This window comes from Deltaproteobacteria bacterium (assembly GCA_019308905.1).
Classification (GTDB): domain Bacteria; phylum Desulfobacterota; class BSN033; order WVXP01; family WVXP01; genus JAFDHF01.
This window is the reverse complement of sequence record JAFDHF010000034.1, coordinates 1-42,122: the sequence shown is the minus strand read 5'-3', so window position 1 is coordinate 42,122 and position 42,122 is coordinate 1. Positions and strand designations below refer to the sequence as shown.

Here is a 42,122-nt window from a genome sequence, read left to right as displayed (position 1 = left end):
AGATACAATAGGAATCCACATTCTATCGGCTGTCTTTTTCTGTCCTATGGGTATGGCACTCGGCGGCCGATGGGGGTTTGCTTTTGTGCTTGGCGAGGTAAGAGAGCATACCCCAAGAAAAGGAGGTAACAATGAACCGTATGTGGAATGCTTGCCTTCATTCCCGGACCTTCGTGGTGTGGGCAATGGCCTGTACCATGTGGGTTCTCCTGCCGGGTGTGGTGAATGCGCAGGTTCTCGGTGCCTGCGGGACGCCGTCGGAGCAGTCGGCCGCTGCGGGGCCGGCGGAGAGCGCGGAGGCAACGGTATCCTCGCGGATGCCGCTGCCCGGCGAGCACGCCATCAACTTCGAGTTGCCTGCAGTGGTTGGCGACGAGATAAAGATGGTCAAGTTGTCCGATTTCAATGGTAAGTTGCGCGTGGTCTGCTTCTATCCGGCGGACTTTACCTTTGTCTGACCCACGGAGTTGGCTGCGGTCGCAGCCGCGAAAACGGAACTGAAGGCCTTGGGTGTAGAGGTCATCGCGATCAGTACAGACACTCATTTCTCGCATTGGATGTGGAAGAAGACATCGCCCACGGTGAAGAACGTTTGGTACGTGATGGCCTCCGATCCGAGCGGCAGCGTTTCCCGGGCGTATGGGGTGTGGAACAGGTTTTCGGGTTTGAACCGCAGAGCCCGTTTCATAGTCGACCCTGACGGCGTCGTCCAGGCGGTGGAAGTGCTAGCCGACCCGGTCGGGCGGAACGTTGACGAGCTGATTCGCCAGATCAAGGCGATGCAGGCGGTCAGGGCGAACCCGGGAAAAGCGGCACCCGCCGGATGGAAACCCGGCGATCCCCTCATCGAAACGGGCAAGGAGTTCATCGGGAAGTACTAGGCGGCGCTATTGAGGACAAGTATGCCACCTGACCCAACCAGGTTACTGGAAACAGCGGGAATAACGACCCCGCTTGTCGGATTCTATGATGTGCCCGACCCTAAACCTTTTGAGCCCTTTGCCGAACCCACAGACTGTATCTTTTCCTGTTACAAGAATTGGCTACAGGGGGAAAGCATCTGCATTTCCGAGGGCAATTGCACTTGCCGGGGTGGCGCTTACTGGGTTGGCGGCCATGAATTCACGACCCGCAGGAATCTGGCGAGGGTTCTCAATGAGAGGGAGGGCTTCAAGTCCTCACAAGAGCTGATGGAACAATGGCTCGAAAATCAAGAACCTTACCGGATTGAGAATGAATACGTTGTGATAGGGCCTTTGAGGGATGAGCAATACGACTTTCTGAAGACTGTTACCTTCTTTGTCGACCCTGATCAGCTAAGCCTCTTGCTGCTGGGAACCGAATATAACAATGCCTCCGTAAACATCAATCCAACAATCAGCGCTTTCGGATCGGGCTGCGGGCAGTTGGCGGCGTTGTTCGGGAACTTCAGCCCGGACATTCCCAGGGCGGTTATCGGCGCGACCGATATTGCTATGAGAGAACATCTGCCTCCCCACATTCTCGCCTTCACAGTAAACAAGTTGATGTATAGACAACTCTGCGAACTGGACGAGAACAGTTTTCTCTATAAATCATTCTGGAGAAGGCTCAGAAAAACAAGAAGGGGAGACAGCAATTGAAGAGGGGGCCGGATGGCGGAGGCTCTTGAAATTGGCGCCGGGATTGGGGAGTCACGGGAGGACGACCCATACCGAGAACGAGATGGTTGAAGGATACAACGGCCCACGGAACAAGATGTCCGTGCTTGCTTTCTCAGCTACGATGCACCTGACGTCGGGGAGAATTGAAAGAATGGAGATCTCCAGAGGAGGACTTACCATGAGGAAGTGGATGCTGGTTTGTGTGTTGGTTTCGCTCTTTGTCGCCGTGGTGCACGATCAGGGTGTGGCGGGGAAAAAAGAGGCGCATCCAACCCTTATCCAAGAGCGCGTAATTCCCAAATCCCTTGATTCCGAAGCCAGAGCGGAGAGGGCCGCTCAGAATTGGTTGAAATCTCTGAACTACAACCTGACCCTGGATCGAATGAGAAATCTCAAGACGCTTCGACTACAAATGTACGGCTCGATCAACGGGGTGAGTACTCAGGTGCTTATCAGTAATGCTAACATGGTGCACCTGAAGGTATTGAACAATCTGGAAACACTCGCCCTTCCCACGTGGACAAATGATGCAGGCCTGAGCAATGTGGCAGGTCTCGTTAGGCTGACTACGCTGAACATTCCCAATTCCAGGATAACCGATGCCGGGATGGCCTTCTTGAAGAACCTGAGAGAAATGAAGTCTCTGGTGCTGACTGCGGCAAACATAACCGACAGCGGCATAGAATATCTGGCAGGTCTTTCACGGCTGGAGATACTCAACCTCTCCAATACCAGGCTCACTGACGCCGGCATGGTCCATATTGCGGGTCTGACGAATCTCAGGAAGCTGTTCCTCAACAGGACGGGCATTTCTGATAACAGCGTACCCCATATTCTGAAGTTGAGGAACCTGGAGAGACTCGATATCACGGGAACGCGAATAACCCATTCCGGACGCCGGCAGATCCGAAACGGCATTCCCGGCATAGAGCTCCACTGATCAGGGCTCTACCCCAGGCCTGGACGTGCCTCTGTACGGCAGACCCTACGGGCACGAAATCCACGGTATGGTCCGTTGCGCTCCCTGAGCAAAGAATCCGACCGCTTCCAAGAAAGAGGTCTTGACGATACTCAACCACATGGGGATTTTTTGCGTTGCTTTCATTTGCAATGCACCGGTGGTGGTACTTGATCGGAATACATGGGTAATCCCCTGTGAGATTCGTTTTCCTGTCCGTATTCCGATCGTACTCATTGCGGCTGATCAATGAAGCGACCTCGGCATCGAGGGGTCTGAACGGAATGATCCGCATCTACGCTGTCTTTTGGCTCGTATTGTTGGCAGTCGCCGTCGCCAACGGAATCGTTCGCGAGAAGACCTACGGACATTCCATGTCGGATCTGTGCGCACACCAAGTGTCAACCGTACTGGCAATGATCTTGACAGGTGTCGCAGCGGGCGTCTTCGCCCAGTACTTCCCGATACGATCGGGAACCGTGGCTCTAGTGATAGGCGGAATCTGGGCTGTCCTTACAGCCGGGTTCGAATTCACATTCGGCCGCTACGTTGCGGGGCACTCCTGGGAAAAGCTGCTCCTTGATTACAACATACTGGCCGGACGAATGTGGTCGGTATTTCTGTTGTGGATTCTGATACTCCCGTATATCGTGTTTCGCCTGGGCGGCCGTGCAACCTGAGGAGGCGCTGCACCCGGCGGGAGCTTCGAGGGGACGGCGAACAATACCGTGTCGTCTCCGAGGATGTGTCCGTCCGGCTCAATAACTGGAACAGGGTGAAGTCATCTATCCTGGCGAAGGCAACGATAAGCGGCGTTGCCTTCGCTGCAGCAGTTGCACTCCTTGTATTAGGGCTGATCCAGGTCCTCGGTCAAAAGAGAAACTCTCACTGAGAGGCACCCTTGGAGCCTGCTCTTCCCCCTTGGACCGGACCCTTCAAGGCAGGGAGGAATGCGAGAATACCCTTGGGGACCGGGTTGCCGGCTCTTCGAGAGATTAGGTAAGATAAGGATTAGGCCACGCCTCCCATTCGAGACCGTGGCAGCTCCAAGGAGATCGGCCTTCTCGTTGCGGTGGAGGTCGCGAGCGATACTCGATTCCGAACCCCGCGCAGTGCTTAAGATGCGGAACCGGGCAGGAGACAAGGCCTGGCACCGATGGCCGAAAGGCCCGGAATTCATTTGAGGAGAGATCATGAAACCAAGGAAAATCACCGACAACGTTTACTGGATGGGTTCCCTCGACTGGGACAGACGTCTCTTCGACTCGCTCATACCCCTCCCAGACGGAACAAGCTACAATGCATATCTCGTCGAGGGTAGCGAGAAGACCGCCTTGGTCGACACGGTCGACCCCTCAAGGGCGGGTGAGCTGCTCGGGCAGCTTGAGGGCGTTTCGAAGGTCGATTACCTGGTTTCGCTCCATGCGGAACAGGACCACTCAGGCGCCATCCCCCAAGTGCTCGCCAGGTATCCTGACGCCCGGTTGGTTTGCAGCCCCAAGGCAAAAGGGATGCTCATCGACCTCCTGCGCGTACCCGAGGGATCTTTCGTTACCGTCACCGACGGTGAGACGATCTCTCTCGGGGACAAGACCCTCGAGTTCATACATACGCCCTGGGTACACTGGCCCGAGACGATGGTTGCCTACTTGAGGGAAGACAGAATCCTGTTCAGCTGCGATTTTTTCGGATCTCACATCGCCACGAGTCATCTCCACGTTTCCGACGAAGCGCGGGTCTACGAGGCAGCGAAACGTTACTATGCCGAGATAATGATGCCCTTCCGGAGCACGATCACCAAGAATCTCGACAAAATCGCTCCCTACGACATAGCTCTCATAGCGCCCAGTCACGGGCCGATCTATCCCAGCCCTCCCTTTATCCTAAACGCCTATCGTGACTGGGTCGACGGGCCTCCCCGGAACTCGGTGGTCCTGCCCTACATCTCTATGCACGGCAGTACAGGTCAGATGGTCGACTTCCTTATCTCATCGCTTGTAGAAAACGGTGTCAACGTCGAGAAGTTCGATTTGGCCGTAACAGACATAGGTAAACTCGCGATCGCTCTCGTTGACGCCGGTACCATAGTTATCGGTACTCCAACGGTTCTCGCAGGCCCTCATCCCAACGCGGTCTATGGTGCCTTCCTGGCCAACGCACTGCGCCCCAAGGCCAAGTTCATTTCCATCATCGGCTCCTACGGGTGGGGGGGTAGGACCGTGGAGATACTGGCAGGGATGATTCCTAATCTCAAGGCAGAACTGATCGAACCCGTCCTTGTCAAGGGCCTGCCGTCAGAGGCCGATTTTAGGGCTCTCGAGAATCTGGCTGCGACCATCGCGAAGAAGCACAAAGACCAGGGATTGGCATAGCCCGTCCATGTTTCTCCATTCGGTTTCATACCCCTGGTCTTTGCCGGACGACAGGGTCGCCTTCGACATTGCCGGGCGTCCTCGAAGAAACACCGTTAAGATTCAAAGAGGAGATGCTGCATGGCCAGGAAAATCATCTATGGCAAATACTTGGTCGTTGATCCGGAAAAGGTGATTCCTTCCGGAGCACTGCTTGTTGAAAACGACAAGGTCGCCGATGTTGGAACCTTTGCGGAAATTACCAAGAGGCATACGGCCGACGAGATGATCGGCTCTTCCGAACATCTGGTCACACCCGGTTTTGTCAATGCCCACGGCCATGGCAAGGGAATCACGGATTTTCAACGGGGGGCCATTGACAATACCCTGGAGACCTGGAAATTCCGGACATATCCGGAGATCGATCGTTACTACGATACCCTCTGGACCGCCATCAAGCTAATCGAATCCGGAGTGACAACGACCATGCACAACCACGACCTGGTCAACGCAGACGAGTACTATGATGAGTTCTCAACGACGATCAGGGCTTATCTCGAGAGCGGGCTGCGCCTCGCCTTTGCTCCCACCCTCATCACGCAGAACGTCTTTGTCTACGGCGACAATGAAGCCTTCCTAACATCCCTGCCCAGGCCGACACGGCAATTGTGTGGGCGCATTCTCCGGAGGATCGGCCGCTTCGATCTGAGGGAGTATCTCAAGGCGGTAACGGATCTGAGAAATGCCTATGATTCTCAACGGGTCCGGATTATGCACGGCCCCCTCTCGCCTCAATGGGTGGCAGACGAGGCCCTTGTGGAAGTCAAGAATCACGCGGCGGCCCACGCTATGCGGATTCATATCCATACCCTCCAGACCCAGCTTCAGAAGCTTTACGGGCTGAACAGGTACGGTAAGTCCCTTCTGGAGCATCTTCACGACCTGGCCTTCCTGGGAGAAAACGTTACATGCGGTCATTGCGTCTGGCTCTCGGAAAGGGACATAGCCCTCCTTTCCGAGACAGGGACTTCCGTAACCCATCATCCGAGCTGCAACCTGCGTGTCCGCAACGGGATCGCACCGGTCTTCGCTCTGCTGAGAAAAGGGGTTGTCGTCGGGATCGGCATGGACGATAAGGAACTCGGTGACGATAAGGATTTTATCGAGGAGATGCGAGTGGCCTCCAAACTCCATCGCCTGGCATCCCATCGCCTCGATTCAGAACATCTCCTGCCGGTGGATTGTTTCAGGATGGGCACCCGGTACGGTGCCTCCGTGCTCGGCTTTTCGGACATTACCGGTACCCTGGAGAAGGGAAAACAGGCCGACATAGTGCTTTTGGACCTGAAGAGAATGAGCGAGCCCTTTGTTTACCCCGATCATAGTCCGATCGATCTCCTGATCTACCGGGGGCGTGCCGCCGATGTCGATACGGTATTGGTCGGCGGCGAGATCATCCTCAAGAACCGCAGATTGACCAGGCTGGATCGGGAGGAGGTAATCCGCAAGCTCAGGGAATCTCTTCCGAAGCGATATGCTGAGGAGTTCAGGGAGAACAACAAGCCGTTTGCCGACCTGAAAAGAGCCGTTGCCGGCTATTTCGATCCCTGGTATGAGGATATGGAACGTATCGAGAAGGCTCCGTACTACCTGATGAACAACAGGTACTAGACACTTTTTTGCCGAGTATCGATGGTCCCCTACGATAAGCTCTATATCTACGAGGTCGACGGCCCCATAGACCAGGACGAGGCGGCCTTCCCCCCGGATTACATCGGAGCATGGTGGGAGGGGGATCATAGCTTTCTCTTTTTCTCCCGGGCCAGAGACGAGGCTGTCCAGTCGATTCTCATGGCCCGCCCGGCCCTCCACCTGATCGATCGATTCACCCTCGACTATCTCGACTGGCAGGCAGGAGACGAGATCCGGCCCTTTCGGGTGGGCAAGATCCTCTTTGTCCCTCCCTGGGAAGAGGCGTCCCCGGCTCCGGATGAGATCCCCGTACTCCTCGACCCCTCTGTTGTCTTTGGAACCGGCCTCCACCCCACGACCCGGGATTGTCTGGAGGCCATACGGAGGATCTACGAGCAGGCACGGCCCCGCACCGTGATCGACCTCGGGACAGGCACCGGAATCCTGGCCCTGGCCTGTGCGAAGCTGGGAGCCCAGAGGGTTCTCGCCGTCGATCACAATCCCCTGGCCGTGAAAACGGCGAGGAGAAACGTGGCGCTAAACCGGGAAGAGGCAAGGATCCACGTGACGAGGGGGAAGGCCGAAGACTTCGTCCGCCGGGAGGGAGACCTGATATGCTGCAATCTCCCCCACGGGGTTCTCGACCGCCTGCTCGACACGGGGGATTTCTTCCACAAGGAATGGAGCGTTCTTTCGGGGTTTTTTGTGAGTCAAGGAGATGGAATACTCCGGAGGCTCGGAAAGGAGGGAGTAGATTGGGAGATCATTTCAGGGCACGGTCCATGGCGGACCGTTCTCGGCCGCAGAAGCGCCCCCGCAAGATCGGGGCACTGATTGCTCCCGGCGGATCTCCTGCACTGCTGATACCTTACTGCTCTTTTATGTACCTCTTCTTGTAAGCCTCCTGAATCAGGCTCCTCTGGGTCTGATTCTCCCAGTCCCTTGCAGGTTTGATCTTGAGGATGTTCTCCAGCCTCCCCTGCTTCTTGAGACGCTGGTAGATCTCGTACCAGGCGCAGGGGACGTCGTTGTTGACCTCGCACTTGCCGTCAAGTGTCGTCCCGCCGCAGGGCCCGTTGAAGAGCCCCTTGGCACACCTGGTTACCGGACAGATGCCGCCTGTCTCACCGAGCACACACTCCCCGCAGGTCCGGCAGTTCTCCTCAAACCACCCGATGTTTCGGTCCACGCCCACAAAGACCGTGTTGAGACCGGGAAATACGGGTTTTTCCGGATACCGCTCGGCCACGAACTGGACGCCCGCACCGCATGCAAGGGAAAGGACGGCGTCGTACTGCCCGACCATCTCGTCCAATTCTGTGAAAAAGTCTGCGTTGCACTGCCTTTCGATGGTATAGCCGTCTATTTCAACGGAGAGGCCGTCGGTTTTCAACGCCTCCTTCAGGTCTCTGTTGAGGATCTCGACCTCTTTCTGCCCTCCGGCCAGGCAGACAGATGTACACCCGCCGCAACCCACATCGAGGAGTCGCCTGTAACCCTTGATCATCTCCTTGATCTCTTCAAGAGGCTTTCTCTCTCCAACAATCATCTCTCTCCCTCCGCAACGTACGCTCCGATCCTTTCTCCATATCGACAACCGCTGACCCTATCAACCCCGTCGATGGCACTCCCCGCAGAGCCTGGGCCCTGTCCTGGCCCCCTCCGTGTGGGTCTGTCTGTGGCACCCGATGCACTGGCGGTGAAAGGCCTCCCTCAAACCGACCGAGGCTCTCCGATCATGGCAGTGGGAACACAGGATGTCGGCGTTTCCCTCCTCCAGTTCGCTCTCGTCGAGTACGTTCCTGCCCTTCTCATATCGGTGGTGGCAGTCCGTGCAGGAGAGGTCGGCCATGTGGGCTTCATGGGGGAAGACGACCGGGGGGCGCTGCCTTTTCTTGAAGGCTTTGTCATGATCGAGCACGATCTTCTCCGGTTGTCCCTGGAGGATCGATCCGGTGACGACTACAAAAAGACCGACAAGAAACCATACGAACTGCCTCTTCTTCATATCTCCCTTCCCTTCAAGAGCCGCCTTTTTCGCCGTTGACCGGTCAGCCCCAGGCCTGTTTCCCGGCTCAGAGCCAGCTTTCCCTGTGCTCCGGTTCCTCAAAATCCGGGTACACCCCCTGGGATCGGCAGATGGAACGAGCAAAGGCGATCATGCTTGGGATATCGATGCCGATGGGGCAGTAGCAACGGCGGCAGAGAACGCAGTTTCTCCACACGATCCCCTTTATCTCCTCCAGAAATCCCCTGTCGACTCTCCCCCTCTTCTTGTATAGCCTTCCCAGCGAGAAAATCGCCTTGTAGGACGGCATGTACTGGGGATCACCGTGATGGGCCGTGTAGAGAAAACAGCTCTCTGCACAGATACTGCAGTGGGCACAGTGAGAAAGGAGAAGCTTCATCTTCCCCTTTCTGCGATCGAGCATCGCTTTGATCTTCCCGGTTTCTACGGATGCCTTTGTTTGCTCAGCCATTCACTCGCCCCCGGTCTACCCAGATTCTCTTCCCCTACCACGTCCTGCTTCCCTGTCCAAAGCTGTACTCACTACCGATAAGAAAACGGTAGAGGAAGAAGAAGAGCATGTGTCCCAACTTGGTGAAGGGTATCACCACCAGCATCAACTCCCCTGTCAGGATATGAGCGATGACCATGGTCTTGTAGTCGAACCACTGGTGGTAGGCAAAGAAACCTGACAGAAAAGGAGCAACCGTGACAAATAGAATTATATAGTCATAAGCCGTCGTGATCGCCCGCACCCGCCGGAGAAGTATCCGTCTAAGAAGAAAGAAGACTCCACACGCAAGAAAGACGATCGTGAGCACCTCTGTCGTGGATTCGGAAAAGCTCCATATCCCTATGCCCCAGGATTCGTAAAAGAGGATGCTGTGGGCCAGAAGAAAAATCGGGGTCACGAAGAGGCAGACATGGAAGACAGAGGTGACAACGGTCATGACCGGGTGGGTCCCTATGATGGTGAACCTGAGAGAGCGAAGCCAGTTTCTCGAGGGCCCGGCCGACTCTCCTCCCCGTCTCTGCATACCTGCAGGGAGAAAAACCCGATCCCTCTTTCTGGTGAGGCTGAAGAATCGAAGGGCCTGAAAGACCAGCCCTCCGAAGAAAACCGCAAAAGCCACCCACACCAGCGGTCCACGAACAAAATCGTACATCGATGCCCCCTTGTTCTCTGATCTCGCTGCCTGCCGCACCTCAGCGGGAAAGAAGCCCCTTCCCCAGGCCCAACCAGACCAGGCCCTTCCTACACCTGGGGCCTGGGCAACACCTTGGCCCGCTCGGCGATCTCCGGTACCCTATGCTCCCACTCAATCGCCATGAGGTGCACACCGGCCACTCCCTTCATATCCTTGAACTGCTCTATCTGTTCGCAGGCGATCTTGATACCCTCTTCTGCGGCCTTCTTCTTCTCCACCCCTTGAAGGCGTTTTATGTATTCGTCGGGCACGTCCAGACCGGGAACGCTTGTTTTCATGTATTTTGCCATACCTACACTCTTGAGCGGGGTGACGCCGGCCAGGATATAGACCTTTTCCGTCAATCCCATGTCGTTTGCCTGGCGAATCCACTCCCTGAACTTGTCCATGTTGTAGATGCACTGGGTCTGAATGAAGTCTGCACCCGCCGCGATTTTCTTGGCCAGACGGTGCACGCGCCACTCGAAGGGCTCACCGAAAGGGTTGGCCGCAGCCCCGATAAATACCTTTGGAGGAACGTCGATCTCGACACCGTTCAGGAACTTGCCCTCGTCCCGCATGGTCTTCACCATGCTGATCAACTGGATGGAGTCGATGTCGAATACGCCCTTCGACTTCGGATGGTCTCCGAACTGCTGGTGGTCGCCGGTGAGACAGAGCATGTTCCTGATGCCAAGGGCGTAGGCCCCGAGAATGTCGGCCTGCATGGCCAGGCGGTTCCTGTCCCGGCAGGTCATCTGGAAATTCGGTTCGAGGCCCTCCTCGAGCACGATCAGCGATGTCGCCCAGCTCGACAACCGGACCACGGCGGTCTGGTTGTCGGTTATGTTCACGGCATCGACCATTCCCTTCAAATGGCCTGCCTTCTTTCTCACGGCTTCAACATTGGCTCCACGGGGCGGTCCGAGTTCACCCGTAAAGGCAAAATGCCCGGCTTCCAATACCTTTTCGAGATGACTCTCTGATTTCATCTGTATTGCCCTTTCCTCATGGAAATTAACGCGCCAGCCCCCTGAACTTGCTATCCCTCTTTCAGGGGGCCTATCGATGGTCGGAGAATCCCAGTTGTTCTTCTGTCTGGGGCGAGTAGGTCAGCAGTAAATTAACTCATTTCAAGGGCTAATTCAAGTATATTTTTTCACAAGCCCCGGCCGATCTTTGTGACCCTTGACAGGATCGGCGGTTTACCGGTAACCTTTCAAAGGTCGCTTTCCCAATGGGAAGAGAAATGCAGGTGGATCGACAGAGAGAATACCTCCTCCGGGCTCTCTACGCTTTCAAACATAACGTCGTGGTCGTCTCGCCCGACTGTGAAATCCTTGCAACCACAAGGGAGGCTGCTCGGGAAGGGGGATCCCGGGTTCTCGGCAAACGCTGCCACCAGGTCTACAACGGTCTCTCCTGTCCCTGTGAGAACTGTCCCGCAATGGAGACCATGAGGACCGGTAAGCCCGTCCTAAGAGAAGGCCAGCACTGTCCCCAGGAGGAGGTTATCTCGTGTCTTTACGCCTACCCCATCTTCTCGGGAAAGACGGTCGAGGCTGTCGCGGTCCTGGATTTCGACCTCCCCATCCTGGGTAAGCTCGAGGAGAGCCTCCACCGGTCCAGCGCCTTCTTGCGGAACCTGATCCTGAGCTCCGTTGACGGTGTCATCGCATCAGACAAGACCGGGAGAATCCTCATCTTCAACGACGCCGCCTCAGAGATCCTGGGCTACACCATAGAGGAGGCCCTCCACCGCCTCAACATCCGGGATATCTATCCCGGCGACGGCGCACGAGACGTAATGCAGAAGCTTCGCAGCGAAGATTATGGGGGCAGGGGAAAGCTCAAATCCTATCAGGTCGATCTTCTGAGAAAAGACGGCGAGGCGATCCCAATCAGCCTCAACGCGGCCATCGTGTGCGAAGGGGACCGGGAGGTAGCCACCATCGGGTTCTTTCACGATCTCCGCGAGACCCTGAGAATGAAAGAGGCGCTGGAAAAGACCCAACTCCAGCTGCTCCAGTCCGAGAAGATGGCCTCACTCGGAAAACTCGCCGCCGGTGTAGCTCACCAGCTCAACAACCCCCTGGGAGGGATCACCCTCTTTGCCAAACTCGCCCTCGAGGAGTACCAACTTGAAGACGGGGCCCGGCAGGACCTCGAGCGCATCCTCAAGGACGCCCAGAGGTGCCGCGACACGGTCAAGGAACTCCTCGAGTTCGCCCGGCAGACCCGCCAGGAGATGCGTCCCCACGACATAAACCGCGCCATCTCGAGGACCCTCTTTCTCCTGGAGAACCAGGCCATCTTTCAGAACATAGAGATAGAGAAGCAACTGAGTCCCTCCCTCCCCCCTGTCCAGGGGGACATCCAACAGCTCAACCACATGTTCATGAACATCATTCTCAATGCCGTCGAGGCGATGGAGGGAAAGGGGACCCTTACACTGAAAACCCGTCTCTCCCCTGACGGCGAAGGGGTGATCATCGAGATCACGGACACGGGGCCGGGCATACCCGAGGAGATCCTGCCGCAGATTTTCGAGCCCTTTTTTACCACCAAAGAAGAGGGAAAGGGCACGGGCCTGGGGCTCAGCCTGGTGTACGGCATCGTGGAGAACCACGGCGGCCGCATCACGGCAAGGAGTCGACCGGGCGAAGGTACCACCTTCGTAATCGAACTCCCCCTTACCCGGCCCGATAGCGGAGACAGTGGAGATGGAGAGTAACCCCGGCGCCCCGCGAGTCCTGGTTGTGGATGATGAAGAGGGCATCAGAGAGGGCTCTCAGAGAATCCTCAGCCGGATGAACTGCCAGGTTCTCACCGCTGCCCAGGGAGAAGAGGCGCTTGCGGTTCTCGAGAAGGAGAGGGCCTCCATCGTCCTCCTCGACATGAAGATGCCGGGCATGGATGGGATGGAGGTGCTCAGGCGGATCCGGGAGATGGATGACACGATTCTGGTCATCGTGATTACCGGGTATGCCACGGTGGAGACGGCAATCGAGGCGATGAAACAGGGGGCCTACGACTTCATCCCCAAACCCTTCGAGCCCGACCAGTTGCGGATCGTGGTGAACAGGGCGCTGGAAAAGTTCCGTCTCACCAGGGAAGCAGAGAAACTCGAAGAGGAGCGGAGGAGAACCCTCTCTGATCTGGACACGGAGAAGAGCCGCCTCCATACGATTCTCCAATCCCTTCCGGACGGGGTGGTGGTGACAAACGCCAGGGGGCAGGTAGTTCTCATGAACCCGGCCTTCCGACAACTCCTCGACCTCTCCCCTGACCGGGGGCCTGGGGATCAGATAGACAGGTATGTCACCGACCCCGGGCTCTGCAATCTCGTCATGGAGATCTCCCAGGGAAAACATGTGGATTTTGACGATATCCCCACCTACGAGCTCGCCCTGCCCAACGAGAAGTACCTGCTCGCAAGGGGCCATCCTGTTCTGGGTGAAAGGAAGGAATGCCTGGGGGCCGTGGTCAACGTCGTGGACATTACAGAGATGAAGGCCCTGGATCGACTCAAGTCAGAGTTCGTGGCCAAGGTCTCCCACGAGCTCAGATCTCCTCTTTCAACGATCCACGAACAGCTGGCCCTCGTCCTTACGGACGTAGTGGGGCAGACCTCCAAAAACGACCAGTACATTCTGTCCCGGGCCAAAGAAAAGACCCAGGGACTGATTGCCCTCATCGGGGATCTCCTCGATCTGTCCCGAATCGAGGCGGGGATCGTGGCTCAGGAGCCCAAGCAGGTCCAGCTCGAGGAGATCCTCGAAGGGGTCATCGATTTTCTGCTTGCCAGGGCAAAGAGCCGGAATCAATCCCTGCTCCTCGAACTACCGGACAAACCCCTCCCCCAGATCACCGCTGATCCCCTGGCACTGGAAAGCATCTTCGGAAATCTCATAACCAATGCCATCAACTATACCCAGGAGGGGGGAGCAATCAGGGTAAGGGCCGAGCTTGCCGGAATCAACATCCGCGTGGAAGTCATAGATAACGGGTTTGGAATAGAACCGAGGCATCTCGACAAGATCTTCGACCGATTCTACCGGGTGAAAAACGAGAAGACGAGGCACATAACCGGTACGGGACTCGGGCTGCCCATCGTCAAGGGTCTCGTGGATTCCCTGGGCGGGTTCATCGAGGTGGAGAGCACCCCGGAAGAGGGTAGTACCTTCACGGTCGTCCTCCCCGTGAAAGCCACCCAAGAGCCCGGCTGATCTCATGCCTCGCCCATGGCTCTGAGAAACTCCTCCGGCTCAACCTGGATTCCTGTCCAGAGGGCGAAGCTCCGCTTTGCCTGAAAGGCGAGGGCGTGCCGGCCGTCCATGAAGGGTATGTTCCTGGAAAGGGCCAGCTCCTGCCAGAGATTTCGGGGGCGGCCGTAGTTGAGATCGAGGACCAGCTCGCATCCAGGAATGTCCAGTCCCGCGACAAGGGCAGCCAATTCGGCCGACTCGTCCGGACTGGATACGGGGGTGGCGTTGACCACTATGTGGGCGGCTACGGGTCCATCGAGCAGGGCGGCCATCGGCTTTGACTCGCCCCCGATGCGGTTGACGATCTCTGCGGCTTTCTCCTCTCTCCTGGCCGCTATGAGAATCGATTCAGCCCGAAGCCAGTTGAGTATGAAAACCACCGCCTTGGCTGCACCCCCGGCCCCAAAAACCAGGGCAGACTTGCCGGCCACATCAAAACCGGCGTGATCGAGGGCATCCATGAAACCGATGGCATTGGTATTGTAACCCTTGAGTATTCCGCCGTTACGGACAACCGTGTTGACCGCTCCGATGAGTGTCGCTCCTTCCGAAAGCGCATCGAGATGGGGAATGACCTTCTCCTTGTATGGAACGGTGACATTTGCACCCGAGATATTGAGGGCTCTCAGGCTCCTCACGGCCTGGCCTAACTGATCCGGGTCGACCTTGAATGGCACGTACACCCCTTTGATTCCGACTCGTTTCAACACGGCCGAAAAGATGACGGGCGATTTGGATCGAAAAGCCCGCTCATCGCCCAGGATGCAAAAGACCTTCATATGAACTCTAGCTTCCGGACCGGGCTTTCTTCTCCCCCGGTTTCCGGACTACCTCACCACGTTCCCCGGCGGGCGTCTCTTCGGAGGGCGGTTTGATGCCGAGCCTCCTGGCTGTATGGTCCCGGCCCAGATAGAAATTGAGCCACGAGGAGGTCTGCCACAGCTCCCAGTTGCAGGGGGGTACGATGTAATCCGCCAGGGCCGTCTCCTCGCCGTAGGCCTTAAGCCTCTCATATGCCTGGACCCAGACACACTTCTTCTGGTTGGGATATACCTCACACCATCCCTCGTAGCTCCCTCCGCAGGCCCCGTTCCTCTGGTTCTTCGGGCATTGGGACATGGGACAGACAAAAGCCACATCGAAAAGGGCACAGTCGCCGCAATTCATGCAACGGAAAAGGGCTGCTTTGGCCAGGTGCTCAAGGTAATCGACCGTCCCCTTGGCCCATGGCCAGGAGTCGACCCTTCTGGCCATCGGGCGGAGCAACTTGAATCTCCAGCTCTTCTCGTTGAAGAGCAGCCCGTGCGCCATCCTGGCGAATCGATAGATGAGCGGCTTTGAGGGCCTCAGGGGCCTTTGGGCCAAGACATCGGTGTTCAATCCTGTCTCAGGGTTCTTTTCAAAGAGGTAGAAGCCGTCCTGCTGGGGATAATCGAACTCCGCCACCAGGCTCTCCCAATCCTTGGACAGCTCCTCCCCCTTCTCGATGATGTATTCCACCATCTCGTAGGTAATGCCATGTCCTCCGATGTGGGCACCCGCATAACCCATGCCTTTGGCCATGGCATACATCTTTGCGGCTCTGAGCAGCCGGCCGGACTTCCCCTTGTCCTCGGCCTTTCTCTCTTCTGCCAGTTCTGCCACCAGCTTATCGGTCACCACGCAGCCGGGAATCCCGTTGGCATTCATCAGCCTGGCCGCTCCATAGGGCAGGACGTATACGTTTGCGAACACAGGTATGTCGTAGTTGTTGACCCTCAACCACTGGAGTACCTCATGGAATTTTCTGGCGTCATAGCCGACCTGGGTGATCACGAACTTGGCCCCTGCCTCGATCTTCTTCTTGAGTTTGAAGTACTGAGCCATGAGCTCCGACTCGAGTTTCTTGAAAGGAGAGACGCAGACCCCGGCAAACAGATCGGTGGGAGCCAGGGTGACCTTCTTGCCCATGACCTGGTGTTCCAACCCTCGGTTCATCGTCTCGATCAACCGGAGAGCATTGATCGGATCCACATCGAACACGGGTTTGGGTCTCCCCTCAAACCCCTCGGCCGACGGGTAGTCACCCGAAAGGACGAGAATATTTCTCACACCCTCTGCGGCGACCCCGTAAAGCATGCTCTCTATCTCACTCCTGTTCTTGTCCCTGCAGGCGAGGTGAACCAGGGGTTCGACACCGAGCTTCTTGATCTCCGCACACAACATCTCTGTGGAGAGAGCGGGATTCCCTCCCGGGTTGTCCGTTACGCTGACGGCGTGAATCCTGCCGCTCTCGGCGGCCTTGGCCACGTTGTCGATCACCTGCTCCTGTTGGATTTCAAAAGCCCCCCGACCGGGGATCTGCTCCCAAGTTACACAGAAGGTCTCGGGGTCGAGGATCGCCTCCTTGAGAGAGTTGGTCCTCTCGCTCAACCGGGTGCTGATCTTCTCCGGGAGTTGAACGGACTCCATCATCCGCGAAATCGAGGCGGCATCATCCGGTGCGATGGAAAGGTAATCCTCCGCATCCATCTGCATGGCTTCCTGACTCGTCCATCCCCTGTGGGGTTGCCCCGGGAGGCGGACGTCTACCACGAGCAGAGGGATATGTTTGGTTATCCAACCCCCCCGGAGTCTCTTGTGGAGCCGAAAAGAGGTGCCCCGTGGTTCGAGATACCCCAAGACGATCGCGTCCGGCCGTTCGGTTCTCGCCTTGGACAGCCCTTCCTTTTCGTCCGATGCAAAGAGCACTTCGAATCGGCCCTCAAGAGCCTTGCCCACCATTTGCAGAAAATCAGACTCACTACCCACCACAAGGACCCTGGCCCGTCCCTTTATGTTCTCCATTTCGAGTCTCCTGTAGACGATCTCATCTGAGAATCCCTCGCTCCGCAAACTACTCCAGACCAAAGGAGCCAAACCGACTCTCATACCGATCCGCAGCCTGCCCCACTCCTGCCAAGATCGTTCGGGGCGATCGAGTGCTAATCCCTGAGGCATGGGGAGGCGGCAAAGAGGACCCGACCAATCCAGCCTCTCTGCCCTCGGCGACGCCTAAGTCCGGCCACGAACTCCTCCATAGCATCGATCAAAGACCCGCGGCGGAACTCCACTTCGGCTGCTCCTGAAGATTGGATTGGTCCACGACTTCAGAGGTTGAGAAGCCGCTTGACGCTTTCCAGGATCTGCTGAGCGGAGGCCGGCTTGGGAAGATAGTCCTCCGCCTCCATACTCATCCCCTCACGATGGGAATACCGTGTGGACGATACCCGGGACGCTACGGCGGTCAACATTAGGATGGGGATATCGGCATAGCGCTCGTCTGCCTTGAGCTCCGCGCAGACCTGGTAGCCGTCCTTCTCGGGCATCATGACATCGAGGACGATAGCATCCGGAGGATTCGCCTTAACCTTCTCCAGGCCTTCCACCCCATCATAGGCGACCTCCACCTCGAACCCCTCCTTCTCGAGATTGGCCTGGACGATGGAACAGAAATCAGGTTCATCGTCCACCACAAGAATCCTCTTCTTTTCGCTCATATACGACTCCTCCTTTGCTGTATATCCCGAAATTGAAGGACAGAGGACGCCCCCTTCCTTGCCTCACCCATCTTGACCCTCTCCCCACTCGCCCGCTCTCTCCAGGATCTCGGGGAGCCTGTCCTCCCAGCCCATGGCGGACAGAAGGACCCCGCTAAATCCCTTGTCCTTCAGTCCGGATACCATCTCGGCCGCAATCCTGGTACACTCACCGGCCCGGTCCGGGGCCTTCTGTATCCGCTCGATCAGAGCCTCCGGCATGCGGATGTCTTGCCGGTGCCGCTGGATGTAACGGGCCATTCCAACCGATTTGAGGAGGAGCACAGTCGGGATTATGTGGGTGCTCTTGCGGTCGACACGCTTCAGGAAAGGATCCATGGACGGGATATCGAAGACAGGTGGGGTGACGAAGAAGCGCGCCCCCTTTTCGATCTTCTTGCCCAGTTCCTCGAGTTCCAGTTCCAAGGCATCTCCCCTGGCCCCCCCGTTCACGGTCGAGCCGACCAGGAATTCAGGCGATCCGGCAAGATCGCCTCCTGCCATGTCCTGTCCTTGCTGGAGCTTCTGGACCACGTCCAGGAGTTGGAGAAGTTCGAGATCGTAGACCGCTCTGGCCTCATAGTGGTCTCCAAAGCTCGGATCCTCCCCCTTTACCGCCATCACGGCACCGACACCGCAGGCATGTGCCGCCAGCAGATCGGCCTGGAGGGCCAATCGGTTTCGATCCCGGCAGCCCACCTGCATCACCGTCTCCATCCCCTTTCCCTGGAGAATCGCGGCGCCCCCGAGTGCGCTCATGCGGACAACGGCATCGTTCATATCGGGAATCACAAAGGCGTCCACATTTTCCTTCACCCGAGCGGCATTGCTCACCATCGCCGAGACATCTACCCCTTTGGGTGGCTCCATTTCAGCCAGGATTGCGAATTGCCCTCTGTCGAGTTTGCTCTTCAGGCGCATTTGTCAACCTCCAAGTAGAAGCCCGAATCCCCCCTCAGCCTCTCCTTCTCTGTTTCTTAAGCCGCGGTTTTGTACAGTCAATATTATTGATATCCTCTGTTTAGTCAAGGGGAAAATACCTGAAGGCGTTCCCACGTCTTGAAGAAGGCCGTCTTCGGAGCGACATCGCGGAAGGCATCGGCTCTCCGTCGAGCCTGAGCGGGGCAGACCGCGAGAAATGGCATCCCTTTTGCTTCGCACGTGACGAGTACCGGGCCTCCTTTCCCAGGGACATCGGGCAACCGGGGTGCCTGTGAAGAGGGCTTCTTTTTGTGATATAGTGATTATTTGCAGCATCACACGGTGAACCTCAAGACACACTCTTGGGAACCAAGAAGATTCATACCATGGAGAGTCCTATTCTGGTTTTCTTCCGCTCCTCCCTTAGGAGGGTGGGGGCTGTATCCCTCTTCGCCCTCCGGAGAACAGGACGGTTTGGAATCTTTCTCTCCAGGGTGATTTTCTACACCCTGACCCCTCCCCTTAAGTTTTCCCGGGCTCTCACCCAGATCCGCTTTATCGGGTTTCAGTCCATACTGGTGATCCTGCTCACCGGCGCTTTTTCGGGTATGGTTCTGGGACTCCAGGGGTTCTACACCCTGAGAAGGTTCGGATCTGTCGCTCTTTTGGGGCCCATGGTAGCTCTGTCTCTGATCAAGGAGCTGGGACCGGTCCTGTCGGGCCTGATGGTCACAGGAAGGGCAGGATCCGCCGTGACCGCCGAGATCGGGATCATGAGGATCAGTGAACAGATCGACGCCATCGAGCTGATGGGGCTGAATCCTTTCCGGTATCTCGTGGTGCCCAACTTCCTGGCGGCAGTCGTCGCTCTTCCCCTCTTGACGGCGATCTGCGACGCGGTCGGCATCTTCGGGGGCTATCTGGTGGGGGTGAAACTTCTGGGAGTGAGCAGCGGGACCTACTTTGGAGAGATAACCACCTATGTCGACATGAGAGATGTCCTGGAAGGAATTTACAAGTCTCTCAGCTTCGGTGGGCTGATGGCCTGGGTCTGCTGCTATAAGGGGTACTATACCGGATTCGGAGCCAAGGGCGTGAGCCGGGCGACCACTCAGGCGGTGGTCCTCTCATCGGTGCTTATCCTTGTCTGGGATTACTTCATGACTTCGGTCCTTTTCCGATAGGCGAGATGATCAGAGTCGAGGATCTCCACAAGTCTTTCAACGGGCCGGAAGTGCTGAGGGGCGTCTCTCTCCAGGTCGAAAGGGGAGAGGTTCTCGCCCTCATCGGGATGAGCGGCTACGGAAAGAGCGTACTCCTAAAGCACATCGCCGGGCTGATGAAACCCGACAGGGGGCGCGTCCTCGTTGCCGGGCTGGACATGGCCCGCACGACAGGAAAGGAACTGGAGCGGCTGCGGAGCCGATTCGGATTCCTTTTCCAGGGGGGGGCTCTCTTCGATTCCCTGACGGTCTTTGAGAATGTCGCGTTCCCCCTCAGAGAGAGGGGTGCCTCGAGCAGCGAGGAGATCCGCAGGACCGTACTCTCAAAGATCGAGGAAGTCGGCCTTGCCGGATCAGAGCACAAGTATCCTGCAGAGCTCAGCGGAGGAATGGTCAAACGGGCAGCCCTGGCAAGGGCCCTCGTAAAAGACCCTGAGATCATGCTCTTTGACGAGCCCACAACCGGCCTGGATCCGATCATCGCTTGCGCGATTCTAACCCTTATCCGGAAGTGTCACAGGAACCTTGGGTTCACCGGGATAATCGTAACCCACCAGATACCGAGGATATTCGACATAGTGCAAAAGGTGGCCTTGCTGCACGAGGGAACCATACTGGCCGTGGGAACACCTGAAGAGATAGTTTCATCAGAGAACCCAATCGTCAAAGAGTTCATCCATGGAAGTGTGAAGGAACCGATCGGGTAGGTCCGGTAATTCCACTGGATGAGGGGAAGCCAGAGGCCAAGGATGAAGAGATTCGATCTTGAACTGTCAGTCGGGTTGTTTGTGATCTTCGGGATTATCTGTCTGGGTTACCTCTCGGTCAAACTCGCGAGAATGGAAATCATGGGAAGCAAGGGGTACAACCTCTATGCTGTATTCTCCAACAGCGGAGGGCTGAAAGCCGGTTCTCCCGTCGTGATCGCGGGCGTGGAGGTGGGACGGGTCAAGAGTATCGCTCTGGAGAATTACCAGGCCCGGGTCATTCTGAATATTTCCGAGGGAGTCGAGATCCAGGAAGACGCTATCGCCTCCATAAAAACAAAGGGACTGATCGGTGAGAAGTATGTCGAAATCACCCCCGGTGGATCGGCGAAAATCATACCCCCAGGCGGAAGAATCAGGGAGACTCAGCCCTCGGTCGATCTTGAGGAACTCATATCCAACTTCGTTTTCGGAAAGATATAGGAGGACTGCATGAGACCGATCTTCCTGTCCCGGTGGATCGTCTCCTCCCTCCTGGCCATTTCAATGGTGGGCCCGGCCCTGGGGGGAGAGGCTACAGATCAGATCAGAGAGACCACGGACAAGGCCATTGCCGTACTCACCGAACCTTCCCTGCAAGGCCCTTCAAAGGCAGACGAGAGAAAGAAGCTGCTTTCCAAGATAGCAGACGAGCGATTCGACTGGGAAGAAATGGCCCGGCGGGCTCTTGCCAGGCACTGGGCCGGGAGAACAGAAGAGGAGAAGCGCGAGTTCGTCTCTCTCTTCCGCCAGCTCCTCGAAAGGACCTATCTCGATAAAGTCGACAACTATTCGGGAGAGAAAGTCATCTACGAAGGTGAGAGCCTTGACGGGGATTTCGGAGTGGTCAGGGCCAAAGCCGTGACCAACAGAGGCGAAGAGATCCCCGTGGAGTACAGGGTGAGGAAGAAAGGAAAGAACTGGCTCGTCTACGACATATCCATCCAGGGAGTCAGCCTGGTCAACAACTACCGAACCCAGTTCAACAGCATCATCGTCAGTTCCTCTTACAAGAACCTGATAAGGAGACTCAAGGCCAAGCTCGACGAGGATTAGCCCTTCCCCTCGGGCCCCAGTGGATCGAGATCGACCAGGGGTGACCCTGCTCAAGGAGTTGCACGGCGACCTGACACAGAGAACGGACGAATCACATGAACCTGAAGATCAGAATCCCCCCTTGGGCCCTGATGACCCCCGTCGTCTGGCTCGTAGCTCTCTCCGCCTCATGTCACGGCAGCCAGTTGTTTGCGCCCCCCGGGCCCCAGGGCTCCATTTCCATCTGGCGGACCGATGCGGCCCTCCAGGCCACCAACGACCACACGCGATCCGGACCTAGCCATCGGAATGGAGGTACGGCCTCGATCGCAGATCCCCTGGAACGGGTCAACCGGATATCCTTCTACATTAACGACAGGCTCTACTTCCTGGTTGTCAAACCGGTGGCCACCGGCTATGCCATCGTTGTCCCTCACTCTGCACGGGTGGGCATACGGAACTTCTTCTCCAATCTGGTCAGTCCCGTGCGTGTAGCCAGCTGCCTGCTCCAGTTCAAGTTCAAAGGAGCTGGAACCGAGACCATCCGCTTCCTGGTGAACACCACTCTGGGCGTGGCAGGATTCGTCGACACCGCAAAGAGGGAGTTCGGAATCGAAAGGAGAGACGAGGATTTCGGCCAGACTCTCGGTTTCTACGGGATAGGGCCGGTCTTCTACATAAACTGGCCTCTCTGGGGTCCCTCCAGCCTGCGGGACACGGTCGGTATCGTTGTCGACTTCTTTCTCAACCCCTGGAACTATTTTCTCAGATTTCCCGTTCTCGTCAACATCGCCCTGGGCGCCTACGACCGGCTCAACAGCAGCTCCCTCGTTCTCGGAGAATACGAGGCATTCAAGAGAGCCGCCCTCGATCCCTATGTGGCCATGAGAAACGCCTACTTCCAGTACCGCCAGAACAAGATCCGCCGCTAGAGAGACCCCACTGCCAAAAATTGTCAGTCCTGTTACGTATCTGAAATTCCAGTTTCAGTCATGTCATGGGAAGGACAAAGGAATCCCCCAGCCGACACCTAGGGGCGAAATTCCGATAGAACCGACCAGGGGTTCTCCATCAAAGTCTTTTTCGCAGAAATTCGGCATATTTCGCCGTTTCTCTCCGTCATGCTCGATCCCGCTCCTGGTATGAAAGTTGCTTTGGACCATAGAAGATCCAACCACTCGGAGGGAGAGGAATGAGAGCTAGAAAATCGGGGAACCAGTTTACCTGTCTCAACTGTGGCTATATCGTCGACTGGACTGACTTCCAGTGCCCCATCTGCGGTCTGGATCCAAGACAGAAGGAGAGGGCGGGTGAGGTCGCCATGGCCTACCCCGATTCCCATGGAGAGACGGTCGAGCGCCGAAAATATCCCCGCTACCAGGTACAGGGGAAGGTGATTCTCAATCGATTTTTCAGAGGAGAGCTGATCGATCTCTGCCAGAACGGGGCCAGAGTCAAGACTGTGCTTCACGTGTTTCGGGATGAGATCGTCCGCCTCGACTTCACCGTCAAGGGCATTCCCATCCAGGTGCGCGCCAGGGTAGTACATGTCAAGAAGGGAGTCCTCGATGAGAGGTTTACCCTTGGGGTCTGCTTCGAAGCCATTGCCAACGACCAGAGCAGACTGCTCGACCACCACCTTAAGGCCATATCGGAGGAGAAACCGAGTCCTCGGTACCTTGCCTGATTTCTCCGGGCAGCCATTACAGAATGCCGTAGTTCTCCAGGGCCCTTTGGGGCGAGACCATCAACCGGCCCAGCCCCAGCTCTCCGGAGTAGGCTCCGAAAACGATACCGAGAATCTGGGTGAAATAGAGAACCGGGATATCGAACCGCTCGCCGTAGATCTCAGCGATCTGATTCTGGCGCATGTCAAGATTGGCCTGGCAGAGGGGACAGCAGACGGCTATCATCTCGGCTCCCACCTGTTTGGCCGCTCTCAGGATCTCGTGGCTCAGGTGGCGGACCACCTCGGGCCGGGTATAGGTCATGCTCGCACCACAACACTCGGTCTTGTAAGCCCAGTCAAGGGTCTCCAGCCCCACGGAACCGAGTATCCTGTCCATGCTCATGGGGTATTCGGGATCGTCGAAGCCAGAATCCCGGGGCGGCCGGGCGAGATTGCAGCCGTAATAGCAGACGATTTTCAAACCAGGAAGGCGCTTCCTTACGTTGCCGGCAAGACTGTCAAGCCCCACTTCCTCGAGGAGAATCTCCAGTGGATGAAGGACCTCCACCGTCCCTTCATAACTCTCGCCGAGGACCTCACCGACCCTCCTAGCCAGATCGTCCTCTCTCTGGAGGGCCAGATTGGCCGCCTTCATCCGAGACAGAGCCACAAGACACGGAGCAACCAACCGATCCAGGCCCTGCTGCCGGGCACCGGCGAGACTCATGGCAGGCATCACCACCGACAGAAGGCGGGAAATAGCACGAGCGGACGCCCCCCCGCAACATACCCAGTCCCTCACCTCCTGGAGCTCTATCCCCAAGAACCGGCATACCCAACGGAAGGAGATATCGTAATCCTGAGCCGAGCCCTTGAGCATGCAGCCGGGAAAATAAGCATAAGCCATCAGCTCTCTCCTTCTATCTCCCGGACTCGCGAAACCACATCCCGGAGCCGCTTCACTCCCTCGGATCTCTCCGGCACAAGCCTGATCCTCTTGTTGGCCAACCCAGGCCAGAGGAGATCGACATCCTTGAAAGGATCGACCGTTTTCAGATTCATGACCGAGGCCAGTCTAATCTCACAGATCCGCCCATGCCGTTCCACCTGTTTGAGAAACACGCGATGCATGCTGGGGATCTCCGGATAGGGGTTGTAGTACTCCACCCGGCCGCTCATAACCAGTTCCCTCAGGCCATCGATGATCTTGAGAATATCGATATTCTGGGGGCACCGGGCGCTGCACGTACCGCAGGAGAGGCAGTTCCAAATCATTCCAGACTCAAAAACCTCCCGCTCCAGGCCCAGCTGGAGAGCCCGTACCATCTCATGAGGCTTGAGCAACATCTCGTAGGCCACGGGACACCCCAGGGAACATCTGCGACATTGATTGCAGAGATTCACGTTCTCACCCGTGAGTGAGAGAATCTCCTTGCTGAAGTTCTGGCTCTCTCTTGTCAGATTGATTCTCATCATGTGGGTCCCGATCCTTTTGAATCCATCTCCTCACCAGAGCACGGGCCTGGGAAGGAGTCCTGCCATTTCCGCTATCTGACCGGCCTTCTCTTCCCAGTCCACGGTCATGATGTGGACACCGTGGATCCCTTCCATCTCCTTCAGCTCCTCGATCTGTTCGACACAGATCCTGATGCCCTCCTCGGCGGGTTCAGAGGCTTTTGCCATCCGCCCGATCACATTGTCAGGAACCGTGATACCCGGAACACCGCTCCTCAGAAATTCGGCCATCGCCGCCGATTTCAGGGGAACCACGCCGGCCATTATATGGACCCTTTCATGGAGTCCCCGGTCCCGCACCATCCCCATCCACTCCTTGAACCGGTTCATGTCAAAGACCGGCTGGGTTTGGACAAAATCCGCACCCGCATCGATCTTCTTTGCCAGCCGGACAACCCGGAATTCAAATGGGTCGCCGAAGGGATTCACAACCGCTCCAATCAGGATTCCAACCTCCCCTGCAAACCCTTCTCCGCCGAGAATCTTCCCCTCCTCTCGCATCCTTCGAGCACAGTCGATCAGCTGAACGGAGTCCAGATCATGGACGTTTTTCGAGTCAACCTGATTGCCAAGACAGGGGTGGTCACCTGTCAACAACAGCAGATTCTTGACACCGAGAGCCGTAGAGCCGAGAATATCACTCTGGAGGGCGATCCGGTTCCGATCTCTGGTGACCATCTGCATCACCGGTTCCAGTCCCATGCCGATCAGCAGTGAAGACGCAGCCATGCTCGACATCCGCACCATTGCCCTCTGATTATCCGTCACATTCACCGCATCGACGTATCCTCTCAGGAGCTCCGCCTTCTTCTTGACTCCACCCGCATCATTCCCCTTGGGAGGAATCAGCTGTCCTGTCACAGCGAACAAGCCCTTCTCCATCACCCTTTCCAGATGGCTACCGGCTCTCATTGCTTCAGATCCCCCCTTACGATGGTTCTCGGTCCCCTGTCCCGGCTCTCCCGGCCCCAGCGCTTGGCAGGGACAAACAGCTCGAGCCTGTCGAGCTGACCGGTGGCTTTCAACCGGTCATAGATGGCCTGCCAGGCGCAGGGAGTCTCCCCGTCGATCTCGCACACCCCGTCCCGAGACCCGCCGCACGGACCGTTGAGAAGCTGCTTTGCACACCGCGTCACCGGGCAGATCCCGCCCGTGAGATGGAGCACGCAGTTTCCACAGGCCTGGCACCGCTCTACCCAGACGCCGGGTTCTACGGTCTTCCCCATGAACATGGTGTTCACTCCGGGGTAGACAGGGATCTCTGAGAACCGTTCGGCCAAGGCCTGGACCCCAACCCCACATGCGATCGAGAGAATCGCTTCCACGTCTTCCGTCTTCCCGGCGAGGGCATCCACGAACTCCGGCTCACACTGCCGGGGGGAGGTCTCCTCGAGGATCTCCAGCTTCTGCCCGAGTTTCTTCCGTGCCATCCTCAGGGTGGCGGCAAGGATCGCCACCTCCCTCTCTCCTCCTGCGTGACAGACCGCAGCGCAGCCGTTGCACCCCACGAGAAGGATCCTCTTGTAGGCATCGAGGAAACCGAGGATCTCGTCAACAGGTTTCTGCTCCGCCTTGATCATCGATCCATACTCCTTCCTCTGCGGCAGGGCCGGGCCCCGGGGCTTTCACCTGGTAGGGTTGGGGCCCAGTTCTTTCAGGTATTCGAACTTCCTTCGGACCGTCTCGGCAAACTTCGGGCCGTCCTGGACGGAGAGGTTGCAGAGTTCGAGTCTCTCCCTCTTGAGGCCGATCCTTTCCATGATCTCATGGACGTGCTCCGTTCGGGCTCTTACCGCCAGATCCCCGGTGAGAGACCGACAGTTTCCCCTGTGACACGCGACGATCAACACTCCATCCGCTCCGCTCTCAAGAGCCCGGAGAATGTGAAGGGCGTCGACCCTTCCTGCACAGGGAACACGGACGACCTCTATGGTCTCCGGGACGGAGATGCCGAGTCCCCCAGCCATATCGGCCGCTCGATAACCGGATCTGTCACAGCAGAAGGCGACGATTCTCGGAACAAAAGACCCCACGAAGAATCCTCCTCCCCTCAGGACCATTCCCTCACCTGGAGGGAGAGCTCCTGGTCGGTCAGATGGTTCAGGGCAATGGCCCTGGTCGGGCAAGAGGCGACACAGATCCCGCACCCGTAACACTGCACCGCCAAAACCCTGGCCGCCTCGGACTTCCCCCCTTCTTCCCCTCTCTCCGTGGTATAGACGTTGCCGGCCGCATACTTCTCGACCACCACCGCACGATGGGGGCAGACCCTCAAACAGGTCAGGCAGAGGGCACACTTTGCCGGATTGACCACCGCAACCGCCAGGTCATACGCGTAGGTGCCCGAAGAGACCAGCCGGGCCACCTGTGCAGCCGCAGCCTCCGCCTCTTTCAGGGCTTCATCGAGGGGGAGCGGGAAGCCACGGCCTCCTGCCAGAAACAGACCACGTCGGTTCGCCCCTGTCAGGCAAAACTGGGGGTTGTCATCCATGAGATAACCCTCTCGGGTGGAGGGGATGCCGAACATTCCGGCCAGCCTTTTGGTCTGCCACGAGGGGACGAATCGCTCTCCCGAAACAACCAGATCGGTTAGGATGGAGAGAGAATACTGGTCCCCCCTCATCCGGGTGGACACCTCCTTGACTTCCACGTTGACCTGACTATCGACAAGCGAAAGCCTAGGGGGATCGTCGTACTTGATGAAGACGACTCCCATGTCGCGGGCACTCCGGTATTGACTCTCCATTCCGTCCAGACAGACCTTCACGTTCCGGCAGATCACATACACCGCGCAATCGTGATCCTTCTTGAGAAGGATCGCGTTTTTCATGGCACTGGCCGAGTCGATCTTGCTGGCCTCATTGACCAGATCGAGAAGAAAAACCACGGTACGGACAGGTCTCCCCTTCTCATCGGCCAGGGTTTCACCCCCTCTCTCAAGCATCGACTCCATCGCCCTGAGAGAGATGAAACGCCGGTGGCCGAAAATCCCTTCCCTGTTGGGTACGGAATCACATCCTGTTGCCAGGATGACGGCCGACCCCTCAACGATCTCCCTCCTCCCCGAAGGGTCCTCGATCTCTATATGGTAGTCCCCCAAGCGTCCTTCAAATCCTCTTATCTCCACCGATGTCTTCACGTCGATCTTCGGGTGCCCCTTGACCTCTTCCACACGCTCCCCGAGCCAGGAGCCCATCTCAAAGGGTTCGTCCCACAAGTAGGGGAGGACGTCACCCTCCTCTCCGATCTCTTCTGCCTCAGTCAGTAAGGTTACCTCAATACCTGCATCTGCCAGCGCGGACGCGGCACAAAGCCCCACCGCACCCCCACCCACCACGACGGCCCTGTTGGGGATCTCAATCTCTTCCCGCCTTATGGGACGGAGCAGGAGAGCCTCTTTCACCGTCTTGGCCAGGAGGCCTCTCGTCTTCTGCCTTGCTCTCGCCACGTCGGGGATCCACCCCGCCACCTGGTCCTGGAGATTGACAACGAGAAACATGTAGGGATTCAGCCCCCCGGACACCGCCAGCGAGCGGAAGGATCTCTCATACCACCTCGGGCTCCGGCCGGCGATAACCACGCGATCAGCCTTGGCCTGCTTCAGCCGGCTGGCGAGTCTGGCAAGGCCTCCAGGACGAGAGAGATCTTCCTCCACATTGCAGGAAACCACCTGGGGGAGGCCCGAGGCATATCGGACCATCTCCTCGTCGAGCAGATCGGACAGGGCTCCCCCGCAGTGATCGAGAAAAACCGCAACGTGGCCCGCTCCCGAACTCTTCATGGATCAAAGTCCTCCCAAATACTCATCGATCTTCAGGGCCGTCGCCCTCGCGTCCATCATGGAACCCGCGATGTCTGTCGGCCCCTTACAGGCCCCTGAGACAAAGACCCCTGACTGATGAGGAGGTGAGCGGTAGAATCCCTCCTGGTTTTTCAGGATATGGAGAGCAGATGCAAGCTCCTCTGCATCATGCCGGGGGGCCATCCCTATGGAGAGTACCACCAGGTCGAATGCCTCCTGGACGATCTCCCCACTGGTGGGCTCGATGAATCTCACACCGAGATCCGTGGATGTCCTGTGCCCGTAAACCTTAGACGGAAGGCTCCGGACGAGTCGTATCCCCTCGTCCAGCCGGCAGGACTCAACAAGGGATTCGAAGGATCTCCCCAGAGGCTGGATGTCGGTATAGAAGAAAGTCGTCTTGGTGCCGGGGCTGTGGTGCCTTATGGCCCTTATGAAACGGAGGGCATAAGCACAGCAGACCTTCGAACACCAGAGATGTCCGATAGCCTCGTCCCTGCTCCCGACGCACTGGAAAAAGGCAATCTTGGAAGGGACGGCCCCGTCCGAAGGACGGTAGACCCTTCCCTCGGACCGGAGCATCCCGTCCAGGTCGCGGGCGGTGATGACATTCTGGAAGATCCCGTATCCATATTCCCGCTTCCGCCTCGCATCAAAAAGATCGGCCCCCGTTGCTATAAGGAGAGCCGATACCTCGAGCCGGGTTTGCCCGTCCCTTGTTTGAATCTCCGCTTCGAAACGGCCGGGTTCGCCGGTGACCCGCCCCAGGGAGCCTTCGAGGATCACACTGACCTGAGGCTCCCGCCTGACTTCCTCCATCTGTGTCTCCACCACACAGGCAAAACAACGGTTGCACTGATCCGCTGCCTTGCAGGCCAGACTGCCCGCCTGGCCTCCCAGATGCGCCTCCCTTTCGACAATGGTCGAGGCGATCCCGAGTTGGGCCAACTCGAGAGCAGCCGTCACCCCTGCAATGCCGCCGCCAACAATGAGAACCTTCCCACTGGTCACACCCAGTCCCCCGTTCGCCCGAAGACCCGATCCATTTCCGCAAGGAGAGGGGTTCTCCAATGAACCGTTCACCCCAAATGCCGGCTCTCCGATCAGATTTCAAGCCATGAGTCAGAGTAGAGGGAATGCCCGAGAAGAATCTTGGCTGTCTTAACGTAGTCGGCCTGCTCCTTGGTCAGAGAACCGAGGTCCGGCTCCCGGCCGTCCACGACGTCTTGAATCAATCGACTGATCTCCTGTCTCTCCCCCCGCGCAAAGGCCTTAAGATCATCGTCAAAGGCATCGACGATCGCCGAAGCCAAGCCGTATTTCTCAAGAATCACGAGATAGGTCTGGTTGAGGATGGGCCGCAGCTCCTTGGGCGCCCCGTTGGAAACGTTCGAAAGCCCACAGGTGGACTTCAGGCCGGGGGCCATCTCCTGGAGGTCCCTGAACATGGCCATAAAGGCCACCATGCTCTTGACCTGGTCCTGCTGGCTGCTGACCGGGGTTACGATGGGGTCGATCCAGACATCCTCGTTGGGTATGCCGTACTCGGCAGCCTTGTTCATCAGTTCTGTGGCGAGGACCCCCCTTTCCGCATCGTCTCTGGGCATCCCCTCCGGTCCCCAGAGAAGGGCCACGAAACCCGCATCGTATTTCTTGGCCAGAGGCAGCTCCGCTTCCATCCTTTCGGGCCGGGCCATGATGGAGTTGATGACAGCCTTTCCCTTTTTGTTCTTGTAAGCCTTCAATCCGGCCTCGATCGCCTCCACGTTCGTGGTATCCAGGTAGAGGGGAAGATCCACGACCTCCTGGATGGTCTTGACCATCCATTCCATCAGTTCGGCCCCTCCCTTCCGGGCAGGCCCGAGGTTGACGTCCAGGTAGTCCATGCCCGCCTCGGCCTCGGAAACGGCCAATTCCTGAATAGTCTTGGCGTCGCGCTCCTTCATGGCCGTTCCGATCCGTTTGACCATGACGTTAATGTTTTCACCGATGAGTAGCATCCTTCCCTCCTTGCCTTGGTTTTTCGGAAACCGAAGAGTCGATTCGATGCCACGATGAGGGAGAGATCTCTTGCAACCCGGCCGGAGGACGGCTCTCGCCGCAGGAGAGCAGTCTCTCTTCCGCCCTGTCCCTCATCGATGGGGAACCTCTATCCCCTACCCCATTTTGAGGAAAGCAGCGATGTGAGCGGCCTCTCGGGGTCCGATGGCAACCTCCCATTCCGAACCGAGTTCCTCCTCAAGATCTCCACTCACCGCCGCAACCAGCCCCGGTATGATGATCCGCTTCCGCTTGATCTTTTCTCCGATCCCGCATTTCTTGATGAACATGCCCATGGCGTCACCCACAAACTTCCCTGCCGCCCAGGCCGTCAAGACCGAGAGACCCTCTGTGTCCATCACCAGGAGATAGCTCGGAACACGGCTTGCCTCGATCTCGCCCGACACGACAAAGTAGGTGAGCGCGAAGTTCGTGGTGATCAGCACCGGTGAGTTCTCGTCGGGATTGCCGATTTCGTAAATCCCCTCTGTCATCATCATGGGCCGCTGCGGATCGGTATAGATGTTCATCCTCTCCACCAGGAGGGGGAAGAGGCTGTGCCCCTGAAAGTCGGACAAGACGACTATTCCCCCGTACTTGGCTATGAAGGTGGCAGCGATAAGACACTCCTTCATCGGGTCATCGGTCATCTCACAGGGGAAGGTAATGGTCGGGTAGCCCAGGGGCCGAAACTTCTTCTGCAGCGCCGCCCGGCGAATGAAGATCTCATCCTCAAAAGCCCTTCGCATCGTCCTCGACCCGGGGTCGAGAACGATGTCCTTGACACCGGCCTGATCGAGCCGGGTAGTCAACCGGGAGAGCTCCTCCAAATCCTTCGCCTTTGCGGCCAGTGGGCAATTGTGCTCCTTGGCGAGATCGGCCAGGGCCTCGGAATTCCCGTTGGTAGCAGCGTAGATGAGAGGCACCCTCTCGGCACAGGCCCTGACCCCGGCAGCGAGAAGCTCTGTCTTCTCACTCATGAGAACCAGGCCGGCATCGGTCTCTTTCATCACCCGTTCGATCAGTCCCACAAATCTCTTCTCGTCACCGGACTCCTCCTTCACGGCCACCAGTTCAGGCCTGAGGATGAGCCCCACACGCTCGAACCTCGCCTCGTTGAAAGCCTTCAATCTCCCCCCGACCTCGGCATCATCCATGGTGTCACGGATCAGCACGGCCATGCCGGTGGGATTCACAAAGGTCTTTTCATGACGGAAGAGAACCGTTTCTCCTCCGATCTTCAACGCGTTCTCCCCGGCTCCTATGGTGAGTGGCCTGATCGGCGGTGCCGAGGCTTCGGCGAGCTGAGCCTTTGCCTCGTCAGACACGTAGGGGCAGGAAGACAGTTCCGCTTTCCCCGCAGCCAGTGCCATGGCAAAGGCCAAACACGTGGGAACCCCGCACTCCCCGCAATTGGTCTTGGGGAGTAGTTTGAAAATCTGGATTCCGGTGAGTCCCATTTTTTCTCTCCTTTCCTCTCCAAAGAATGAGGATCCTGCTCCGCATGCACAAGAATCCCCTGCCCCCGGGGAAAACCCGAACCCCAGGGATCGGGGAAAATCAGAGGATCGATTCCATGGTCAGGGCGGGGTGTTCCTTTTCCTGGAGAAAGGGAAGAATCTCCTCTTCCGTCACGCCGATCGTCTCGTCTGCGATTCTGTCCATCAGATCAGGAATACCGAGCTCTTCGGCCCGTTTGTCGAACCTCTCCTTGATCTCCTCTTTCAGCATCTTGGGCATCCATACGAGTCGCTTTATCCCTCCTTCGGCGCGGAGAAACTTCCTCTGGGTAATGTTGTACTTTCCATGGCCGACAAATCCCGGGGTGATCACACCGCCGCCCACGGCACCGGCCAGAGTGGTGAACTTCATACCGCAGGGGGTCATCCCCAGATAGTCCCGGTTCACCGTCATGATTCCGTTGCACATGGGAAGGATGGCGGCAATACACTCGCAACACCCGCAGGTGGTCATGGGATCGTTGACGATGCTGTAGAAGTTGTAATGATCAAAGGTCCCCCTGGAGGCCTTCTTGAGGAACTCGTTACAACCCTTCCACTGGCCGAGCCACTCATCCACGGGCTCCCCCTTCTCCACCGGCTGGTTGGGGCCCGTGGGGTTGATCTCGTATGAGGCCTTGCAGTCCATCCAGTTGTAGGCCCCACACAACCCGGTCCGCTCAGGGCTGATTATGCAGACGTGGTTTGGAGCAAAGGACTGGCAGAGGGTGCACGAGTAAAAGATCTCGGTCGTCTCGTCGGTCATCCCCTCGATCCGTGCATCCCTTTTGGCATATACGGCCCGTGCCTGCTCCAGGATCTCGGCCACCTTTTCCTCCTCGGTATAGATCTTCACCTGAATCTTATCGAAGGTGGCTCCGAAATCCTGGTGGAGTTTCGCATAAAGGATCTTTCCCAGATGCTCGAGCCTGAAACCCTTTTCCACGGCCTGCTTGCTTATCCGAATCCAGGCGATATCCCGCTGGCCGATATGCATGACACCCTGGGCGTAGTTGATCAGATGGTGTATCTGCCGTTCCAGGATGGGTTCGAAATCCTCCTCGAAGTTCCTCCCAGCCACTTCGCCCACTATGGCAATGGGAAGGCGGCCCGGAGGGTCCACATCGGTTATGTCCGGCCCGAAAAGCTCAACCCGCCCGTCCTCCACCTCGTCCATCTCGCCTGTGGTTATCCATTCCACCGCATGAGTCCTGCCACCGCCCATCTCCAGGTAGATATCGTCCCCCCTAACCCTCTCCCCCTCAAAGGCGGGACCGTATGAGACAGGAACCGGCACTTCCGCGACCGTCACCTTGAGGCCCCTCACCTCCACGGCCTTCTGCACGATCTGGTCGTGGGGGACGTTGGAAACCACGTGTTCGTAAGTACACACACCGGTAGGCAGAACCTCCGGGATCGGCGTGTCCGCAATGGTAGGAAACCCCCAGTTGATGGCGCCCGCCGCATTTGCGTACCATTCATCGTTGACAAAACCCATGGGCATGACAAAGGCGAATGTCCGGTCCTTGTTGTAGATCAGGTTCCGCCGGAACTGACCGGGTTTTACCCCTCCGAAGGACATGGCCACCCGGCTGGCAAAACCCATGGCGAACACGGCGGCCGTGATGTCCGGTCCGTACGAGACCAACCGCGTAGGCCAGCCCACCTGGACCCCCGCCTCCACGAGTTGTTCGCTGAACCGCTTCCCCTCGTGTTCTGCACACATGAAGACGTAGAGGTTCTTTTCCTGGAGTTCGGTGGCGATTTTCTTGGCCGTCTCCGGATCAGGAGCCGCACCCACAATCGCCGCAAACCCCGGGGCTGTTCCATCCACGAACTCGATGCCCCTTTTCCGCAGAATCACGTCGTCGGCCGCTCCCAGCCAGAGATTATCGTCTGTCGGATCCTCCTGCTTGGTATAGAAATCGGGCTCCTTGAGGTACCGGATAGCCTCGATGATCTCCTCGGCAAAAAAAGTCGCCATTCCTGCATCGAGAGCCGGGGCCAGATAGGGAAGGGGGGAGGTCTCCTTGACCAGGGGCGGCAGCAGAATTCGACACCGCTTCAGGACTTCCTCCATGTCACCGAGCTTCTCTACCGCAATACCCAGGATGGCATATATCACCGGCAGATAGTAAGCCGTGTTGGGAAAACCAACCGGCTCGTTCGCTCCCCATCGATCCATGGCCTCTTTCCACTCGGCCTCGGCCCGGTCCACGATCTTGTGAGCTCCCCGAATGGCAGCAGAACAAATTATCTTCGACACCTTGGTTCCTCCTTCTAGACTATCGGGCTCCGATTAGGCAGCCTCCAGTTCACGGCGTTTGGCCATGTCATAGAGAACACGCTCTCTCTTCTTGTCGATGCCCAGGGCTTTCCGTTTCTTGTCGATGTGCTCGATCATCTTGCCGGCCGCTTTGACTGGATCTTGCTCGAAATCCCATCGCCCCTTGAAGATCTCGTCGAATCCCTCAAAGAGCTCGCGGGTGACCTCATCGCTTCCCAGGGTGGGCCATGTTACACCGAAAACCGTGTATACGCCGGAGGCCACAAAATACTGCCCGATCGAGATGGCCTTCTCGCTCATCCACTCCGGGGCCGCTCCGGCGGCCGGAAGGTCGCTGATATCATCCCCGAGGCCGCCGTCCTTGACCACAGCCGTGGCTGCCATGAGGATCCGGCTGTTGTCCACGCAGGACCCCATGTGGAGGACCGGAGGGATCCCCACCGCCTCGCAGACCGAGGCCAATCCCTCGCCGGCATACTTGTGGGCCGCTTCGGGCGTCAGAAGACCGTACTTGCCCGCGGCCATGGCGCTGCACCCCGTGGTCAGAACGATCACATCGTTCCCGATCAGCTCGAGGATCATCTTTAGATGTGCATCGTCGTGGAGGGTCCTTGCATTGTTGCAGCCCACGACCCCTGCTATCCCCCGGATCCGGCCGTTGATGATGTTGTCGTTCAGGGGCCGGTAGGAAGCCCGATACAATCCTCCCAGCAGATAGTTGATCGTTTCATGGCTGAATCCCACCACGGTGTCGATGCTCTGCGACGGGATCTGAACCTGAGCCCTCCGGTTCGGAAAATTGTCGATCGCCTCGCGGAGAATCCTCTTTGCGATGTTCAGGGCCTCGTGCTCCTCGAACTCGATATGCATGGCCCCTTCGATATGGGCCCGGGGGTCGGTGGTAATAAGCTTGGTATGGTAGCACCGGGCCACATTTACCAGGGACTGCATCTCGCACTGTACGTCCACGGTCATCGCCTCCACGGCACCGGTGATAATGGCGAGCTCCTGCTGGAGAAAGTTGCCGGCCACCGGAATCCCGTGACGCATGAGGATCTCGTTGGCACTACAGCACATCCCTGCGAGATTGATCCCCTTGGCCCCCTTGGACTCGGCGTACTTCCGCATCTCAGGATCCTGGGCGGCAACGACCAGCATCTCCGGGAGCAACGGCTCGTGGCCGTGGACGATGATGTTGACGTGATCCTCCTTCAGCACGCCCAGATTGATCTGACCGGCCACGGGAACGGGATCTCCAAACATGATGTCCTGGAGCTCGGTGGAGATCATCGATCCACCCCAGCCATCGGAAAGGGAACACCGGGCCGCGGCCTTGAGGATGCTCTTGTAATCCTGATCCACCCCGATGTGGGTCCGGTGCATGATTTCAACCACCTCCCGGTCGATCCCCCTCGGCATGGTTCCCGTCTCGCGCCAGAGTTCCTGCCGTTTCAAGGGAGCCCTCTTGGCAAAGAGAATCTCCCCCTCCTGCCGGCCGAACTCAGCCATGGCGATCTCACCCACATCGATGGCGATGTCCTTCAGATCCCGGTTCCCGATCTCCACGCCGAAGTCCATGGCGAGCTGGTAGAGCTTCTGCTCGTCCTTGATCTCGAAATCCGAAACCTCTCCCTTGGCCGTAGCAAGAAAGAGCTCCGCTACCCCCCGGGCGTGGTCTCCGTGGGCCGCGGCGCCCCCTGCGACCATCCGCGCGAAGTTTCTGGCGGAAATCGTCTCCGCGGTCGCACCGCAGACCCCCGTGGGTCTTACGGCGCCTTCTTTCCTCGGTGCCTGGACCCGGCACGGCCCCATGCCGCAGTTCTTGCAGCAGCTCCCCTCGGCCCCTATGGGGCAGGGCTTCATCTTGAGAGCCCGGTCAAAGACCGTCTCCACCCCTTCGGCGGCTGCCTTCTCGATCATCTCCACACTGGCCTGATCCGCACTCTTTGCCTCTGTCTCTGCCATCATGTTCCTCCAGCTAGTTGTTATCTCTCAGAACCCTCAACCCGCTGCCATAAGGTCGTTCACCATCTCCCTGGTCAGCCTTACAGCATCCGGGTGTCTCATGACCAGAATGTCGGCACCGGCAAGGAGAAGGATAACGGCCGTCACCGCCTCCATGAGTATCCCCCTCTTTCCAGGATCGCCCATGGCCGGGGCCTCTTGTTCGCTGAGCTTCGCTTCCTTGGTCTTCCAAACCTCCCTGGCCATGTTGCAGATCATGGGAAACTGAAGCCGCTCGTCCTGCTGGGTCAGGGCTGCCATCCTCATCCGTTCCATCACCGAATAGGTGTATTCGATCCCGTAGCCCAACCCCCCGGTGGTTGGATCGACCAGGATCTGCTCATCCGGCACGCCGAGGTTCCCCAGAAGAATGTTTAGCTGTTTGGCGAGATTTATGTCGATGGGTGTGGACGCGACGACCGTATGCTTGTAGGCAATGGCGCCGGCACCGATTTGCTTGTAGTTGCCCTCAACCACCGGACCGATGATCACGTTCCTCCCCTCGCAGACTTCGGCCACCCTTCTGAGGACCTCTGCGTCCTTCTCATCGTTGTCCACCCCCCAGACAATGAGGGGGACATCGATGGCATCCGCCACCCTCCTGGCCGTCTCCGCCGCCTCATCGGAGGAACGATTCAGGCCGTTCGGATCGGTGCTGATCAGCTCGAGATAGACAAGGTCGGCCTTGTACTGCTCCACGTTCCTCTTCGCCCAAGCCACGGGATCGTCCGTCACGCCCTCAAAGGGTTTCAAGGCCTCCTCTGCCCACTCTTCGGGAGGTGCATCGTAGACCTCCATGGCGATCCGAGGGGGATTGGGCATCTCGCCCTCGAACAGATGAAAGGGGTAGGAGGTCTCGTCTCCGACTTCGACCGCTCTGTCCGGTCTGCCCACCTTGATACTCTTGATTTTGCCCGTGTAGTTTATCTTCGGTATTTCAAAAGCCACAGTCCTCACCTCCCTGGGTCATCAACCCGTCACGCCGGTGTCTTCCTCTTTTCACTGCCGTACCACTCATCGCTGAACCAGTACCTCTCGCCGGTCTTCAGGTAGGCAAGCATCTCCTCCCTCGACCTGAGCTTCTTCCTCCACTGGAAGGGAGATTCCGGCTTGCCCTCTTCATAGATACCGCCGAGAATCTTTACCTTCTTCCCGTCAAAAGAGACCCTCTCCTCGACCTTCTCTTTCATAGCCTCTCCTTTCGTGGCCCGTGGTCCCCTGGGCAAAGTATCATGCAACTCCAGCGGCGAGCTTGGCCGCCTTGACGGTGTTCATCATCAACATGGTGATTGTCATGGGGCCTACCCCCCCGGGCACGGGGGTTATCATGGCGGCCTTCTCCTTGACTCCGTCGAAGTCAACGTCACCACAGAGCTTCGCCTTCCCCTCGGGGGTCTTCCCGATGCGGTTGACTCCCACATCAATCACCACCGCTCCGGATTTCACCATGTCTGCCGTGACGGCCTTGGGTTTGCCCGCTGCCACAATCAGGATGTCGGCCCTCCGCGTATGAAAGGCTATATCCCTCGTCCTGGTGTGGCAGACGGTCACCGTGGCGTTCGCCCCCTTGGCCTTCTGGAGGAGGATGTTGGCAATGGGCTTGCCCACGATATTGCTCCTTCCCACCACAACGACTTCCGCTCCCTCGATCTCGGCCCCTGATCGAATCAAGAGCTGCTGGATGCCGGCCGGTGTACACGGGAGATAGTCGGGCTCCCCGATCATGAGCTTGCCCACATTCACGGGATGGAAGCCATCAACATCCTTTTTCGGATCGATGGCATAGAGGACCCTGTTCTCGTCTATGTGCTTGGGCAGAGGGAGCTGGACCAGAATACCGTGAATCTTGGGATCCCTGTTGTATCGGTCTATCAGCTTCAACAGATCCTCTTCTGATATTCCCTCGGGTTGATTGTCTTGGACCGAATAGAAACCGAGCTCATGGGCCGTTCTCTGCTTGGCCGTCACATAGCTCACCGAGGCGGGGTTCTCCCCCACCAGTATGGTGACGAGGCCGGGTTCCACGGCATGGGCCTTCTTGAGATTCTCCACCTCCGCTTTCAGCTCTTCCCGGATCTGCCGGGCAACTTCCGTCCCGCTGATGATCTTGGCTGACATACCTAACTCCCCCTTCTTCGACTCCCCTTGCCCAGGTCAGCCGGGCAGGGACTTGAAAAAAACGCTGGCGCCTCCCGGCGCCCCACCAGGAGCCGGCCCTAAGACCGTCCCCTGCAGAAACCGTCCGGAGACCCATTCTACGGAATCAGCTTGTCGAAAATCTCCCACGAGGCGCGTAGGGCTACTGAATCCCTGGGAAGCGTGGATGTCGGCCTGCCCTCCAGATCGTACTGGTAGACCACCGGGTCAGCGGGTATCACACCGGCAACGGGCAGAGAGAGCTTGTCGGCTTGAGACACGATTTCCGGTTGAGGACCGTTCTCCACACGATTCAACAGGAGAAACGCCCGCCCTACCTCCAGGTTGAGTTCCCTGATCAGATCTCGAATCCGCGCCCCGGTAAGAACCCCACGGGCGCTCGGATCCGATACGATCAGAAGGAGATCCACATTGCGGGTAGTCATGCGACTAAAATGTTCCATCCCTGCTTCGTTGTCTATCACCACGTAGGGGTAGTTGCCAGCAAGGATGTCGATGCATTTCCGGGCCAGGGTATTGGCAGCACAGTAGCAACCCGGGCCTTCCGGCCGGCCCATGGCGATCAGATCAAAACCGTTTTTCTCCACCAGAGCCTCCTGAATCTTGTACTCGAACCAGATGTCCTTGGTCATCCCCACAGGGACATCCTTTTTCATCAGGTCCCTGGCTTCACCGATCGTCGCCTTGACCTCGACTCCCAGAACCTCGTTGAGATTGGTGTTCGCATCGGCATCAACGGCCAAAACCGGTTTCTTCCCCCTGTCGAGGAGGTATTGGATCAGGAATCCCGCAATGGTCGTCTTCCCCGTACCCCCCTTTCCCGAAACAGCGACTGTAAAAGACACGGTGCCCTTTCTCCCTTTCGGCCATCAAGGAGCATGGAGACCGACCCGTCACCATCCTTGACAGCCCTCCAGTCCTCATGCCTCCTCAGTCGGATGCCGGAACTCGGAAGCCGAGCAGACGGCATACACCCTTTTCAGGCTGGAAGACCTGCAGTCCCCCTGGGGTGGAATCGAGGAGGGGACAGATAGGACACCATATTATATCGATTCCATTCGGCACTTTTCAAGGGAAACCCCGTGGATTTCCTTGGCTTCCATCTCTCCCGTGGCACTCTCCTATCCGAATCGGTCCGATGAGTGATAGCAAACGATTTCACACCGCGAGGCCCACCTAGAAGAGCCCCTTCACCTTCCCCGTATTGACATCCACATCTATCTTCCGGAAGGCCGGATCAGAAGCGGTACCCGGCATCAGCCGGATGTCACCGGCCACCGGTACCACGAAACCGGCTCCTCGATAGGTGAGAATGTCCCGGATCGGCAGGGTCCAGCCCTTGGGCGCCCCCTTGATTGTGGGATCATGGGTCAGGCTCAGGTGGGTCTTTACCATACATGTCGCCAGCTTGCTCAACTCGGGATCGTTCTCCATCCGTTTGGCTTTTTCCTCGGCCACCGGTGTGTAGCTCACCGCAGCGGCTCCGTAAACCTCCTTGGCGATGGTCTCGATCCGCTGCCGGAGGGGCATCTCATCCGGATACAGGAACCTGAAATGACTCTCGTCCTCGCATGCATCGATCACAGCGTCAGCCAGTTCCAGAGCCCCTTCCCCTCCCTTCAGCCAGTGCTCCGAGACCGCGACTCTTGCACCTGCGGCCTCACAATGCTTTCTCAGGAGAGCGATCTCGTCCTTGGTGTCGGTGTGGAAGCTGTTGATACAGACAACCGGGCTGATGCCGGATTTCTTGACCGTCTCGATATGGGCGAGGACGTTGGGAATTCCCTTTTCAAGCAGCTCAAGGTTCTCAGTGGTATAGGCGGAATCCAGAGGCTGACCGGGCGCAACCCTGGGGCCGCCGCCGTGCATTTTCAGAGCCCTGATGGTAGAGACAATGACAGAACACTGAGGGATCAAACGGCTGAACCGGCATTTTATGTTCCAAAACTTCTCAAAGCCGATGTCGGCTCCAAAACCGCTCTCTGTCACATGGTAGTCGGAAAGCTTCAGGCAGACCTCGTCCGCCACGATGGAAGACTGGCCCACGGCAATATTTGCAAAGGGCCCGGCATGGACCAGCACGGGCTGCCCTTCCAGGGATTGAAGCAGGTTGGGGTTCATGGCCTTCACCATCCAGGCGGTCATGGCACCGGCCACCTCGAGATCCGTGGTCGTGATGGGTCTGCCCTGCTTGTCATAGGCAACCACGACCCGGCCGATCCTCTCCCTAAGATCTTTCAGATCGCTGAAAACCGAAAGAATCGCCATGATTTCAGAACTGACCGAGATGGCAAACCCCGACTGCATCATAAAGCCGTCCATCTTCCCCCCCAGGCCGATAATGATGTCCCTCAGGGCCTGGGCACAAAAATCCATGACCCATTTCATTTCCACGTTCCGGGGATCGATATTGAGCCTTTTCAACCCCTTCTTGGCTAGGGTTTGGTCATCGTAGTTGAACTCATGCTGGAGGCGGGAGGTGACCGCCACCATGGCGAGGTTGTGGGCATTGGTCACGTTGTCGATATCCCCGGTGAGGCCGAGAGAAAAAGCCGTCAGGGGGATGCACTGGGACAATCCGCCGCCCGCGGCACTTCCCTTGATGTTGAAAGTAGGGCCGCCCGATGGTTGCCGGATGGCGCCCGTCACGTTCTTCCCCCTCAGGGCAAGCCCCGGTATCAGGCCCATCGTGGTCGTGGTCTTCCCTTCACCCAGAGGGGTGGGGGTGATCGCCGTAACCTCGATGTACTTGCCGTTGGGTCGGTCTTTCAGCCGCTCAAGGACCCTCATGAAATCGATCTTGCCCAGGGTGTGTCCCATGGGGATCAGTTCCTCTTTCTCGAGCCCCATCTCATCGGCAAGCTGAAAGACCGGCTTCATGTCTTTTTCGACTGCTTCCGCAATCTCCCAATCCGCCATTTTTCTTGGATCCAGACCCTTCAGAGACATTGATCCTTTCCTCCTTCAAGAATTGTCGGTTTCCTCCAAGACCCCTTAGGAAGGGCAGCCTCTTCGTCTCTGCCTGCACCCCCAGGCCCTTCCCGCATCGTAAGAATCGCTGGCCTCCATTCCTCCAAGCGGCAGAACCGGGGGTTCCCCATATGTGATAATTGGCACAATGTATGCCATCGACCCGGCTTTGTCAAGAGAAAAAGACGTGGAGTTTCCCGACTTTTGGAGAACACCCTTGGCTCCGCGCGACATCGCGGGAGCGGTGGGGTACCCATCAAGGGCGAGCGGGGATGGGCGTGTTCGTGAGTCGTGGGCGTGGCTCGTGTTCGTGAGTCGTGTTCGTGAGTCGTGGGCGTGAGTCGTGTTCGTGAGTCGTGTTCGTGAGTCGTGGGCGTGACTCGTGTTCGTGAGTCGTGGGCGTGAGTCGTGTTCGTGAGTCGTGGGCGTGGGGGAGGGGCAGGAACCGTCCGCTTTGTACAGCTACCGGGACGACCCCCGGGGTGAAGGGGCGGACTCCTCTCCGCCATGAACATTCACGGAAGCAGAGGAGGTCTGTTCCCCCAAAAGAGGAACAAACCGTGAAGCACACCGGCGCTATAGATCCCTGC

At 57.7% G+C, this 42,122-nt stretch carries 41 protein-coding genes; 16 read left to right on the top strand and 25 right to left on the bottom strand.

Annotated elements, in window-relative coordinates; all coding sequences use genetic code 11:
- Positions 1–140: 140 nt before the first annotated feature.
- The 8 genes from JRJ26_12070 to JRJ26_12035 all read left to right on the top strand — a co-directional run bounded on the left by JRJ26_12070 (position 141) and on the right by JRJ26_12035 (position 7,478).
- On the top strand, positions 141–458 hold the full coding sequence (locus JRJ26_12070; GenBank protein MBW2058221.1) for a redoxin domain-containing protein: 318 nt from the start codon (positions 141–143) through the stop codon (positions 456–458).
- 9 nt (positions 459–467) lie between these two features.
- Positions 468–881, top strand: a complete 414-nt coding sequence (locus JRJ26_12065) for a redoxin domain-containing protein (GenBank protein MBW2058220.1) — start codon at positions 468–470, stop codon at positions 879–881.
- A gap of 21 nt (positions 882–902) precedes the next feature.
- Entirely contained in the window at positions 903–1,622 is a 720-nt protein-coding gene (locus tag JRJ26_12060; GenBank protein ID MBW2058219.1) for a DUF169 domain-containing protein, read from the top strand.
- A 172-nt stretch (positions 1,623–1,794) separates the two neighbouring features.
- Entirely contained in the window at positions 1,795–2,583 is a 789-nt protein-coding gene (locus JRJ26_12055; GenBank protein MBW2058218.1) for a hypothetical protein, read from the top strand.
- A gap of 302 nt (positions 2,584–2,885) precedes the next feature.
- Positions 2,886–3,281 (top strand): hypothetical protein, encoded by a 396-nt coding sequence (locus JRJ26_12050; protein MBW2058217.1) that lies wholly within the window; start codon positions 2,886–2,888, stop codon positions 3,279–3,281.
- A gap of 513 nt (positions 3,282–3,794) precedes the next feature.
- Entirely contained in the window at positions 3,795–4,973 is a 1,179-nt protein-coding gene (locus JRJ26_12045; GenBank protein MBW2058216.1) for an FprA family A-type flavoprotein, read from the top strand.
- 120 nt (positions 4,974–5,093) lie between these two features.
- Positions 5,094–6,623, top strand: a complete 1,530-nt coding sequence (locus JRJ26_12040) for an amidohydrolase family protein (GenBank protein ID MBW2058215.1) — start codon at positions 5,094–5,096, stop codon at positions 6,621–6,623.
- 21 nt (positions 6,624–6,644) lie between these two features.
- The gene (locus JRJ26_12035; protein ID MBW2058214.1) at positions 6,645–7,478 is read left to right on the top strand and encodes a 50S ribosomal protein L11 methyltransferase; all 834 of its coding nucleotides are present in this window, start codon (positions 6,645–6,647) and stop codon (positions 7,476–7,478) included.
- Between the two features lie 34 nt (positions 7,479–7,512).
- Here the strand turns inward: JRJ26_12035 and JRJ26_12030 are convergent, their stop codons facing one another.
- From JRJ26_12030 to JRJ26_12010, 5 genes are all read right to left on the bottom strand, one after another.
- On the bottom strand, positions 7,513–8,193 hold the full coding sequence (locus JRJ26_12030; GenBank protein ID MBW2058213.1) for a methylenetetrahydrofolate reductase C-terminal domain-containing protein: 681 nt from the start codon (positions 8,191–8,193) through the stop codon (positions 7,513–7,515).
- A 60-nt stretch (positions 8,194–8,253) separates the two neighbouring features.
- The gene (locus JRJ26_12025) at positions 8,254–8,652 is read right to left on the bottom strand and encodes a cytochrome c3 family protein (GenBank protein ID MBW2058212.1); all 399 of its coding nucleotides are present in this window, start codon (positions 8,650–8,652) and stop codon (positions 8,254–8,256) included.
- A 67-nt stretch (positions 8,653–8,719) separates the two neighbouring features.
- Positions 8,720–9,124, bottom strand: coding sequence for a (Fe-S)-binding protein (locus JRJ26_12020; protein MBW2058211.1), 405 nt, complete (start codon positions 9,122–9,124; stop codon positions 8,720–8,722).
- A gap of 34 nt (positions 9,125–9,158) precedes the next feature.
- Complete coding sequence (locus JRJ26_12015) at positions 9,159–9,818, bottom strand: hypothetical protein (GenBank protein ID MBW2058210.1); 660 nt, start codon at positions 9,816–9,818, stop codon at positions 9,159–9,161.
- Between the two features lie 89 nt (positions 9,819–9,907).
- Positions 9,908–10,831 carry a methylenetetrahydrofolate reductase gene (locus JRJ26_12010; GenBank protein ID MBW2058209.1) on the bottom strand — a complete coding sequence of 308 codons (924 nt, stop codon included), beginning with the start codon at positions 10,829–10,831 and terminating at the stop codon, positions 9,908–9,910.
- Between the two features lie 257 nt (positions 10,832–11,088).
- Here JRJ26_12010 and JRJ26_12005 point away from each other — a divergent pair, with 257 nt between their 5' ends.
- Together JRJ26_12005 and JRJ26_12000 are read left to right on the top strand one after the other, a co-directional pair.
- Complete coding sequence (locus tag JRJ26_12005; GenBank protein ID MBW2058208.1) at positions 11,089–12,573, top strand: PAS domain S-box protein; 1,485 nt, start codon at positions 11,089–11,091, stop codon at positions 12,571–12,573.
- Positions 12,563–14,068: a response regulator gene (locus JRJ26_12000; protein ID MBW2058207.1), complete on the top strand. Its 1,506-nt coding sequence runs from the start codon at positions 12,563–12,565 to the stop codon at positions 14,066–14,068. Before JRJ26_12005 ends, JRJ26_12000 begins: the two co-directional genes overlap by 11 nt.
- A 2-nt stretch (positions 14,069–14,070) precedes the next feature.
- Here JRJ26_12000 and JRJ26_11995 read toward each other — a convergent pair whose 3' ends face one another.
- From JRJ26_11995 to JRJ26_11980, 4 genes are all read right to left on the bottom strand, one after another.
- Positions 14,071–14,886: a shikimate dehydrogenase gene (locus tag JRJ26_11995; GenBank protein ID MBW2058206.1), complete on the bottom strand. Its 816-nt coding sequence runs from the start codon at positions 14,884–14,886 to the stop codon at positions 14,071–14,073.
- A gap of 7 nt (positions 14,887–14,893) precedes the next feature.
- Complete coding sequence (locus JRJ26_11990) at positions 14,894–16,558, bottom strand: methylenetetrahydrofolate reductase C-terminal domain-containing protein (protein MBW2058205.1); 1,665 nt, start codon at positions 16,556–16,558, stop codon at positions 14,894–14,896.
- A gap of 677 nt (positions 16,559–17,235) precedes the next feature.
- The gene (locus tag JRJ26_11985; protein MBW2058204.1) at positions 17,236–17,625 is read right to left on the bottom strand and encodes a response regulator; all 390 of its coding nucleotides are present in this window, start codon (positions 17,623–17,625) and stop codon (positions 17,236–17,238) included.
- Positions 17,626–17,688: 63 nt separating this feature from the next.
- Positions 17,689–18,585, bottom strand: coding sequence for a methylenetetrahydrofolate reductase (locus JRJ26_11980; GenBank protein ID MBW2058203.1), 897 nt, complete (start codon positions 18,583–18,585; stop codon positions 17,689–17,691).
- Between the two features lie 386 nt (positions 18,586–18,971).
- Between JRJ26_11980 and JRJ26_11975 the strand changes: the two genes are divergently transcribed.
- From JRJ26_11975 to JRJ26_11950, 6 genes are all read left to right on the top strand, one after another.
- Positions 18,972–19,769 (top strand): ABC transporter permease, encoded by a 798-nt coding sequence (locus JRJ26_11975; GenBank protein ID MBW2058202.1) that lies wholly within the window; start codon positions 18,972–18,974, stop codon positions 19,767–19,769.
- A gap of 5 nt (positions 19,770–19,774) precedes the next feature.
- Positions 19,775–20,515, top strand: a complete 741-nt coding sequence (locus JRJ26_11970; protein ID MBW2058201.1) for an ABC transporter ATP-binding protein — start codon at positions 19,775–19,777, stop codon at positions 20,513–20,515.
- A 42-nt stretch (positions 20,516–20,557) separates the two neighbouring features.
- Positions 20,558–20,998, top strand: coding sequence for an outer membrane lipid asymmetry maintenance protein MlaD (gene mlaD / locus JRJ26_11965; protein MBW2058200.1), 441 nt, complete (start codon positions 20,558–20,560; stop codon positions 20,996–20,998).
- A 9-nt stretch (positions 20,999–21,007) separates the two neighbouring features.
- Complete coding sequence (locus JRJ26_11960; GenBank protein MBW2058199.1) at positions 21,008–21,610, top strand: ABC transporter substrate-binding protein; 603 nt, start codon at positions 21,008–21,010, stop codon at positions 21,608–21,610.
- A 95-nt stretch (positions 21,611–21,705) separates the two neighbouring features.
- Positions 21,706–22,521: a VacJ family lipoprotein gene (locus JRJ26_11955; protein MBW2058198.1), complete on the top strand. Its 816-nt coding sequence runs from the start codon at positions 21,706–21,708 to the stop codon at positions 22,519–22,521.
- 260 nt (positions 22,522–22,781) lie between these two features.
- Positions 22,782–23,276, top strand: coding sequence for a PilZ domain-containing protein (locus JRJ26_11950; GenBank protein ID MBW2058197.1), 495 nt, complete (start codon positions 22,782–22,784; stop codon positions 23,274–23,276).
- 16 nt (positions 23,277–23,292) lie between these two features.
- On the opposite strand, the gene JRJ26_11945 is transcribed toward JRJ26_11950, so the two are convergent.
- From JRJ26_11945 to JRJ26_11870, 16 genes are all read right to left on the bottom strand, one after another.
- Positions 23,293–24,165, bottom strand: a complete 873-nt coding sequence (locus JRJ26_11945) for a CoB--CoM heterodisulfide reductase iron-sulfur subunit B family protein (protein ID MBW2058196.1) — start codon at positions 24,163–24,165, stop codon at positions 23,293–23,295.
- Positions 24,165–24,734 carry a 4Fe-4S dicluster domain-containing protein gene (locus tag JRJ26_11940; protein ID MBW2058195.1) on the bottom strand — a complete coding sequence of 190 codons (570 nt, stop codon included), beginning with the start codon at positions 24,732–24,734 and terminating at the stop codon, positions 24,165–24,167. The genes JRJ26_11945 and JRJ26_11940 overlap by 1 nt, the downstream gene beginning before the upstream one ends.
- 30 nt (positions 24,735–24,764) lie before the next feature.
- Entirely contained in the window at positions 24,765–25,685 is a 921-nt protein-coding gene (locus JRJ26_11935) for a methylenetetrahydrofolate reductase (GenBank protein ID MBW2058194.1), read from the bottom strand.
- A complete protein-coding gene (locus tag JRJ26_11930) occupies positions 25,682–26,353 on the bottom strand; it encodes a methylenetetrahydrofolate reductase C-terminal domain-containing protein (protein MBW2058193.1) in 672 nt (223 codons plus the stop codon). Before JRJ26_11930 ends, JRJ26_11935 begins: the two co-directional genes overlap by 4 nt.
- Positions 26,354–26,398: 45 nt before the next feature.
- Entirely contained in the window at positions 26,399–26,806 is a 408-nt protein-coding gene (locus JRJ26_11925) for a hydrogenase iron-sulfur subunit (GenBank protein MBW2058192.1), read from the bottom strand.
- Positions 26,807–26,823: 17 nt separating this feature from the next.
- On the bottom strand, positions 26,824–28,554 hold the full coding sequence (locus JRJ26_11920) for an FAD-dependent oxidoreductase (protein ID MBW2058191.1): 1,731 nt from the start codon (positions 28,552–28,554) through the stop codon (positions 26,824–26,826).
- A gap of 3 nt (positions 28,555–28,557) precedes the next feature.
- The gene (locus JRJ26_11915; protein ID MBW2058190.1) at positions 28,558–29,586 is read right to left on the bottom strand and encodes a CoB--CoM heterodisulfide reductase iron-sulfur subunit A family protein; all 1,029 of its coding nucleotides are present in this window, start codon (positions 29,584–29,586) and stop codon (positions 28,558–28,560) included.
- Between the two features lie 92 nt (positions 29,587–29,678).
- A complete protein-coding gene (locus JRJ26_11910; protein MBW2058189.1) occupies positions 29,679–30,575 on the bottom strand; it encodes a dihydropteroate synthase in 897 nt (298 codons plus the stop codon).
- Positions 30,576–30,731: 156 nt separating this feature from the next.
- On the bottom strand, positions 30,732–32,075 hold the full coding sequence (locus JRJ26_11905; protein ID MBW2058188.1) for an acetyl-CoA decarbonylase/synthase complex subunit gamma: 1,344 nt from the start codon (positions 32,073–32,075) through the stop codon (positions 30,732–30,734).
- 100 nt (positions 32,076–32,175) lie between these two features.
- Positions 32,176–34,380, bottom strand: a complete 2,205-nt coding sequence (cdhC, locus tag JRJ26_11900; GenBank protein MBW2058187.1) for a CO dehydrogenase/CO-methylating acetyl-CoA synthase complex subunit beta — start codon at positions 34,378–34,380, stop codon at positions 32,176–32,178.
- Positions 34,381–34,413: 33 nt separating this feature from the next.
- Positions 34,414–36,366, bottom strand: coding sequence for an anaerobic carbon-monoxide dehydrogenase catalytic subunit (cooS, locus tag JRJ26_11895; protein ID MBW2058186.1), 1,953 nt, complete (start codon positions 36,364–36,366; stop codon positions 34,414–34,416).
- A 36-nt stretch (positions 36,367–36,402) separates the two neighbouring features.
- The gene (locus JRJ26_11890; GenBank protein ID MBW2058185.1) at positions 36,403–37,353 is read right to left on the bottom strand and encodes an acetyl-CoA decarbonylase/synthase complex subunit delta; all 951 of its coding nucleotides are present in this window, start codon (positions 37,351–37,353) and stop codon (positions 36,403–36,405) included.
- A gap of 29 nt (positions 37,354–37,382) precedes the next feature.
- Entirely contained in the window at positions 37,383–37,595 is a 213-nt protein-coding gene (locus tag JRJ26_11885) for a hypothetical protein (protein ID MBW2058184.1), read from the bottom strand.
- A gap of 40 nt (positions 37,596–37,635) precedes the next feature.
- Positions 37,636–38,523 (bottom strand): bifunctional methylenetetrahydrofolate dehydrogenase/methenyltetrahydrofolate cyclohydrolase FolD, encoded by an 888-nt coding sequence (folD, locus tag JRJ26_11880; protein MBW2058183.1) that lies wholly within the window; start codon positions 38,521–38,523, stop codon positions 37,636–37,638.
- A 137-nt stretch (positions 38,524–38,660) separates the two neighbouring features.
- Positions 38,661–39,407 (bottom strand): AAA family ATPase, encoded by a 747-nt coding sequence (locus JRJ26_11875; GenBank protein MBW2058182.1) that lies wholly within the window; start codon positions 39,405–39,407, stop codon positions 38,661–38,663.
- A 331-nt stretch (positions 39,408–39,738) separates the two neighbouring features.
- Complete coding sequence (locus tag JRJ26_11870) at positions 39,739–41,511, bottom strand: formate--tetrahydrofolate ligase (protein ID MBW2058181.1); 1,773 nt, start codon at positions 41,509–41,511, stop codon at positions 39,739–39,741.
- Positions 41,512–42,122: the final 611 nt, after the last annotated feature.

What these genes read in the sequence shown, in the direction of transcription:
- JRJ26_12070 (MBW2058221.1), top strand. Translation starts at nt 141, where the DNA reads ATGTGGAATGCTTGCCTTCATTCCCGGACCTTCGTGGTGTGGGCAATG.
- JRJ26_12060 (MBW2058219.1), top strand. Translation starts at nt 903, where the DNA reads ATGCCACCTGACCCAACCAGGTTACTGGAAACAGCGGGAATAACGACC.
- JRJ26_12055 (MBW2058218.1), top strand. Translation starts at nt 1,795, where the DNA reads ATGGAGATCTCCAGAGGAGGACTTACCATGAGGAAGTGGATGCTGGTT.
- JRJ26_12050 (MBW2058217.1), top strand. Translation starts at nt 2,886, where the DNA reads ATGATCCGCATCTACGCTGTCTTTTGGCTCGTATTGTTGGCAGTCGCC.
- JRJ26_12045 (MBW2058216.1), top strand. Translation starts at nt 3,795, where the DNA reads ATGAAACCAAGGAAAATCACCGACAACGTTTACTGGATGGGTTCCCTC.
- JRJ26_12040 (MBW2058215.1), top strand. Translation starts at nt 5,094, where the DNA reads ATGGCCAGGAAAATCATCTATGGCAAATACTTGGTCGTTGATCCGGAA.
- JRJ26_12035 (MBW2058214.1), top strand. Translation starts at nt 6,645, where the DNA reads ATGGTCCCCTACGATAAGCTCTATATCTACGAGGTCGACGGCCCCATA.
- JRJ26_12030 (MBW2058213.1), bottom strand. Translation starts at nt 8,193, where the DNA reads ATGATTGTTGGAGAGAGAAAGCCTCTTGAAGAGATCAAGGAGATGATC.
- JRJ26_12025 (MBW2058212.1), bottom strand. Translation starts at nt 8,652, where the DNA reads ATGAAGAAGAGGCAGTTCGTATGGTTTCTTGTCGGTCTTTTTGTAGTC.
- JRJ26_12020 (MBW2058211.1), bottom strand. Translation starts at nt 9,124, where the DNA reads ATGGCTGAGCAAACAAAGGCATCCGTAGAAACCGGGAAGATCAAAGCG.
- JRJ26_12015 (MBW2058210.1), bottom strand. Translation starts at nt 9,818, where the DNA reads ATGTACGATTTTGTTCGTGGACCGCTGGTGTGGGTGGCTTTTGCGGTT.
- JRJ26_12010 (MBW2058209.1), bottom strand. Translation starts at nt 10,831, where the DNA reads ATGAAATCAGAGAGTCATCTCGAAAAGGTATTGGAAGCCGGGCATTTT.
- JRJ26_12005 (MBW2058208.1), top strand. Translation starts at nt 11,089, where the DNA reads ATGCAGGTGGATCGACAGAGAGAATACCTCCTCCGGGCTCTCTACGCT.
- JRJ26_12000 (MBW2058207.1), top strand. Translation starts at nt 12,563, where the DNA reads ATGGAGAGTAACCCCGGCGCCCCGCGAGTCCTGGTTGTGGATGATGAA.
- JRJ26_11995 (MBW2058206.1), bottom strand. Translation starts at nt 14,886, where the DNA reads ATGAAGGTCTTTTGCATCCTGGGCGATGAGCGGGCTTTTCGATCCAAA.
- JRJ26_11990 (MBW2058205.1), bottom strand. Translation starts at nt 16,558, where the DNA reads ATGGAGTCCGTTCAACTCCCGGAGAAGATCAGCACCCGGTTGAGCGAG.
- JRJ26_11985 (MBW2058204.1), bottom strand. Translation starts at nt 17,625, where the DNA reads ATGAGCGAAAAGAAGAGGATTCTTGTGGTGGACGATGAACCTGATTTC.
- JRJ26_11980 (MBW2058203.1), bottom strand. Translation starts at nt 18,585, where the DNA reads ATGCGCCTGAAGAGCAAACTCGACAGAGGGCAATTCGCAATCCTGGCT.
- JRJ26_11975 (MBW2058202.1), top strand. Translation starts at nt 18,972, where the DNA reads ATGGAGAGTCCTATTCTGGTTTTCTTCCGCTCCTCCCTTAGGAGGGTG.
- JRJ26_11970 (MBW2058201.1), top strand. Translation starts at nt 19,775, where the DNA reads ATGATCAGAGTCGAGGATCTCCACAAGTCTTTCAACGGGCCGGAAGTG.
- mlaD (MBW2058200.1), top strand. Translation starts at nt 20,558, where the DNA reads ATGAAGAGATTCGATCTTGAACTGTCAGTCGGGTTGTTTGTGATCTTC.
- JRJ26_11960 (MBW2058199.1), top strand. Translation starts at nt 21,008, where the DNA reads ATGAGACCGATCTTCCTGTCCCGGTGGATCGTCTCCTCCCTCCTGGCC.
- JRJ26_11955 (MBW2058198.1), top strand. Translation starts at nt 21,706, where the DNA reads ATGAACCTGAAGATCAGAATCCCCCCTTGGGCCCTGATGACCCCCGTC.
- JRJ26_11950 (MBW2058197.1), top strand. Translation starts at nt 22,782, where the DNA reads ATGAGAGCTAGAAAATCGGGGAACCAGTTTACCTGTCTCAACTGTGGC.
- JRJ26_11945 (MBW2058196.1), bottom strand. Translation starts at nt 24,165, where the DNA reads ATGGCTTATGCTTATTTTCCCGGCTGCATGCTCAAGGGCTCGGCTCAG.
- JRJ26_11940 (MBW2058195.1), bottom strand. Translation starts at nt 24,734, where the DNA reads ATGATGAGAATCAATCTGACAAGAGAGAGCCAGAACTTCAGCAAGGAG.
- JRJ26_11935 (MBW2058194.1), bottom strand. Translation starts at nt 25,685, where the DNA reads ATGAGAGCCGGTAGCCATCTGGAAAGGGTGATGGAGAAGGGCTTGTTC.
- JRJ26_11930 (MBW2058193.1), bottom strand. Translation starts at nt 26,353, where the DNA reads ATGATCAAGGCGGAGCAGAAACCTGTTGACGAGATCCTCGGTTTCCTC.
- JRJ26_11920 (MBW2058191.1), bottom strand. Translation starts at nt 28,554, where the DNA reads ATGAAGAGTTCGGGAGCGGGCCACGTTGCGGTTTTTCTCGATCACTGC.
- JRJ26_11910 (MBW2058189.1), bottom strand. Translation starts at nt 30,575, where the DNA reads ATGCTACTCATCGGTGAAAACATTAACGTCATGGTCAAACGGATCGGA.
- JRJ26_11905 (MBW2058188.1), bottom strand. Translation starts at nt 32,075, where the DNA reads ATGGGACTCACCGGAATCCAGATTTTCAAACTACTCCCCAAGACCAAT.
- cooS (MBW2058186.1), bottom strand. Translation starts at nt 36,366, where the DNA reads ATGGCAGAGACAGAGGCAAAGAGTGCGGATCAGGCCAGTGTGGAGATG.
- JRJ26_11885 (MBW2058184.1), bottom strand. Translation starts at nt 37,595, where the DNA reads ATGAAAGAGAAGGTCGAGGAGAGGGTCTCTTTTGACGGGAAGAAGGTA.
- folD (MBW2058183.1), bottom strand. Translation starts at nt 38,523, where the DNA reads ATGTCAGCCAAGATCATCAGCGGGACGGAAGTTGCCCGGCAGATCCGG.
- JRJ26_11870 (MBW2058181.1), bottom strand. Translation starts at nt 41,511, where the DNA reads ATGTCTCTGAAGGGTCTGGATCCAAGAAAAATGGCGGATTGGGAGATT.